General features: G+C 44.8%; 43 protein-coding genes and 1 pseudogene (1 of these 44 running past the window's edge). 19 read left to right on the forward strand and 25 right to left on the reverse strand.

Going from position 1 to position 57,671, the window contains the following annotated elements; genetic code table 11:
- Positions 1-542: 542 nt before the first annotated feature.
- Positions 543-3,251 (reverse strand): HTH-type transcriptional regulator MalT, encoded by a 2,709-nt coding sequence (gene malT / locus AB4482_RS05965; protein WP_017061867.1) that lies wholly within the window; start codon positions 3,249-3,251, stop codon positions 543-545.
- Positions 3,252-3,818: 567 nt separating this feature from the next.
- Here malT and AB4482_RS05970 point away from each other — a divergent pair.
- The 3 genes from AB4482_RS05970 (at position 3,819) to glgB (ending at position 10,993) form a co-directional block, all read left to right on the forward strand.
- On the forward strand, positions 3,819-6,272 hold the full coding sequence (locus AB4482_RS05970; RefSeq protein ID WP_069597239.1) for a glycogen/starch/alpha-glucan phosphorylase: 2,454 nt from the start codon (positions 3,819-3,821) through the stop codon (positions 6,270-6,272).
- Positions 6,273-6,457: 185 nt separating this feature from the next.
- Positions 6,458-8,638 (forward strand): 4-alpha-glucanotransferase, encoded by a 2,181-nt coding sequence (gene malQ, locus AB4482_RS05975; protein ID WP_372131754.1) that lies wholly within the window; start codon positions 6,458-6,460, stop codon positions 8,636-8,638.
- A 174-nt stretch (positions 8,639-8,812) separates the two neighbouring features.
- Positions 8,813-10,993: a 1,4-alpha-glucan branching protein GlgB gene (gene glgB / locus AB4482_RS05980; protein WP_017064240.1), complete on the forward strand. Its 2,181-nt coding sequence runs from the start codon at positions 8,813-8,815 to the stop codon at positions 10,991-10,993.
- Positions 10,994-11,091: 98 nt separating this feature from the next.
- Here glgB and AB4482_RS05985 read toward each other — a convergent pair whose 3' ends face one another.
- The 6 genes from AB4482_RS05985 to AB4482_RS06010 all read right to left on the reverse strand — a co-directional run bounded on the left by AB4482_RS05985 (position 11,092) and on the right by AB4482_RS06010 (position 16,693).
- Positions 11,092-11,556, reverse strand: coding sequence for a TetR/AcrR family transcriptional regulator (locus tag AB4482_RS05985; protein WP_017061871.1), 465 nt, complete (start codon positions 11,554-11,556; stop codon positions 11,092-11,094).
- Between the two features lie 223 nt (positions 11,557-11,779).
- The gene (locus tag AB4482_RS05990; RefSeq protein ID WP_017066577.1) at positions 11,780-12,619 is read right to left on the reverse strand and encodes an energy-coupling factor transporter transmembrane protein EcfT; all 840 of its coding nucleotides are present in this window, start codon (positions 12,617-12,619) and stop codon (positions 11,780-11,782) included.
- Positions 12,616-14,310 (reverse strand): ABC transporter ATP-binding protein, encoded by a 1,695-nt coding sequence (locus AB4482_RS05995; RefSeq protein ID WP_372180676.1) that lies wholly within the window; start codon positions 14,308-14,310, stop codon positions 12,616-12,618. The genes AB4482_RS05990 and AB4482_RS05995 overlap by 4 nt, the downstream gene beginning before the upstream one ends.
- Positions 14,311-14,316: 6 nt before the next feature.
- On the reverse strand, positions 14,317-14,865 hold the full coding sequence (locus AB4482_RS06000) for an ECF-type riboflavin transporter substrate-binding protein (RefSeq protein WP_017066579.1): 549 nt from the start codon (positions 14,863-14,865) through the stop codon (positions 14,317-14,319).
- Positions 14,866-15,167: 302 nt separating this feature from the next.
- Positions 15,168-16,298, reverse strand: coding sequence for an HlyD family secretion protein (locus AB4482_RS06005; protein ID WP_017061874.1), 1,131 nt, complete (start codon positions 16,296-16,298; stop codon positions 15,168-15,170).
- Entirely contained in the window at positions 16,298-16,693 is a 396-nt protein-coding gene (locus tag AB4482_RS06010; protein WP_017061875.1) for a DUF3302 domain-containing protein, read from the reverse strand. Before AB4482_RS06010 ends, AB4482_RS06005 begins: the two co-directional genes overlap by 1 nt.
- A gap of 250 nt (positions 16,694-16,943) precedes the next feature.
- Here AB4482_RS06010 and AB4482_RS06015 point away from each other — a divergent pair, with 250 nt between their 5' ends.
- The gene (locus AB4482_RS06015) at positions 16,944-17,846 is read left to right on the forward strand and encodes a DMT family transporter (RefSeq protein WP_372131756.1); all 903 of its coding nucleotides are present in this window, start codon (positions 16,944-16,946) and stop codon (positions 17,844-17,846) included.
- Between the two features lie 32 nt (positions 17,847-17,878).
- Here AB4482_RS06015 and AB4482_RS06020 read toward each other — a convergent pair whose 3' ends face one another.
- The 4 genes from AB4482_RS06020 to deoD all read right to left on the reverse strand — a co-directional run bounded on the left by AB4482_RS06020 (position 17,879) and on the right by deoD (position 23,377).
- Positions 17,879-19,459 (reverse strand): GGDEF domain-containing protein, encoded by a 1,581-nt coding sequence (locus AB4482_RS06020; protein WP_017061877.1) that lies wholly within the window; start codon positions 19,457-19,459, stop codon positions 17,879-17,881.
- Positions 19,459-20,928 carry a hypothetical protein gene (locus AB4482_RS06025; protein ID WP_017061878.1) on the reverse strand — a complete coding sequence of 490 codons (1,470 nt, stop codon included), beginning with the start codon at positions 20,926-20,928 and terminating at the stop codon, positions 19,459-19,461. The genes AB4482_RS06020 and AB4482_RS06025 overlap by 1 nt, the downstream gene beginning before the upstream one ends.
- Before the next feature lie 186 nt (positions 20,929-21,114).
- Positions 21,115-22,584 (reverse strand): lactate dehydrogenase, encoded by a 1,470-nt coding sequence (locus tag AB4482_RS06030; RefSeq protein WP_017061879.1) that lies wholly within the window; start codon positions 22,582-22,584, stop codon positions 21,115-21,117.
- Between the two features lie 82 nt (positions 22,585-22,666).
- Positions 22,667-23,377 (reverse strand): purine-nucleoside phosphorylase, encoded by a 711-nt coding sequence (gene deoD, locus AB4482_RS06035; RefSeq protein WP_017061880.1) that lies wholly within the window; start codon positions 23,375-23,377, stop codon positions 22,667-22,669.
- 346 nt (positions 23,378-23,723) lie between these two features.
- On the opposite strand from deoD, the gene AB4482_RS06040 reads away from it, so the two are divergent.
- Complete coding sequence (locus AB4482_RS06040; RefSeq protein WP_029235199.1) at positions 23,724-24,698, forward strand: L,D-transpeptidase family protein; 975 nt, start codon at positions 23,724-23,726, stop codon at positions 24,696-24,698.
- Positions 24,699-24,855: 157 nt separating this feature from the next.
- On the opposite strand, the gene AB4482_RS06045 is transcribed toward AB4482_RS06040, so the two are convergent.
- Positions 24,856-25,122, reverse strand: a complete 267-nt coding sequence (locus tag AB4482_RS06045) for an Lpp/OprI family alanine-zipper lipoprotein (RefSeq protein WP_017061882.1) — start codon at positions 25,120-25,122, stop codon at positions 24,856-24,858.
- A gap of 361 nt (positions 25,123-25,483) precedes the next feature.
- Between AB4482_RS06045 and AB4482_RS06050 the strand changes: the two genes are divergently transcribed.
- Complete coding sequence (locus tag AB4482_RS06050; protein WP_017061883.1) at positions 25,484-26,815, forward strand: DEAD/DEAH box helicase; 1,332 nt, start codon at positions 25,484-25,486, stop codon at positions 26,813-26,815.
- Positions 26,816-26,930: 115 nt separating this feature from the next.
- Here AB4482_RS06050 and AB4482_RS06055 read toward each other — a convergent pair whose 3' ends face one another.
- A complete protein-coding gene (locus tag AB4482_RS06055; protein WP_372074510.1) occupies positions 26,931-28,178 on the reverse strand; it encodes an SGNH/GDSL hydrolase family protein in 1,248 nt (415 codons plus the stop codon).
- 475 nt (positions 28,179-28,653) lie between these two features.
- Here AB4482_RS06055 and AB4482_RS06060 point away from each other — a divergent pair, with 475 nt between their 5' ends.
- A complete protein-coding gene (locus AB4482_RS06060; protein ID WP_372125133.1) occupies positions 28,654-29,595 on the forward strand; it encodes a lipase family alpha/beta hydrolase in 942 nt (313 codons plus the stop codon).
- A 38-nt stretch (positions 29,596-29,633) separates the two neighbouring features.
- Positions 29,634-30,521, forward strand: a complete 888-nt coding sequence (locus AB4482_RS06065) for a lipase secretion chaperone (protein ID WP_372074472.1) — start codon at positions 29,634-29,636, stop codon at positions 30,519-30,521.
- Between the two features lie 107 nt (positions 30,522-30,628).
- Here AB4482_RS06065 and AB4482_RS06070 read toward each other — a convergent pair whose 3' ends face one another.
- Positions 30,629-32,272: a methyl-accepting chemotaxis protein gene (locus AB4482_RS06070; protein WP_372131760.1), complete on the reverse strand. Its 1,644-nt coding sequence runs from the start codon at positions 32,270-32,272 to the stop codon at positions 30,629-30,631.
- 468 nt (positions 32,273-32,740) lie between these two features.
- On the opposite strand from AB4482_RS06070, the gene AB4482_RS06075 reads away from it, so the two are divergent.
- The 5 genes from AB4482_RS06075 to AB4482_RS06095 all read left to right on the forward strand — a co-directional run bounded on the left by AB4482_RS06075 (position 32,741) and on the right by AB4482_RS06095 (position 38,803).
- A complete protein-coding gene (locus AB4482_RS06075; protein WP_017064254.1) occupies positions 32,741-33,562 on the forward strand; it encodes a phosphate ABC transporter substrate-binding protein in 822 nt (273 codons plus the stop codon).
- Positions 33,563-33,673: 111 nt separating this feature from the next.
- Positions 33,674-34,603: a phosphate ABC transporter permease subunit PstC gene (pstC, locus tag AB4482_RS06080; RefSeq protein ID WP_017064255.1), complete on the forward strand. Its 930-nt coding sequence runs from the start codon at positions 33,674-33,676 to the stop codon at positions 34,601-34,603.
- Positions 34,604-34,618: 15 nt separating this feature from the next.
- A complete protein-coding gene (gene pstA / locus AB4482_RS06085; RefSeq protein WP_017064256.1) occupies positions 34,619-35,482 on the forward strand; it encodes a phosphate ABC transporter permease PstA in 864 nt (287 codons plus the stop codon).
- Positions 35,483-35,572: 90 nt separating this feature from the next.
- Positions 35,573-36,322 (forward strand): phosphate ABC transporter ATP-binding protein PstB, encoded by a 750-nt coding sequence (gene pstB, locus AB4482_RS06090; RefSeq protein ID WP_004737715.1) that lies wholly within the window; start codon positions 35,573-35,575, stop codon positions 36,320-36,322.
- Between the two features lie 336 nt (positions 36,323-36,658).
- On the forward strand, positions 36,659-38,803 hold the full coding sequence (locus tag AB4482_RS06095; protein WP_372180678.1) for a GGDEF domain-containing protein: 2,145 nt from the start codon (positions 36,659-36,661) through the stop codon (positions 38,801-38,803).
- A gap of 69 nt (positions 38,804-38,872) precedes the next feature.
- On the opposite strand, the gene AB4482_RS06100 is transcribed toward AB4482_RS06095, so the two are convergent.
- Genes AB4482_RS06100 through AB4482_RS06125 form a run of 6 tightly spaced genes read right to left on the reverse strand, consistent with a single transcriptional unit; the run spans position 38,873 to position 45,833 of the window.
- Entirely contained in the window at positions 38,873-40,552 is a 1,680-nt protein-coding gene (locus AB4482_RS06100) for a BatD family protein (protein ID WP_372180679.1), read from the reverse strand.
- Positions 40,553-40,554: 2 nt separating this feature from the next.
- Positions 40,555-42,465 carry a VWA domain-containing protein gene (locus AB4482_RS06105; RefSeq protein ID WP_372180681.1) on the reverse strand — a complete coding sequence of 637 codons (1,911 nt, stop codon included), beginning with the start codon at positions 42,463-42,465 and terminating at the stop codon, positions 40,555-40,557.
- Entirely contained in the window at positions 42,458-43,465 is a 1,008-nt protein-coding gene (locus AB4482_RS06110; RefSeq protein ID WP_017065686.1) for a VWA domain-containing protein, read from the reverse strand. The genes AB4482_RS06105 and AB4482_RS06110 overlap by 8 nt, the downstream gene beginning before the upstream one ends.
- Positions 43,458-43,943, reverse strand: coding sequence for a DUF4381 domain-containing protein (locus AB4482_RS06115; RefSeq protein WP_102428541.1), 486 nt, complete (start codon positions 43,941-43,943; stop codon positions 43,458-43,460). Before AB4482_RS06115 ends, AB4482_RS06110 begins: the two co-directional genes overlap by 8 nt.
- Positions 43,940-44,866, reverse strand: coding sequence for a DUF58 domain-containing protein (locus AB4482_RS06120; protein ID WP_372180683.1), 927 nt, complete (start codon positions 44,864-44,866; stop codon positions 43,940-43,942). Before AB4482_RS06120 ends, AB4482_RS06115 begins: the two co-directional genes overlap by 4 nt.
- A 10-nt stretch (positions 44,867-44,876) precedes the next feature.
- Positions 44,877-45,833: a MoxR family ATPase gene (locus tag AB4482_RS06125; RefSeq protein ID WP_017064262.1), complete on the reverse strand. Its 957-nt coding sequence runs from the start codon at positions 45,831-45,833 to the stop codon at positions 44,877-44,879.
- 456 nt (positions 45,834-46,289) lie between these two features.
- On the opposite strand from AB4482_RS06125, the gene AB4482_RS06130 reads away from it, so the two are divergent.
- Both AB4482_RS06130 and AB4482_RS06135 read left to right on the forward strand, forming a co-directional pair.
- Entirely contained in the window at positions 46,290-48,206 is a 1,917-nt protein-coding gene (locus AB4482_RS06130) for a methyl-accepting chemotaxis protein (protein ID WP_372180685.1), read from the forward strand.
- 208 nt (positions 48,207-48,414) lie between these two features.
- On the forward strand, positions 48,415-48,615 hold the full coding sequence (locus AB4482_RS06135) for a hypothetical protein (RefSeq protein ID WP_010431457.1): 201 nt from the start codon (positions 48,415-48,417) through the stop codon (positions 48,613-48,615).
- A 258-nt stretch (positions 48,616-48,873) separates the two neighbouring features.
- Here the strand turns inward: AB4482_RS06135 and malK are convergent, their stop codons facing one another.
- Positions 48,874-49,986, reverse strand: coding sequence for a maltose/maltodextrin ABC transporter ATP-binding protein MalK (malK, locus tag AB4482_RS06140; protein WP_017060047.1), 1,113 nt, complete (start codon positions 49,984-49,986; stop codon positions 48,874-48,876).
- A 664-nt stretch (positions 49,987-50,650) separates the two neighbouring features.
- Here malK and malE point away from each other — a divergent pair.
- The 3 genes from malE (at position 50,651) to malG (ending at position 54,390) form a co-directional block, all read left to right on the forward strand.
- A complete protein-coding gene (gene malE, locus AB4482_RS06145; protein WP_017060048.1) occupies positions 50,651-51,835 on the forward strand; it encodes a maltose/maltodextrin ABC transporter substrate-binding protein MalE in 1,185 nt (394 codons plus the stop codon).
- A gap of 81 nt (positions 51,836-51,916) precedes the next feature.
- Positions 51,917-53,488 carry a maltose ABC transporter permease MalF gene (malF, locus tag AB4482_RS06150; RefSeq protein ID WP_017060049.1) on the forward strand — a complete coding sequence of 524 codons (1,572 nt, stop codon included), beginning with the start codon at positions 51,917-51,919 and terminating at the stop codon, positions 53,486-53,488.
- Positions 53,489-53,499: 11 nt separating this feature from the next.
- Positions 53,500-54,390, forward strand: coding sequence for a maltose ABC transporter permease MalG (malG, locus tag AB4482_RS06155; RefSeq protein WP_017060050.1), 891 nt, complete (start codon positions 53,500-53,502; stop codon positions 54,388-54,390).
- A 561-nt stretch (positions 54,391-54,951) separates the two neighbouring features.
- Here malG and AB4482_RS06160 read toward each other — a convergent pair.
- The 4 genes and pseudogenes from AB4482_RS06160 to AB4482_RS06175 form a co-directional block, all read right to left on the reverse strand.
- Positions 54,952-55,224, reverse strand: coding sequence for a hypothetical protein (locus AB4482_RS06160; RefSeq protein WP_019822928.1), 273 nt, complete (start codon positions 55,222-55,224; stop codon positions 54,952-54,954).
- Positions 55,225-55,461: 237 nt separating this feature from the next.
- On the reverse strand, positions 55,462-55,965 hold the full coding sequence (locus tag AB4482_RS06165; RefSeq protein ID WP_017064263.1) for an acyl-CoA thioesterase: 504 nt from the start codon (positions 55,963-55,965) through the stop codon (positions 55,462-55,464).
- 406 nt (positions 55,966-56,371) lie between these two features.
- Positions 56,372-56,626: pseudogene (locus AB4482_RS06170) on the reverse strand (peptide ABC transporter substrate-binding protein); the annotation flags it as partial.
- 48 nt (positions 56,627-56,674) lie between these two features.
- Positions 56,675-57,568, reverse strand: coding sequence for a DMT family transporter (locus AB4482_RS06175; RefSeq protein WP_017065645.1), 894 nt, complete (start codon positions 57,566-57,568; stop codon positions 56,675-56,677).
- A 98-nt stretch (positions 57,569-57,666) separates the two neighbouring features.
- Here AB4482_RS06175 and AB4482_RS06180 point away from each other — a divergent pair, with 98 nt between their 5' ends.
- Positions 57,667-57,671: the 5' end (the start) of a helix-turn-helix domain-containing protein gene (locus tag AB4482_RS06180; RefSeq protein ID WP_029235520.1), read on the forward strand. 784 nt of this gene lie beyond the right edge of the window; the window shows 5 of its 789 coding nt (coding positions 1-5); the start codon lies at positions 57,667-57,669; its stop codon lies beyond the right edge, outside the window.

Consider the following 57,671-nt stretch of genomic DNA (forward strand, 5'->3'; position numbering starts at 1 on the left):
AATCCGCGATGAACCTTTTATTACTCTATTAATTGTAAGGCAATAAGTTGAAGTGAATATTTGCCTAACATTTAGATAACAACCACTTAGTGATTTGTCATTAAGAGCAGAGATGAAACTGATCCCTTATCGATATTGCATCTTGGTTGCAATATGCAAATGCACTTTGCAATTCGCATGACAAATTCATGGTTTTTATGCGGTGCAGGGCTTATAAAACGTCGAATAAAAGTTGGCACGCTAACTGCATTATATACATTGACCCTTCTTAAGCCGAGGGTCACCTAGCCAACTGACGTTGTTAGTGAACTTATGATTTGTTCACAAATATATAGAGCCAATCGCGATTATTGCGGTTGGCTATTTTTTTTGATTGTCGTTTGGTGATCGTCTTTTTACTTTTCCCATTCCTACATTTTTAGGTTCTAAACTTCAGATGAAAAAAAAGCCAGCCACCATCGGTGACTAGCTTATGTTTTCTCGAATCAATCTCGAATCAATCTCGAATCAATCTCGAATCAATCTCGAATCTCGAATCCGTTTTAGTACCCCATCAACTGCAGCAAGTTCTCCGCTGTGCTGATTGCTTCTTTACGGTTAGCAATGTTGAGCTTTTGGTAAAGGTTACGGATGTGAGTCTTGATTGTGGTACCCGCTACATCGAGTTCTTGAGCGATCTGCTCATTACTGAATCCTGAGTAGATCAGACCAAGTACTTGCCATTCACGCTGGGTGAGTGGGCTAGTACGCACAAGCTCAGGAATGTTCGGGTGATTAACCAAGTTCTCAACAAAGTCTTCATCGAAGTGAACCGAGCGGCTGCGTTGGGTCGCGGAAATATCTTTCATGATTTGTTGTGCGCGGTGACGTTCTAAATCACCTAAGCCTGGCTTGTTGCTCAACTTATCCAAGATATGCCCGATAGTCCCACCGTCTACCAAGAAGTTACCGACCATACCGGTTTGGTTAGTCATATGAAGCGCTTCTTCGAGTAGTATTCGTGCGCTGTCTTCATCGTTAATTTGTGTACGTAACACGGCTTCAACGATCAAGTTGCGGTTGGTGTCTGTAATCAGGTGCGAACGCTGGGCTTCACTCTTAAGGAAAGTCAGCGCTTCTTCTGCGTCTTCATACTGCTCAAGGATGATGTGAGCACGAACGATGTTTCGCCACTGAAGTTGGCAGAAGTGGTTACTTGCCGATTCAGGTCGAACAGCCACACTCAGCCAATCACGTATCGCTTCTTTATCGCCTTTTACTTGCCAGAACAGAATCAAAGAAAGAGAAGCATTTGCCGTCCAATCTACGTGGTAAGTCGATTGACGCAATAGGTGCTGAATCTGGTCGATAAATTTCGACGCTTTATCAATCTCACCACGGCTCAATGAAATACGAGCCAACATAGAATAGCTGTGCAGGTGTTTACTCGGAGAGTGGTGACCAAGGATATCTAAGCCTTTGTAGCAACACTCTTCCGCTTCATCTAGTCGGTTCCAACACCAGAAGATCTGAGCGCGAACACGCAGCAAGAATTCGTGCAGAGGTACGTATTGCAGCTGATGTTCTTCAATCAATTTGAATGCACTGTCTTGTAGCTCAAATGCAGCTTGAACATAACCTTGAGCAATCAAGATTTCGCTTTGTTGCAGAATCGCCCACAGGGCCTGATGGTAAACCTGATACTGACGTGCCAGTTTTTCTGTTTGTTGCATCATCGGTAGCGCACGGCTTAGGTTACCCATTACGTGATTCACTTCGCCTACAACCGAGGTTGCGACAATGCGGCTACGATAAACGGTGGTGTTCAACTGACTCAACGAAAGCTCAGCCAATTCCAATGCTTTCTCAGGCTCATTGCTGTTGATGGCAACTTGTGCGCGTAAGGCGTTGTATTGGCCTTGCTGCTGAGTATCGAGTTCAATGTTTCGAGCTTGATATTGAGTCTCAGCCTCTTCCAACAAAGTACCCACTTGGTCATAACGGTGCTGACTTTGTGCAAGCCAAGCACGCAACATCGAAAGCTTTGGCTCACTGTAAAGTTGGTCGGTAGTCAGTTGCTTGATCGCCATCTCTAGTGACGACAGCTCACCTTGGTTGAACATCGGCCAACCGTGTTCAGTCAGGATTTGAATGATCAGTTCTGGATCTTCAGCGCGCTGTGCGTGACGTAGTGCTTGGTGCGGTGTGTTTTGCTTGATCCACGCTTTTGCAGCACTTCGATGCAGTTCAGCTTCTTGCTGAGGAATTCGAGCTTGGCGCTCATGTGCGAGGAATTCACCAAACAAGTTATGGAAGCGATACCAGTTCTTTTCACCTTCAAGCGGGTAGATGAACAAACCAAAACGGTTGAGTGATTCGATCATACCTAACGCATCTTCACGCTGTGTAAGTGCACACACAAGCTCATCGTTGAAGTGATCAAGCACAGAACATTGCATTAAGAACTGTCGGGTTTCTTTGTCTAGCAGGTCGAATACTTCTTCAACCAAGTAGTCCCAAAGATGGGCGTGGTTAAAGTGAGAGAATGACTCTGCGGACTGTGCAAGAGTGCGTTTTTGGTGTTGTGCTTGTAGCGCGATAAGTTGTAGTGCAGAAGGCCAACCTTCTACATAACTACAAATGCTATCTGCCGTGGTGTCATCAATGCCGTCGGCTACGCGTTGGTTGAAAAAGCGTGTGGTTTCTTCGGTATCAAACGCCAACGAGTCATTACCTAATTCGATCATTAAGTCACGAACGCGCAGGTTTGCTGTACCAAGTGGTGGCGTACCACGACTGGTGACAACCAACGTTAGGTTATCGGGCATGTGTTTGAGGAAGAAGCGCATGGCTTCGTGGATGTCGTCATTGTTGACCAAGTGATAGTCATCCAACACCAGAAAGCACTCGTGATGGAATTCCGACATCTCGGCAAATACTTCACTTAATAAAGAATGCAGCGATGAAAACTGTCGCTTTTCTGCCAGTTTTTGGGCATTCGGACAGGCATTTTGAGTCGCTTTATTAAGTGATTGAAGTAGGTAGTTGATAAAGCGGAAGGCATCATTGTCACTATCATCAATGCTGTACCAACCCACATTAGGTTTATCTACCAACCATTGTGCAGCCATGGTGGTTTTGCCGTAGCCCGCTGGAGAGCGGAACAACACAAGCTTATAGCAATCTGCATTGTGAAGCAGATCGAGAACCCTAGGTCGTAGGATTGCATTATGTAAGCGGCCGGGACGAGTCAGTTTCGAAGGGATCCACATATCGAAGTTTTACACCTATTCCGTGGCTATGTTCTGGAATATCCCAATCTATCGTTGAGTGCACTCCAATGACATGAGCCTAATTACTTAAGTCTTTACTCATATTACGTGAAGCCAAACGTTACCGACTACGATCCTCCTTAGAAACCTTGCACTCCTGCATGTTTTTGGGTGTCTACGCCCTTTATTTGAGACTTTGCTCACGTTGCGGGTTGGTTTGTGAATGTGACTTCGTTCATCCCTACACGGGAATCAATGCAAAAGATGAGAGTTGGAAATTATTTTCGTGATCTGAAACTCAGATTTGGCAATGACTTTAAATGGGTTAAATAAAAGTCACATCAATTGAAGTTAAGTTATCGAACGGGAGCTTGTGATCTTAGTCACTCCAAGTTTTTGTTCGCAGTCAGAACATGAGAGTCAGATCACTAACCCTAAGTCGGTACGCCCCCTACGCCCTCCCATCTACTCCTAGTCAGTTGCATTAGCGGGAGGATGTTTAGTTTATGGTGACCATGCACGATATGTCACAGATGAATTAGAACTATTAAAAGCGAGATTTCTGAAATGAAACCAACTCAGCAAAAAACTTTCGATAAAGTGTCATTCCAAGAGAGTGTTAAGAAACATTTATCTGCAACCTACGCAACAACGATTGAAAACGCAGATAGCCGCGCATGGTACCTAGCAATGGGGCGTGCGCTAGCAGAACTCACAACATTTGATCTGTTAGAAACTGAAAATGACGAAAAAATTAAGAACGCGAAGAGCGTTAACTACCTATCACTTGAGTTTTTGATTGGCCGTCTAACAGGTAACAACCTGATCAGCATGGGTCTATACGAACAGATCACTCATGCAATGGAAGAGCTAGGTCAAAACCTAACTGACCTTCTAGAAGAAGAACGTGACCCATCACTAGGTAATGGTGGTCTTGGTCGTCTAGCTGCTTGTTTCATGGATTCTTGTGCCGCTCAAGAATACCCAACAGTAGGCTACGGTCTTCACTACGAATACGGTTTATTCAAGCAGTCTTTCCAAGACGGTCGCCAACAAGAAGCACCTGACGCATGGCGCGGTGTTGAAGGTTACCCATGGGAAGTGGCTCGTCCAGAACTAGCACAACACATTGGTTTTTACGGTCATGTAGAAGTTGAATTCATCGACGGTAAAGAAGTACGTACTTGGGTTCCAGGTATGGAAGTGAAAGCAATGCCTTGGGATCTACCTATCGTAGGTTACGAGTCAAACACGGTTTACCCGCTGCGTCTTTGGGAATGTCAGGCAATTGCACCATTCTCACTAGCAAGCTTTAACAACGGTGACTACTTCGAAGCGCAACACTCGCTAATCGATGCAGGTAACATCACTAAAGTACTTTATCCGAACGACAACCACGAGAAAGGCAAGACTCTGCGCCTAATGCAGCAGTACTTCCACTCAGCAGCGTCTGTTCGCGATATTCTACGTCGTCACGAAGCAGCAGGTTTCTCTCTAGAAGATCTGCCTAAGCAAGAAACGATTCAGCTTAACGATACACACCCAACGATCGCGATTCCTGAGCTAATGCGCATCCTGATTGACGAGAAAGGTCTATCTTGGGATCAAGCATGGGAAATCAGTGCTCACACGTTCGCTTACACGAACCACACACTACTTCCAGAAGCGCTAGAGACTTGGTCTGAATCACTGATCAACCGTCTTCTTCCACGTCACATGGAAATCATTTTTGAAATCAACCACCGCTTCATGCAAGAAGTTCGCAAGATGTGGCCTGGTGACGGTGAGAAGCAAGCGAAGCTTTCTATCATCCAAGAAGGTTTCCACCGCATGGTTCGTATGGCAAACCTATGTGTGATTGGCTCTTACAAAGTAAACGGTGTAGCTGCGCTTCACTCTCAACTGGTTAAGAAAGACTTGTTCCCAGAGTTCAACGAAATCTTCCCAGGCAAACTGACTAACGTAACGAACGGCATCACGCCACGTCGTTGGTTGAAGTTCTGTAACCCAGGCCTATCTACGCTAATTACTGGCAAGATCGGCACTGAGTGGCCAGCAAAACTTGAGCAGCTAGAAGGCATCGCTAAGTTTGCAACAGACGCGAAATTCCAAAAAGAATTCATGGCTGTTAAGAAAGAAAACAAACAGCGCCTTGCTGATTGGGTTCAAGAGAACATGGGTATCGAGCTAGATACTAACGCTATCTTTGACGTTCAAATCAAACGTCTTCACGAATACAAGCGTCAGCACCTAGATTTGCTACACATTCTATCTCTGTACCACCGTATTCTTAACGAACCTGGTTTCGAGTGTGAGCCACGCGTATGTTTCTTCGCAGCGAAAGCAGCACCGGGTTACCACCTAGCGAAAGAGATCATCTTCGCGGTTAACAAGATTGCAGAGAAGATCAACAACGACCCTCGCATCGGTAACAAACTGAAAGTGGTATTCATTCCTGACTACCGTGTAAGCATGGCTGAAATCATCATCCCTGCAGCAGACGTTTCTCAGCAAATCTCACTAGCGGGTAAAGAAGCATCTGGTACGGGCAACATGAAGATGGCTCTAAACGGCGCGCTAACTATCGGTACGATGGATGGTGCAAACGTTGAGATTCGTGAAGAAGTGGGTGATGAAAACATCTACATCTTCGGCCTAGACGTTGATGGTGTTCAAGCTCTGAAAGCTCAAGGCTACAACCCATACGACTACTACAATGCAGACCCACTACTGAAAGCATCTCTAGACCTACTGACTGGCGATGAGTTCACTCCAGGTCAACCAGGCCTTCTACGTGCAACGTTTGATAGCCTGCTAGACGGTGGTGACCCTTACCTATGTCTTGCTGACTTCGCATCTTACGTGAAAGCGCACGAAGACATGGGCACGCAATACAAAGACCAAGCAGGTTGGGCTAAGAAAGCAATTCTTAACACAGCATTGGTTGGTAAGTTCACATCAGACCGCTCTATCCGCGACTACGTGAACAACATCTGGAAACTTGAAGCGGTTAACCGTTAATACTTCCAAAGTAGCCAAGGCAGTTTCTGCCTTGGCTCAATTAGCTTGTGAGCAAACGAAAGGCTTAAAGGTTTCGTTTATAAACAAGCTGCTTACAAACCGATTGTCACAAGCTAATTGATTAGTAAAAATTAAATTAACAACCCTACAAAATAGAAAGCGTCAGAACGTTTTCGGAGAGAGCGATGAAAGAACAGACCGTATTAAAACAAGTCGCAGAAATGGCAAACATTGCCGACAGTTACGTTAGTGCGTGGGGCGATGAAGCACAAGTATCAGACGAGACGATCACGTCTCTATTGGCTTCGTTGGGCTACGATACAAGCAGCGATGATGCACTGCTTAAGTCAGCAGAAAAAAAACACAAAAAAGATGTACTAGACCCAGTTCTTGTCTTGCGTGACGGAGAGCCAGTAGAAGTGGCGCTTAATCTAGGTGTAACTGCTCGTGAAAGTGAGTTCAGCTGGCGCTTAGAAACCGAGCAAGGAGAGGTACTTGAAGGCTATCTTCAATCTCAAGTCATTCGTGATGAGCGTGCCGAGGGTGGCCCTTTAGTGTTTGCATTGCCAAGTGATTTGGCATGGGGTTATCACAAGCTCATTGTGAGCCGTAAGCGCCGTAAGAAGCCTTACGAGATGACACTGATTATTACGCCAAAAGCGTGTTTCAAGCAGTCACCAATCGAGCAAGGCAAAAAGCTTTGGGGACCCAGTGTTCAACTTTATACCCTAAGAACTCAGCATAACTGGGGTATTGGTGATTTCGGTGACCTAAAACAGCTTGTTGCGGATATCGCTTCTCGTGGTGGTGACTTCGTTGGTCTAAACCCCATTCACTCATTGTTCCCTGCGAACCCTGAAGGTGCGAGCCCATATAGCCCATCTTCTCGTCGCTGGTTGAACATCTTATACATTGATGTGAGTTCAGTTCCTGAATTCGCATTAAGTGCTGAAGCACAACAAACAGTCGGCAGCGCAGAGTTCCAACAGCGTCTACAAAAAGCGCGTGAAGCACACTGGGTAAACTACACCGAAGTGTCTGAGCTTAAGATGAGCATCTTGCCTCTGCTATTCGCAGAATTTAAGACTCGTCATCTAGACAAAAACAGCGACCGTGCACAAGCGTTCTTAGCCTTCGTAGAAGAGGGTGGCGATAGCCTGATGCATCAAGCGGCGTTTGATGCTCTACATGGTGAACTGCATGCAGAAGATTCTGGCATGTGGGGATGGCCGGTATTCCCTGAGAAGTACCGTACATTCGACAGCCCAGCGACACAGAAATACATCAAAGAGAACTTAGAAAACGTTCATCTGTACATGTACCTGCAATGGCTAGCAGATTGCCAGATCAACGATGCACAGTCTCTTGCAGAAGAGAAGGGCATGGCTGTTGGCCTGTACCGTGACTTAGCGGTAGGTGTTGCAGATTCAGGCAGCGAGACTTGGGCTGACGAAGGCAACCTAGTGATGGATGCGAGCATTGGTGCTCCACCTGATATTCTTGGTCCTTTGGGTCAGAACTGGGGTCTACCTCCGTTAAACCCAGAAGTGCTTCAAGAAACAAGCTACGACGCTTACATCAAGCTACTTCGTGCGAACATGAAGCACTGTGGTGCACTGCGTATCGACCACGTTTTAGGTCTACTGCGCTTGTGGTGGATTCCAAAGGGTGAGAACGCAACTAAGGGCGCGTACATCTACTACCCAGTACAAGATATGCTGTCTATTCTGGCGCTTGAATCTCACCGTTACCAATGTAGCGTTATCGGTGAAGATTTAGGAACGGTACCGGATGAGATTGTCGACATCCTTGCAGATGCTGGCGTGCACTCTTACAAAGTGTTCTTCTTCGAAACATCAGAAGATGACGGTGGTTTCATCTCACCAAAACACTACGCATCACAATCGATGGCGGCACTGTGTACTCACGATATGCCAACGCTTCGTGGCTTCTGGCACTGTGATGACCTGAAAATGGGCCAAGAGATTGGCTTATACCCAGATGCAGAACAATTAGAAACCTTGTTCGATGACCGCCTAGAGTGCAAGCAAGGTATCTTAGATTCAGTAGCATGGCATGGTTTCCTACCAGAAGGTGTGGGCCGCGATGCGAGCCAAGTACCGATGGACTCTTACCTTGCTGAGGCACTTCAACTGCACGTAGCGGCTGGTGGTTCAACACTACTGAGCGTTCAGCTAGAAGATTGGCTAGAGATGGACAAGCCAGTAAACATTCCTGGCACGGTTGATGAATACCCTAACTGGCGTCGTAAACTATCAATGAACTTGGACGAAATATTTGCTCACGAAGGCGTTAATCGTATCGCTTCTAAGCTGACTGACGTTCGAGAAAAAGCCGGTAAGTAATGACGTGAGTGACTTGAAATTAGGTGGTTTTTTGCTTACGCCGTACGAAACTACAACCTCGGTCACTCAATAATGAATGCTCATCTGGTAGAATAAACCGTCGTTATATTGCCCGCACTAATAGCGGGCATTTTTGCATTATGTTTTTTGGATGTTTGGTTAGGGAGAAACGTTTTGGAACTAAGTTCGATTTCAAAGCAAAAACAAATATATACCCAACTATCACAGGCTTGTTTCACAGACCCATTCGCGTTTTTAGGGCCATACCTACCTTCTGAGCAAGGTGCATTACGTGTGTGGATTCCTGGGGCAGATAAAGTCGAGTTGATTGTTGGAAAGGAACCTCGTATTGAGTTAGCGCGAGAGGGTGAAAGTGGTTTCATTCTTAAGCAAGAGAGAGACTTACGTTTTACTCACTATAAGCTTGCGGTTGATTGGGCTGGCGTAGAACAGATCATCGATGATCCTTACCAGTACCACGATCTGTACGCGAGTTATGAAGATCTTCATACACCGAAAGATATGTATCATCACATGGGGGCTCAGTTTATTACGCTAGAGCGTGATGGACAGACGATTTCAGGTACGCGTTTCTTGGTGTACGCACCGCATGCAACTGCGGTAAGCTTGGTGGGTAACTTCAACGCTTGGGATGGTCGCCGCCACCCAATGCAACGCCTAGATTACGGTATGTGGGGCTTATTCATTCCTGAACTGGAAGAAGGCGCTCAATACAAGTTTGAATTAAAAGGACCAAATGGCGAAGGCTTACCACACAAAGCTGACCCATGGGGTTTCTACTCTGAGCAATACCCATCGTTCTCATCTGTAACTTACGATCACGCTCGTTACCAGTGGCAAGATACTCAATGGCAAAATCGCCCGGTAACGCAAAAGCGCAAAGAAGCGCTTTCGTTCTATGAATTGCATGCAGGTTCTTGGAAGCGTAACGCTGAAGGTGAATTCTTAAATTATCGCGAGCTTGCGGCAGAGCTAATCCCATACCTAACGGATCTTGGCTACACGCACGTTGAACTAATGCCAGTTTCAGAACATCCATTCTACGGTTCTTGGGGCTATCAGCCTGTTGGTCTTTTTGCACCGACTAGCCGTTTTGGCTCTCCAGATGATTTCAAATACTTCGTCGATCAATGTCACCAAGCGGGTCTTGGCGTTGTTCTGGACTGGGTTCCTGCTCACTTCCCAAGTGATGATCACGGCCTAGCAAACTTCGATGGTACGCCATTATTCCATGATCCAGATCCACGTCGTGGTTGGCATCAAGATTGGAACTCGTACATTTACGATTTAGGCAAAGAGCATGTTCGTCGTTTCTTAGTTTCTAATGCACTGTACTGGTTCGAGCAATTCCACATTGATGGCATCCGTGTTGATGCGGTTGCTTCGATGTTGTACCTCGACTATTCGCGTAGCCATGACCAATGGATCCCGAATGCGGATGGCGGCAACGAAAACTACGACGCTATCGCAACCCTTAAGTGGATGAACGAAGAAGTGTATAAACACTTTCCGAATGCGATGACGATTGCTGAAGAATCAACGGCTTTCCCTGGTGTTTCAGCACCGACTTTTATGGGCGGCTTAGGCTTTGGCTTTAAGTGGAACATGGGTTGGATGCACGACAGCTTGTCTTACATTCAAGAAGACCCAATCAACCGTAAATATCACCACGATACGATTACCTTCCCACTGGTTTACGCACACAGTGAGAATTATGTATTGTCTCTGTCTCACGATGAGGTGGTTTACGGTAAAGGTTCTATCCACAACAAGATGCCTGGTGATGAATGGCAGCAAACGGCAAACCTACGTGCTTATATGGGTTACATGTATGCGCAACCAGGTAAGAAGCTGAACTTCATGGGTGCAGAATTTGGTCAGACGGCTGAATGGAACCATGACGACCAGCTGCAATGGTTTTTGCTGGATTACGAGCGTCATCAAGGTGTTCAGCGTTTAACGAAAGACCTGAACAATCTGTACCGCTCTGAAGCTGCAATGCACGATCTTGATTTTGATCCGAAAGGCTTTGAATGGCGTCTACAGGACTCTGCTGAAGCGAGCATTCTTGCGCACGAGCGCATCAGTGAATCTGGTGAGCGAGTATTGATAGTGTCTAACTTTACGCCAGTGCCTCACGAGCATTTCCGCTTAGGTGTTCCTGCAAAAGGTGAATACGCATTGTTGTTGAATACAGACTCTGTCGACTATGCAGGCAGCGGTTTTGAAGTGAAGCAGACTGCTGAGATTGAATCTGTAGAAAGCGAAGGGCTAGACACATCGATTGAGCTGCGTTTGCCGCCGTTATCGACCGTTTTTTACAAGCTAAATTAGGTCTATAAGTTGAGCAGGTCATCGCTGCTCACTTTTCTGAAAGTCTAAAAAAGGGAACCCTAGGGTTCCCTTTTTCTATTTCAGTAAGCTGGTTAGCGTTACTTGAAGTTGGTGAGATAGAACATTGAGCGTCCGACTACCATTTCAAGGATTCGAACTGAGTTGTTGCCGAAACTGTCCAACATCTTTTCACGAAATTCGCCGTTCGAGCTGAGGTTAAATTGCTCAGGATTCTTGATTTGCGAAGCATGGAAAAACATCAATTTAATCACGTATCGAAACTGCTCATTATCTAGAGCGGCTTGCCAAGATTGGATAAAAAGCGCTTCCGATGAAAAGTCTAGACTGTCTATAACGATCGATAGCATGTGTTCGTGAAGTACTGAGCGAATAGCGCGGGTCGACGGATAATAGCCCTGAAGCGTCGTTAAACTAATGCCAATCTCTTGAGCAATCCTTGCATAAGTTAGTGCTTCATGTCCTTCAGCCAGAAAAAGGTTTAGTACGATCTCATCGTAGTTTTTTTGATTTTCTAGTTTCTGTACTTGAGTAATTCGAGCCATTACAAATCTCTATTGAGTGTAACATTCTGTAAACGAGTATATTAAGAGCTTATGAATTAAATCTCAAACTCCAAGGGTAAATAATTGGTCAATTTATCGTTAAATATAGTCAGTATTGTGTCATTGGTTCAATTATCAATCAGATTTTGGCATAAACAAAAACACCGCCCTATTGAGCGGTGTGTTATTTAAAGTCTTTGTTTATCTATGCTAATTCAGATGACTAGAACGGATACCAAAATAACTGCGGCTCTAGAATGCGTTTCGCAATGGCTAACACCACGATAAAAGCGATGACACCTAAACAAACAAAGTCGATACGTTTCAAAGGTGCATAGCTATACCAAGTGCGAGCTTTGTGTCGGCCAAAACCTCGTAACGTCATTGCGTTAGAGATCTCGTCTGCTCGGTCCAAGCTAGAGAAAATGAGCGGGCCTAGAACCTTAGCTACATTTTTGATTCGAGTAATTAGGGGCGCTTTCTTTGAGAGCTCTACACCACGAGCTTGCTGTGCATGCATGATATTGATGAAGTCTTTTTTAACTTCTGGCAAGTAACGCAGTGTTAAGCTGACCGCATAGGCGATCTTGTAGGGAACACCGATACGGTTGAGGCTCGCTGCAAACTCAGTTGGATGCGTTGTGAAGACAAAAATCAACGCTATCGGGAACATGCTCATGTATTTGAGCGTCACAGTAACCAAGTAAAACAGAGTCTCTTGGCTCAACGAGTAGTTACCCGGCAATGTCAGCAATAAGGTTTCGCTGCCGATGAGCTCAGTACCTTGCTGTGGAGCCAATAGATACATGAACAGAGCATTTAGGCTTAATACACTCGCCGTTCCTAATAACAAAGGCTTATACACGCGTACAGGCACATTGGTCAGCTTTAGCAGGTATAAACCAGTCACAATTAGCAGTGCAATCAATCTTAGGTCGAACGTAGTTAATACCACGGTTACCCAAGCTAAGAAGAGTGCAAATTTGGTGATGCCGTTAAGTGCATGAAGCGGTGATTTTGTATCAATGTAATTGATGCCAAATTTTACTTTTGATGCGTTCATTGAGCGCTTTTCTCGTAGTCGATGAAGTACTGCATAAACGCATTGGTGTCGTCGATTTTCATCATAGTCGCGAGTTCATAAATGCTGGTGGTACAAAGATTTGCACGTTCTAGAAGTGATGGTTGGCTAAATACTTCCGTCATCGCGGCATTGGCAATCAACTTGCTGTCTGCGATTACGATTGAACGTGTGGTGTACTCGAGAACGAGGTGCATGTCGTGTGAGATGATCACAACGGTAATACCCAAATCACGGTTAAGCTTTTGGATGAATGCCAGCATGGATGTGTAGTTACGGTAGTCTTGACCTGCTGTCGGCTCATCCAAGATAAGAAGCTCAGGCTCTAGCACTAAGATAGAAGCGATGGTTACGCGTTTTTTCTGGCCGTAGCTCAGTGCTTCGATCGGCCAGTGGCGGAACTTGCTCAGCCCACATAGCTCAAGAACATGCTCTACTTTTTCTGTGATCAGCTCTTCTGCAATATTGCGGTTACGAAGACCAAAAGCAATCTCGTCAAAAATCATATGATGCGAGATCATATGATTTGGGTTCTGCATCACGACACCGACTTTCTGGCTTCTTTCAAAGATAGAAAGCTCAGATAGGTCTTCACTATTTAGATAGGAAGAGCCTGAATCGGCATCGATCACACCCATGATGAGTTTAGTGATGGTTGATTTACCCGAACCGTTTTTGCCTAGAATCGAAACGAACTCACCTTTGCCAATCTTGAAACTCACATCTTCGAGTGCGTTCTTCTCGCCGTCGTAAGAATAAGTTAGACCATGAACTTCGAGTAAAGGTGGGTACTGCTTCTCTGCTACCGGGGCAGGGCGCTCAGCAAACCATGCTTGAACAGCAGGACGGAACCTTTTGTAGTCTAAAGCTTTGAGGTTTGAAAGCTTATCTTCACTGGTCAAAGGTGCTTTCGCTGCCTTCAGAGCAGATAAATAAAGTGGTTCACGAATACCGTGTGTTTCAAGCAGTTCAGAAGCTAAGATTTCATCGGGTGTCATGTCCGCGACAATTTCACCGCGCTCCATCAAGATCACTCGATCGATATCGCGATGTAGTACATCTTCAAGGCGATGCTCGATGATGACTATAGTCTTGTTGGTTTCTTTATGAAGTTGGTCGATGATTTCGATAGTCGCTTTACCCGTTTTCGGGTCAAGGCTAGCCAAAGGTTCATCAAACAACAGGATGTCAACGTCATCAACTAAGATGCCCGCTAATGACACGCGTTGTTTCTGGCCGCCGGATAAATCATGTGGCGAGCGATCAAGCATATCTGCTAAGTCGACCATTTTTGCTGTCGACTTAACCAGAGGGTACATATCAATGTTCGACACTAACTGATTTTCCAGTGCGAATGCGATGTCTTCGCCAATACTCAAACCGACAAATTGGCTATCAGTATCTTGTAATACTGTGCCAACCTGCTCGGTATAGTCGTGCATAGAAAAATCAGAAATGTTCTTACCGTTGATCTCTAGAGAGCCAGTCACCTCACCTTTGATAGCATGAGGAATCAGACCGTTAAGGCATTGACCTAGGGTAGATTTACCACTACCGCTTGGTCCAATAATGACGATTTTCTCTCCTTTCTCTATCCTTAGATTGATATTTTTTAGCGTCGGTTTATCCAGCGACTCATATCTAAAAGAGAAGTTCGAAAATGCTATAGTCATTATCGCTTATGCCTCAGTCAGGTTACGGCTTTGTTTGTTGCGTTTAGCGACTGATTTTAGGATCAGTAAGCCAACAACAGCGATCAGAACGGTGTTACCCGCAGCAATGATAGAGAGTTGAGTGAAGACTTTAGTAAACGGTTCTGCATAAAGGATGGTATCTAGGAATGCAGAGCAGCCGTAACCAACCACATTACCGGCAAGGGCAAGTACCACAAACAGCGCGAAGTCCTTCATAGGCAACTCACCTTGCTGAAGGCGGTTCTTGGTCAACATCGGGAATAAGCCGATAACCATGCCTACGATACCTGAGCCTAAAACCCAAGTTAACCACACACCCCAGCCTGCGAACAGATCCGTTACCCAGTGACCGATAAAGCCAACTAAGAAGCCAACAATAGGGCCGAACAAAACAGAAAACAGTGCTAGAACTGCCATTGCTGGTTTCAATGTCGTGTTAGCAAACACTGGGACACCAAACATAGGTAAACCACCAATGCCGTACAGTGCCGCGCCAATGGCGATAACGACCACTGTTTTAGCTGAAAAGTTCATAGATAACCTCGAATTCTGAAAAATAAAGCAAAATAAAGAATAAATATTCGCCATTATTAATATGCGTCTCAATGAGAACGTTTTTTGGGCAAATATAAAAAATAAGGCGCGCATTATACAGTAGAACCCTTCCATAAGGGAAGGTAAGTGTCTAGATGTCTAAAATTCCATCTGAACACCTAAATATCGTGTAAAAAGCGTAATTTTACGGTTAATCCAGCAACAAAAAAGCCAGAGCGAGTCTGACTTTTTCATTCGTCTTAACAATGTGTTAAGCGGGTTCGTCACGTACCTTTGACCGTTTAGTGGTCTAGGTATAGATAGTTTTGCCAACTCTTCATGCGAATAAGGACCTTGCGCATGATTGAAACGTGGGTGAAGCTGTCAGAATAAACGGCAACTTCAACCGCGGTACCCATAGGTAAATGGTAGTCAGACAGGTCATCAGTGATGGTCATTTTAGCAAATACGCGTCCATTAGTACGAAGTGCATTGGTACCAATAAGTGTCCCGCGCGCTTGAATTTGACTCTCACCAATAGCTGGGATTATTTCATCAATGCGTCCTTTGAAAATCTTGCCTGGTAGTGCTCTGAATAAAAATTCAGCTTCGAAACCAGGATGCAGTCGTTGCAATGAGTTTTGTCTGAATGCTGCGATGTAGTATTTTTCTTCCGTATGGACAAATGTCATGACAGGAGCAAGAGGTAGCGGTACAGCCATTACGCCTGGACGCAGTGCTAGTTGTGTAACATATCCATCCGTTGGTGCTCTCACGACCGTTTGGTCAAGGTTGAATTGAGCCTTACGTAAGTCTGCAAGTAATCCTGCCACTGCGGTGTTCTCGCCACCAATTTCAGAATTTAGAGCGATCTGAGCTTGTTGTTGACTTGCTTCTGCTACTTTTACTGCTGCTTCCGATGCCTTATAAGCTTGTCTACGAGTATCCAATTGTTGTTCGGTAAACGCACCACTTTCAAAGCCACGCTTATAACGAGAAAATTCGCGTTGCGCTTTGTCTCTTTCTGCAATCGCTTTGATTTTAGCAGCTTCAGCTTCAGCAACTTGAGATTCAAGCCCAAGTGCTCCTTGGCTTGCTTCTTTTACTTTCGCTTCGAGCTTAGCGACTTCTGCTTCAAAAGGGATAGGGTCAATTTTAAAGAGGATGTCTCCTTTCTTTAAAGGAGAATTCGCCTCAACAGGAACCTCAATGACTTTACCTCTAACGCCTGAAACAATTGGAGTCGTTGAGTAAACTTGGTTGCCAAGTTGTGTGAAAGGATGGTTGTAGTTCATTAATAGGATCAATGTTCCTACGATGACCACACCACCGAGCACTGCGGTAGGCACTGTCCATTTGTTTAGTGGGATATTAAATACTTTGAAAATAGTGATACAAAGTGCCGCGTAGGTCATTATCAGTAGTAAATCCATTACTTAGCCTCCTGATCTTGAACGTTGTTTGACTCTTTTTTTGTGCTGCTTTGTTTAGTATTTGCTTGTTTGAGCTGTGCGATCTCTTCTTGAAGGGTGCTAACTTGATCGATTAAAACATCCACTCGGTGATGAATATCGTGCTGCTCTTCTTCGAGTTTTTCGAAGCCCCAGCCTCGGTCTTTCCGCCATAATGTTGCCCAAATCCATAGAAAGGGCCAAATTGTGTGCAAAGTGAATAGGCTAACCCAGCCTGAGACGTGAATTGCGTCTTGGTGAGGATGATTACGTTCTTTGGCTATTTCATAAGGGATATCGTGAATAACGATGATGCCGTAAAAGATGACTAGAGCAACGAAAATGAGTAAGCCGAGTGCAAAGTAGTCTAAAAACATAACAGATCCTTGTAATGTTAGATGTTAGTTATAAATATAGTACGTTATCATCCAAGTAATTGTTATAAAAATGATTTGCTGAGTTATAAATAATGAGTGTTCGCTTCTAATGTGAGCAAAACTATTGACGAATCTTATAAAATCTCATCGCGTTTGAAGAGGCTATTTCGGCTTTCTGGTTGGTATTTTAGCTGAAATGATGACAGCTACGATTCTAAATGACGTGCACAACCACAAAGGATAAACACGGATGTATATAGGTGAATTGGCGGCTATTGGTGCTGCGATTGTGTGGGCGTGTGCGACATGGATTTATGGACAGTTTGGTCATCGCTTCTCTGCGATGCAATTGAACATTGTTAAGGGTATAGTGGCGTCAGGGATGATGTTGCTGGTGATGCCTCTTATTCCGATGCCGGAGTTTGAACTGAGTACCAACCATTTTCTGATATTGGCAATTTCAGGTGTGATTGGCATTGCGATTGGAGATAGCGCCTATTTTGCGGCGTTGAAAAGAATCGGTGCCAATAAGACGCTGTTACTGGAATCTTTAGCCCCGCCTCTTTCTGGTGTGCTGGCATTAATGTTCCTGGGCGCTGTATTGACAGTGCAAAGTTGGCTCGGTGTCGTGATTACAACACTAGCGGTGACCTTCGTTGTCTTCCAGCCATCAAAATCGGCGAGCGGTGAATCGAATAACAAAGCGCAGTGGGGTGGCATTGGTTATGGGCTTGTGGCGAGTGTCTGTCAGGCATCTGGTGTGGTTATTTCTCATTACGCGTTAGTGGCGGGTGATATCCCACCATTGTTAGGTGCTTTGATTCGCCTGACGATTGGCGTGTTTGCTGTGATGCTGATTATCCCTTTCGTTGAAAAGAAGCCGTATTCATCGATAAAAAGAGATTTATGGGAAATGACCAAGCTCGATAAACTGTGGTTACTAGGAGCAATCTTTGTCGGGACGTTTCTCGCTCTATGGCTTCAACAAGTGGCGTTGAAGAATGCTAACCCTGCGATTGCACAAACGTTGATAGCGACCAGCCCGGTCTTTATTTTGGTGATTTATGCGCTGAAAGGGGAGAAGGTGTCAAAGCAAAGTATCATAGGCACACTTGCCGCCCTTGCTGGTATTTCTCTGTTCTTTTATCAATAAGCAGTTGGCCTAAGCTACAGAGCTATATGCCACTACTCTGTACACACTTGATTACGGCCGTTGGCTTTAGCTCGGTATAGCGCTTTATCCGCACGGTAGAAGGTGCGTTGAGTATTCTCTCCGTCACGATGCAAAGTGATACCAATACTCACGGTCAAACCACGCTCCCCAAGTATTTCATGCCATCCAAATTGGAAGATGCGCTCTCGATAATTTTCAGAGTGCATTTCTGCCTTCGGAAGATCAGTGTTCTCTAGAATGACGAGGAACTCTTCTCCACCAAATCTGACACATGACGCGCCTCTAAACTTAAAGTATGAACGTAGCTCTTGAGACACACTAACAATCGCTTTATCGCCCACTAAGTGACTCAGTTCATCATTGATAGACTTGAAGTGGTCAATATCAATAACCATCAGTGCGAAAGAGGTATCGTGCAACAGCATGTCTTTCAATTTCACATCTAACCAGCGACGGTTGTGTAACCCTGTTAATGGATCTGTGAATACGTCTTGTTGAAGCTGAGCAACCGCATTCTTGTGTTGTTCCGTTGTCTCTTTCAGCTCTTTGTTTTCTTGTTCAGAGAGAATGAGTTTGAGTTGTAATTCAAAACGGGACAGGCGGCGTAGTTGGCTTGCACCGAGTTCACTGATCGGGATCTGCTTCATCAGATCGGTTTCAATTCGGTAGCCTTTTTTCTCATAGCTTAGCGCTTCTTGAAAACGCCCTTGATTCATACACACATCACTCAGCGAATCGTAGAATCGTTTTGCAAGTACTGGCGACGAGTAGGCTTTCACGCGTTTGTCTGTGCTCGACAAAATCATGCTCGCGTAGTCTTGCTTGCCGGTTGCACTTAGGCAATGTGAGAGCTCTAGACGAGTCATGGTTGCAAGCCAGCTTGCTTGAGTGCTGTTGGCTGGGTATTGAACCTTAGACAGACAGCGTAGCGCTTCATGGTGTTTTTTCTTAGCGCGCAGCACCTTTGCTTGGTAAAGCAGTATTTGAGCTGTGAGCAACTTGTCACTGACCAAAATACTCAGTTCTTCGCACTCATTCAGTAAATCGCTGGCTGCTGTAATGCGATTGAGTAGAAGTAGGCTTGCTACCATATGCAGCTTGAATTTGAGGCGAAGTGAGCGACTGCTTATTGCATGGTCTATGCTGCTGATTTTTTGGTAGTAACGAAGTGCTCTGTTGTGATCGCCATAGGAATCACACAGGTTGCCCATGCCTAAAATAGCTAATACATACTCATCGATATGACCGTGTTCAACCGCGATAGTCGATGAACTGACGAATTCATTGAGTGCTGAGGTGTAATCACCAGTTTCAACTAAGCGGTCACTTAAACTGGTTTTGACTGTCAGAATATCTTCGATATCGGCAGGAAGGTGGAGCAGATCGAGTGCTCGTCTCAACTCTTCGATACTGGTTTGATTTTGTTGTAACTCGGCACGGTATTCAGAGCTAATGATATAGCAGTGCGCTTGCTCTGTTTGCGTTGTCGAAACGTGCTGACGAATGTGGTTCCAGAAGATGATCGCTTCTTCACCTGATACTGATGAAGGGTCTAAACCGGCGTCTGTGATCTTGCTTAATAGAGTTTCCATTATTCTATTACCTCAGCATCGTCTTCTTCTAATTGTTCAAGCGTGAACGGGAACGTCAAAATATCATTGAGGCTGACGGTCGGTTTCGAACCCTTTAGTCCTTTTCTATGCCATGGATAGATATCAAGCATGGTGCTGAGAGTTTGGAAGGTTTGCTCTGCGGCTTCGCCTTTTTCGGAAAGCATAAGGGCCACACGTTCAGAACTTAGCCTTGCGATGAAGTCATTCTGGTTACATAAAGCATGAGCAATCTCGGTACAGACATCTAAGTAATCAGTATCGACATGATGGAACATAATGATGCTGTGGTTTGAACGTTTAAGCTCTGTCTTGAACAGCACCAACTTTTCCCACCAAAAGGTTTCAGAGACAACGTAAGAGAGGTGCTTTTCAGGATCGTACTCGTGCTGACCGCGAATACGATTAATCAGTTTTCGTGCTCTCTGTTCAAGTTGGCGTTTTGAACTGCGTGCTTTGTCCAAACCGACACGTGTCGTTTGCTCTTTGAGCATGCCGATAGAATATTGACGGTACTTTTTAAAGGCGACGAGCGCGGCTTGGAAGTCTTGGTTTTCTTCCGCCACCAAGGATTGTTGGTAACAGATTTGGCTCAGCAACTCGCCATTATCGAACTCGTTTGCGGATTGTTCTGCGAGCCTCAGTAATTCCGCCGCTTGTTCTGGTCTTTTTCTCAGGAGCTCCAATCTAGCTCGGCTGATGTATGAGTGCGCCTTCATCCAAACTAGGTTGTGTTCAACTGCCAGATTGTGCGCTTTGGCCGTGGCGCGCTCCGCGTCATCTAAGCGTTCAAGACCAAGTAGGGCAAGGCCTCGAAAGTCCCATACCTCTGCATGCCAAGTGTTATCTTTATGGTCTTTTAATGCTTCTTCTGCACCGTCCAATACCGACAGCATTTCAACATAGTTGTTGAGCAGGTAGTAATCCCACGCAAGCAGTATTCTGGCTTTACCCTCTAACCAACCAATGCGGCTGTTGTTAGCAACTTTAACGGCAAGCTGGTGGGTAGAACGTGCAAGTTTATATTCGTGGGTCATCCGCCAAATATTGCCAAGGCCAATGAGGCATTCAATTTGAATTTCGACTTCATCAACCAACGCGGACTGCTCTAAAGCATTGATCCAGAACTGTTGGGCGGAATAGTACTTGGCTTGTCCCCAGAACTGGAGCGCGTGTAAATGGAGGATTTCAGGGAGAAAAAGGTCGGTATCTAATCGGCTTTGGCGCTTGTAGGCTTCCTTGATGTATTTTAAACCTTTTTGGTAATCCATCAGGTTCCAGCTACATCTTGCCATTAACATTAATGACTGGATGGCACCCTCTTCAAACAGAACTTGCTCTGATCGGACTAGGCACTGTTGGGCAATCTCTAGGATCACCGATGGCTCAGAGTCGACACGAGTTTTGAGTTTTTCTAATTCTGTTTCAAGAAGGTACTGATTTTTGTCCAAGACTTACATCCATGATTATCGAACATATTGATAACACAATCATTATAAGAGTGTAATTTGAGATAAGCACCAATTATCTTTCGTAGAGCGTCAAAGGAACATCGATCTTTTCTAATTATGGGTGTTACCTCATGTTGTCGCTTTAAAATCAATGAGTTCCCGAATAATTACCTAGAGGCTTTGTTGCTATGAAAGTAGTTGCTTTAGAGTTAATGGCAGCTCCCCTACGCCTAAGCGTTGTGCTGCCGTGAGCCCTTGCTTATCTTGGTAGCACAGATTGTGCCAAGCTCTAAATATGTCGAGCAATGGAAGAATGCCCCCAGGACGAAGCTTACGTCTGGGCTCATTAATAAAGCTATCAAATAACAACTGAAAGCGCTGTTGATAGAACTTAGTTTGTTGAATTGAGGCTGTGTTAAACCACTGTTTTGGTTCTGGATTGTTACCGGTTAGGTAGCAGATACCTTTCTGGTTATCACCCTGATTGGCAATAGCCCAGCGATCTCGCCACCAACTCATGTGAACGATGTCGATCTTTTCAAAACTTTGGTCGTCTTGCCAGCCTGAATCTTCTTCGACATACATGAGGTCAATATTTTGACTCTGAATGCGCGGCAAACATACACTTAAAGCGGCAGATCTTAGTAATGGATCTTGTGGCATATAGATGGCGACATGCTTGTCTTCGTTACACATATCCAACACATGTAAGAAGTGAGCATAAGAGGTATAAGGCGGTCGAATGAGAGCGCCTTTTGAAGGGTAACTAAATGTGGTGAGGTTACCCATAGGGTCCTCAACGTTACCTCTCGCAAGAATCACTTGGTACTGCTGTTCAATGCGCTCTTTTAGTTTGTCAGAGGGCTGAGGCAGTTCGAGATTTGCTTCTGAAGAGTGCTCTTTGGATACAAATCGTGCCACATCATCATAAGGGTTATGGTCGACGTTTCCTGATGGTTCTTCATTTTGAGAGTAGTTAACGTGTTGGCAAAGTATATAGCCAGAATGCGCCTCGCCCGTCGCTATCCACACCACACCGTTGTTACTTTGTGGTTGCAGACGCTGGTAGTGAGATGCGAACTCGTAATCTTTCGCATGGTTAACCCATCGTGCATCGATCATCGCTAATTTACGACGACAACGGCTCGCGATATGGTCAACATGATCATAGAAAGTCTTTGGGTTGATCTCTAATTTTCGGCAGATTTCACGTACGGAATAGCCCATGAACAGTAAGCCCATGAGGTTCTCTTGAAATTGGAGTTTTTTATTGGATCCAGACCATTTATCAACGAAGGTTGTTTGGCAGTCTTTGCATCGATAACGCTGCCTGTCGCCACTGTAGCCGAAGGCATGATAAAGATGTTTATGGGTATGAACCGATAAGCCGAAGTTATCGCAATCATCATTACGACAAGCAGGGAGCCCGTCGCTGTGAAGTTGTCTTAGGCGATGAAGTTCGCTTAACACTTCACGATTGTTAAGTAAGGGGGGGAAAGCTCCACATTCACGACAAACCATCGCTGGACGCTTAGGGTTCGCGTGTTGCAAAACATACCGTTTTGCATCGCTCAAGCCAAAGTTGTCACACGCCAATGTTTTACAAAAGTTGAGTTGCAAACCATCCGCATCTTTTGGCAGCTTGTCGTTAGACACGATCTCCCCCTCGGGATTATTTGAGCAGCCAAGCGAGCCTGGCTGCGGGGTAACGCTTTTCAATGTATCTTTTATCAAATCGTTAGATGTTGATTGCTGTCTCTAGAGCAACTTTCATCATGTCGTTGAAAGACTTTTGACGCTCTTCAGAACTTAGTTTTTCACCACGGATGATGTGGTCAGATACTGTTAGGATAGTTAGTGCTTTAGCACCAAGGTCTGCAGCAACGCCGTAGATACCAGCCGCTTCCATATCAACACCTAGGATGCCTAGCTTTTCCATTTTTTCGAAAAGGTCAGCTTCTGGAGTGTAGAAAAGGTCTGCAGAGAATACGTTACCAACTTTAACTGGAACTTCTTGTGCACGAGCTTGGTTTACTGCTTCTTCTAGAAGACCGAAATCAGCGATAGCAGCGAAGTCGTGGTTGTTGAAACGAATGCGGTTTACTTTTGAGTCAGTAGATGCACCCATGCCGATAACAACGTCCATTAGTTTAACGTCGTCACGTACCGCGCCACAGCTACCTACACGAATAACGTTTTTCACGCCGAACTCAGCGATTAGCTCGTGTACGTAGATGCAGCATGATGGGATACCCATACCGTGGCCCATTACAGAAACTTTCTTACCTTTGTAAGTGCCTGTGTAGCCAAACATGTTGCGAACGTCACAAACTTGCTTCACGTCATCAAGGAATGTTTCTGCAATGTATTTTGCGCGAAGCGGGTCGCCCGGCATAAGTACTGTTTCTGCGAAATCACCAGCTTGAGCATTAATATGAGGTGTAGCCATGGTCGTTCTCCAAAGTTTAAACGGTAATTATAGGAACAGGATTTAATCAATTACCGATTCTGTTGAATTGAATTCGTTTTGTTGAGGCAATATTAGCGAGTTAGAACGTGGCTCCATGAGACTTTAGTCACAAAATAGGTCTGCCATTATAGTTTTATTAATATTGATAACCAAATATGTTGAAAGCGTAAAGGCAATCGATTTTGTATGGGTAAATTGCAAGTGAATGAGAAGAAAAGGCTTACATATAAACTTGTTGCCTATTAGTTTCGAGACAACAATACGTTGTAGAGACGTTTGATCAGAGATAATCTAAACTTTGATAAAAGACAAACCAAGGATTTGTATGTCGTATTGCGTTAACTCGACGCCTTTGCAGTCAATGAAAACACGACTCCACAGGGCGGCGTCGCTTGTTGTAAGAACTACTTTGCTTGCCAGCGGGATAGCTTCATCGTGGGTGTCTGCTGCAACCTTTGAATTGCCACCAACGGAAAGCCGCATTGTGGGCAGAATCCAGCAGCATGAAGTGGCGGCGGGCGAAACCTTGGCCATCATTGCCAAGCAATACGATATTGGTTTTCTCTCTTTAATGGCAGCCAACAAAGGGGTGGATCCTTTTCTTCCCGCGGAAGGCTATGTGTTAAGCATTCCAAGCCGCTTGATTTTGCCTGACACCCCAAGAAAGGGGATTGTCATCAATCTTGCTGAGTTAAGGTTGTATTACTTTGAGCCTGAGAAAAATCAGGTGCATGTTTTCCCTGTCGGCATCGGTCGAGTGGGGCGTGATACTCCCGAGATGATCACCAAGATAAGCCAAAAAAGACCGAATCCAACATGGACGCCACCAAATTCAATCCGCAACGAGTATCTTGAAAAGGGCATTGAATTACCGAGAGTGGTTCCTGCCGGGCCGGAAAATCCATTGGGAGAGTACGCTTTGAGGCTTGCTTATGGCGCTGGCGACTATTTGATCCATGGTACAAACAAGGATTTCGGGATAGGTTTACGAGTTAGCTCTGGTTGTATCCGAATGGAACCTAAAGACATTGAGTGGCTGTTTGAGCAAGTGAACCGTGGTGAACAGGTCACCATTATCAATGAGCCGATTAAGGTGTCATTAGAGCCTGATAGAAGTGTGTTTGTAGAAGCGCACGAGCCATTAACTCGAAGTGATGGTTCAAAGAAATCATTACAGATCCCTGTGGAACTAAAATGGTGGCTTGAAGACGCAGAACTGCCAAATTCAAAGGCGAAAGCGGTTATCTTTGCTCAAAACGGCGTACCTGTAGAGATAGCACCACCTGTGATTGAGTTTTAATTCGATTGCCTCTTCTGCAACAAGGGGCGGTTTTATCTTGTTTACTCGCATTAGTGTCACCCAAAAAAAGCACCACATCCGATAAGAAGTGGTGCTGTCTATATACTGCTTTTTGCGACTTATTTAATCTACAGCTTAATCGCGATTAGATCTCAAACTACTTAGTGTAAGACTCAGCGATGTTGTCGATGCGTTCGTTAGCACGATCCGCTTCTTCTTTCGCTGCCATAGCGGCTGCTTCTGCTTCTTGAGCCTTCATTTCTGCGGCTGCTTTGTCACTCTTAAGTGCTTCAACTTCGCTTGTAAGTTGAGCCACTTGGTTAGTTAGTTGATCCATTTCTGACACTGCAGCTTCTTCTGGTTCTGAAGAACAACCGGCTAAAATGAAAACTGATGCTGCAGCTGCGATTAACGTCTTATTCATAAGAACTCCTTGCTTATTTATCATCAAAAGATGCGCTATACATTCTTTATCATATAGTCGCTTCATTAATGATTGTAGCGACTAATTTTTTAACTGCAAAAACAATAACTAAAGAAATTGCTAAATTTTTGAGTTAATTAGCTAAGTATCACGTTGTGTCTCATTTATGAGATGAAGGATTTAGAGACGACTTGAAGGTGTTTTTGGAGAGCTATCCCTTTGCTAGCAATGCATACGTTGTTCTAGCTAAAGATAGATAAAGGGATAAATTTACTGTGATCTCTATCCTTATAAAGTACTTTCGCGGTATCATGTCACGTTAAATTAATTTTATTCAATACCATCATGACTGGAGAGTCCTTTGCACTTTAAAGATTTAGGCTTAGATAACCGCTTACTGAAGAACTTAAAACATTACGACTTCAAGAAGGCGACAGAGATCCAATCAAAAGCGATCCCTGTTGCTATTGCTGGTAAGGATCTATTGGCTTCATCAAAAACGGGATCAGGAAAAACATTGGCGTTTGTGTTGCCAATGATACATAAAGCATTAAAAACAAAAGCGTTTTCTGCTAAAGATCCTCGTGGTGTAATTTTGGCTCCTACTCGTGAGCTAGCGAAGCAAGTTTACGGCGAACTGCGTAGCATGCTTGGTGGTCTGTCTTATGAAGCGGCGCTTATCTTAGGTGGTGAGAACTTTAACGACCAAGTTAAAGCACTGCGTAAGTACCCTCGTTTTATCGTTGCGACTCCAGGCCGTCTTGCTGACCACCTAGAACATCGTTCATTGTTCCTAGATGGTGTTGAAACGCTAATCCTTGATGAAGCGGACCGTATGCTTGATCTGGGTTTCGCTCCAGAACTTCGTCGCATTGCCAATGCAGCTAAACACCGTCGTCGTCAAACGTTGATGTTCTCTGCAACGTTAGATCACGCTGAAGTAAATGGCATTGCAAATGAAATGCTAGACGCACCTAAGCGTATCTCTGTTGGTGTTTCTAACGAGCAACACTTAGATATCACACAGAAATTCTACTTATGTGATCACCTAGATCACAAAGAAGCGATTTTAGACCGTGTACTGGAAGAAGCTGAATACCGTCAGGTAATGATCTTCACAGCAACACGCGCTGATACTGACCGTTTAACAGATAAGTTGAACGAGAAGAAGCTTAAAGCGGTAGCACTGAGTGGTAACCTAAACCAAACGCAACGTAATGCTATTATGAGCCAGTTCGAGCGTGCGGTTTACAAGATCTTGGTAACTACCGATGTTGCTTCACGTGGTATTGATATTCCAAACGTGAGCCACGTTATCAACTTTGATATGCCTAAGCATACGGAAGAGTACGTGCACCGTGTAGGTCGTACTGGCCGTGCGGGTAACAAAGGCGATGCGATTTCTTTGGTTGGTCCAAAAGACTGGGACAGCTTCAAGCGTGTTGAACTTTACCTTCAACAAGATTTGACCTTCTCTGTACTTGAAGGCCTAAAAGGTAAATTCAAAGGCATTAAGCCACGTAAACCTGCGTTTGCTAAAGGCGGTCCTGCTAAGAAGAAGACCAACACTCAAGCGAAGAAAACGCCGAAGAAACCAGTTAAGCGCGATAAGAGCTTCCACCAAAATGTGGCCGTGGGTGATACCGTGTTTATCCCTAAGAAGAAAGTCGCACCAAAAGTGGACGACGAGTAATCACCAGCCAGTTTTAAAGCGTTTGCTAGTAAAACTGACATAAATAAAAACCGCCAATATTAGGCGGTTTTTTTGTATCTCGACCTTGGCTCAGCCATTACTTTTCGATATTTAGTTAGAAATTGAACGTCGAGAACGAATACGCCAAGATGTGGTCGGCAATGTATTTATGAGTAGCTGTAGTTGGGTGTGTCACGCCCCAAAATACATAACTGTCTGAACCATAGGTGGCACAGTCATTGGTTAAGCTGTGGCTTCGCAAGTAGTCCGCGGCTGAGCTTCGATTGATATTAAGACAAGCATCACTCGCGTTTCGAAAGCCATGTTGTTCTGGGTTATCGGTAATGCTGGCGAACAACGCACTTGCATCGAACAACACCACGTTTTTCCCCATACCTTGGTAATACTCGGCTTGAGCTTTGATGAACTGGTTGAATTCTAAGATCTTGCCACGAACTTTTATTATCTCTTGTTCGGTAGAGTATTTGAATTGAGGGGCTTTGGTTGCATCGGGTAAGGTGAACAGCAGGATATTGTTCGCACCAGATTCTGTTAAGCGGATCAGCGCGCTGCTAAAGTCAGCCTTTACATCGGCGACTTCTCGGTTGTAATTCATGAAGTCATTGAGGCCAAACTCTAAAGTAAACAGTGAGTTTTCCGGACGATAGTTTTTGGCGACTTTCATGTAGGTCAGATAAGAGGTGACTTGATCATAAACACCAGTCAATGCCACGTATTGGTTGGTACCTGCGGCGCCACCCACAGCCCAGTTATACAGAGGGACATCTTTCGCTTTTGCTAAATACTCCGTCCAGACTAAACCATTCGAAAAGTGCCCTAAAAACCACGAATCTGCGTTCGGAAAAACCCATTGTGAGCCATTAAATAGATTACCAGTGTCGGACAGGCTATCACCAAAGGTGACAATACGATTGATGCTACTGGCTTGAAAAGCGTTGTCGTTGGTCCAGATTGAGTGGTTGTAAGAGAAGCGATTATCTGCGGCAAAGTAGGTGATGTCAGCGGCGTCATGTTGGATGTCGAGCGTCTGTTCGCAACGTTGTTTAATTTCCGATTGCGGGGCATCGCTGTAGAACATGTTTTTGAATGAAACGGAAGACCACCAATATCCGTTGATCGTGTAGTAATCACCATTCTCTTTCTTTGCCCACTTCCAGTCGGTGGCTGGGGAGTCATGAGAGGCATCGGTTCGATACCAACATCTAACATATGAATAGGTCTCTGAGCCTTGTGCACTGAGTACTTGTGCAGATGTAATCGATTCAGGTGTTGGTATTGAGTCTTCAGCGGCATAAGCGCCAAAAGGCAGGGCTAACGTGAGTATTAAAGCCGTATTTTTCATCACTGTATTCTCTTTTATATTTAGATGAGCCAAACAGAAACGCTGTTGCTTGATAAGTGGATAAGTGGATAAGTAAATAACTGGTACGACCTATATCTAAAGTCAATAATTAGCGTCAATACATTCAGGGTTGTGGTGTGTCGTTAATGGAATAAGCATCAAGTTATCAACGAGTTTTGGTTGAAAAACACCTGTTTCCAAACGGTTATTTGTCGAATAATTTTGGTTTATTGAGAATGTTGAATTGATATTTGAGTCGGGATATTGAAAGAACAATCTCATCAACATTAGTTAAATGTTAATTTAATCAATTGCTTATGTTTTTTTTCTCCTGATTCTGTTTGCCTGATGTTCATCGCACCTGTTTAATTCAAGTTCGCCATCACAAATATGAAGTCGTTACTTTCTGTTTTATAAAATCATCATCTACGGTTCTTTTACTCATCAGAGGTCTAATCTGTTTAAGGAAAGAGCATTGAAAAAGATATTAATTTGGACGATAGCCTGCCTATCCAGTTTTGGCGTATATGCCGGAACGAGCGCATCAGCATTAGAAGCCAGGGGATACACTGAAACGAAATACCCCATTATGTTGGTACATGGTCTGTTTGGTTTCGATACATTAGCGGGCGTTGACTATTTCTATGGCGTACCTGAATCCCTAACCAAAGATGGCGCGAACGTATATGTCGCTCAGGTCTCTGCAACCAACAGTTCAGAGGTCCGTGGTGAACAGTTACTCAGCCAAGTTGAAACGCTGTTAGCTGCAACAGGAGCAAGTAAGGTGAATCTGGTTGGTCATAGCCACGGTGGGCCTACGGCTCGTTATGTTGCGTCAGTTCGACCTGATCTTGTTGCTTCAGTGACCAGTATTGGCGGTGTACATAAAGGTTCTAAGGTCGCTGATCTCGTTCGAGGGAACGTATCTGAAGGCTCTGTCACAGAAGGTATCGCGGTTAAATTAGCAGGTGGATTAACGACACTGATTAACCTTTTATCTGGTGGATCGGATCTCGACCAAGACGGCCTCGCTTCTCTTGAAGCATTGACCACAGAAGGCTCGCTAGCCTTCAACCAGTTTTACCCTGAGGGCGTTCCGACGTCTGAGTGTGGCGATGGTGAGTGGCAAGCAAGTAACGGCGTTTATTACTATTCATGGACAGGGTCTTCCACTTTTACCAACCTTCTTGATCCTACCGACGGAGCGATGACAATCCTAGGCTTAGCCTTCAACGAACCTAATGATGGCTTAGTAGGAGCATGCAGCGCGCATTTGGGCAAAGTGATTGGTGATGATTACAAAATGAACCACCTAGATGAGATTAATGGGTTATTGGGAATTCACCACTTGTTTGAGACAGATCCTGTAACTCTATATCGTCAGCATGCCAATCGATTGAAGTTGGCTGGCTTGTAGTCTGCAAAGCCGTTTAACAAGAAAACAAGGGAAGTATGATGAAAAAGACCGCCATTTTGTCGATAATCACGATAGCCCTGATGAGCACAGCGGCGGTCTTTTTATATCTAAATAATCAAGATACACATACTGACGACGAACAACGCGTCTCCTCATTGAAAGTCACCTCTCAGCAAGATACCGACATCGATAACGCATCAGCAAAAGACATGATGGAATATTTCGTGTCAGGTAATACAGAATTAACCCTTGAAGATATTCGAGACAACGTGGCGAAACACCACGAACAAGCATCAACAACCGTGGTTGATGAAGCACTGTTTGCCAAATATCTTGAGTATAAGTCGGCACTGACATCGTTGGACGTGCAGTTCGGTACCACATCCATTTCCGCTGATGATCTACGTGCACTCAATCAAGCGCTCCTTGACCTCCAAGCTCAGTTTTTCAGTGAGAGCGAGATAAGTATTCTGTTTACGCACGACAACAGAATGAGAGAAATCGCCTTAGAAAAGTTACTTCTGAAACAGGAGGGATTAGAGGATGAAGAATACCAACAAAGACTCGAATCCTATCTATCTGAGCAACCTGATTATGTTCAGTCGAGTCACCAGAATCAGGTGTTACTCCAACAGCTCTCTAGCTCTGAAGGTCTCGATGAACAGGGTAAATACTTAAAGAGAAGCGAACTTGTCGGTGAAGAAGCAACCCAGAGACTTGAAGCACTTGATAAACAAAGAGCGGCCTTTGAAGACTCGTTAGAGGTCTACTTCGCAGAACGAAATGATGTCTTGAAAGATTCATTCCTATCAAAAACCGAACAACAAGAGAAGATTGCGCAACTTAGGACTGAACATTTCCTACCAGAACAGCTTAGAAGGGTAGAAGCGATTGAAAGAATTCGAGCGGCTGAATCTCGCCAGTAGTGTCTAAAAGCGAAAAACCAGCCATGATGGCTGGCTTTTTGTTTATCGGCGAGTTCTAAAGAGCATACAGCCTGAATCTGTTTGCCTTGAACTTCGTACCTTGAAGCCTATACCTTAAAGTAATCCAACTGCTGCTTCTGTTGTTCTGCTAGGTTAGAAAGCTCGTGGCTTGCTGCAGCGGCTTGAGTAATGCCGGTTACGTTTTGGCTTACTAAGCTGTAGATATTTGAGATATTACGGTTGATGTCTGAGGTTACTTGGCTTTGCTCTTCAGCGGCAGAGGCAACCTGAGTATTAATCTCAGTCATGTCCGTTACCGAGTTAGCAATGCCTGAAAGCGCCGCGCTTACTTCACCTGCAAGAGTTTGGTTGTGTTCCAGCATAGCCAGTGAGCTGCTCATGCTTTCATTCGCGTTACCGGATTGAACCTGCAAACCTTCTATGATGGTTTGGATCTCTTTGGTTGAATCTTGTGTACGTGCCGCTAGCATTCGAACTTCATCAGCAACCACTGCGAAACCACGACCGCTTTCACCCGCGCGAGCGGCTTCAATTGCTGCGTTAAGCGCCAACAGGTTAGTTTGTTCAGAGATACTTTGAATCACCTCAATCACTTTACCAATCTGTTCAGAGTGCTCTTTTAGCGTACCCACAACATTTGCAGCTTCGCTTAGCTGAATCGCCATCTGTTCGTTTGCTTTGTTGCTTTCATTAAACAAGCTCATGCTGTGTGTTGCCATTTCGTCAGCTTGCTTAGACGCTGAGTCAGCTTGTACTGCATTCTCATTAACGTGCGATGCAGTACTTTCAAGTTGGTTCACAGCAGAAGCGACTTGCTCCACCTCTTGCTTCTCTTGGTCTGAGTTAACGCTCGATTGTGTCATTACAGCCGCTAATTCTGTCGACGCAGAAGCCACTTCGATACTGATTCGAGACAGCGAGCTTACCGTGTCACGCAATTGTTCAACAGACTGGTTTACGTCTTGCGCTAGGCGTGAGATTTCGTTGTCGCCATACTCTTCTGCTTTAACCAACAAATTACCTTTTGCTACTTCTCGCATGGTTTCTTGAATGTTGCTGATCGGCTTAACAATGATGCCAGCCAGCGTCCAACTGATAATTAGTGCTACAGACAGGATCACCAACAGTGCAATGGTCGCAGTAGTCAGTGTGCTAGCGTGTTGCTGGCCGTTGATGTCGACTTCTTGAGTGGCAAGCAAGTTCAGCTTCTTAGACAGAGTGTTGATCGCTTGCACCATTTCGTTACCCGCGTGACGATATTGGTCGATTGCGATCTGATAGCGGTTATCAAAGTCAGAAGGTAGCGCTGCGCTGCCATGTTTTGCTCTTAATAGAGGAAGCATAGTGGTGCGAGAAAAGTCGACGTAGTGATTCATCGCTTTGCTCATTGCGGCCACTTCATCTTGCATGCCTGGCACTGTGTCTAATGAGTTCAGTAGGCGAGTATTTTGGTCGCGTTTTTGGTTTAGTGTTTCAACCAGTGTTTTTACGTCATCAGCATTGAATAGGCTGTAGATCGCTTTGATGCGCATGCCATAGCTGTTGTCGACGATTTCACTGAGTTCTTCTTTATGTAGGATGAGTTGATCGGTTGCTGTTGATACATCTTTAAAAGCGTTTTCCAGTTTGTCACCACCGATGATGACACCCGTCAAAAGTAATACGACAGAAAAGAGTACTGGAATGAGAATTTGTATTTTGATTGATAAGCCACTGAGAAGTTGGCGCATGTAATGTCCCTCTTTGAATAAATAAATGAGCAGAAGCAATTGTTATTATTGTAATTAGCAGGTGATTCTAACTTCTGAGAATGACAATTCAATCAGTAATGAATTCGATTTTGATATATGAGATAGATATTTGATAAATTTTGAATATTTATTGTACAAACAAGGCTTTAGCCATTTTTAATGTAGGGTTATTTGGCACAGAACCTTGTGTGGTATTAGGTAATAAAATAAAAGGGATGGCGAGATATTGAGCGGTTTAGCTTAAATAGGTTGGAATGAATTTTCGGTGCCTATGAGTGGGGCTAATTTATTACTTTAAGGCTATTTGGTAGGGGAGAAACAAGAAAATAAGTTGTAGTTGTCATATAGGCTTCAATTAAGTGAAACACAACTGTCACATTCGGATTCTAAAGTAGGCCTCGTTCAAGCAAAACATTACGGCAATAACGCCACTAAAGGAAATTTGTGATGAAAAAGACAGTTATCGGTGCAATCGCACTACTAGGCGCTCTAACAGTGAATACAGCTTCAGCTAAAGAAACTATCTCTGTAGTTGGCTCTAACAGTGCTTCTCCACTGGTTGAAGTTTTTGCAGAAACCTACATGAATAAAGGCGAACCAGTGTTCATCGAAATTCAAGCACCAGGTTCTTCTGCAGGCATCAAAGCAGCAAAAAATGGAAGTGCTGACCTTGGTATCTCTTCTCGTGACCTAAAAGAAGAAGAGAAAACAGCTGACCTGAAAGAGCTCGTTATCGCTCGTGACGGTATCGCAGTTGTTGTTAACCCGAACAACGAAGTATCTGCTCTTACAGCGGAGCAAATCACTTCAATCTACAAAGGCGACATCACTAACTGGAAAGATGTTGGCGGTGCTGACAAGCCAATCGTAGCAATCACTCGTGATACTGCATCAGGTACACGTGGTGCATTCGAAGACATCATGAAGCTTAAGAAGAAGATTGGCGATAAGAAAGTATCGGCTATCTCTCAACGTGCACAAGTTGCAAACGGTAACGGCGCACTTAAAGTTTCTGTAGCAAGCAACCCATACGCTATCGGCTTTATCTCTCTAGGTACAGTTGACGAATCTGTTCAAGCTCTAACTATCGACGGCGCTGCTGCGACTGTAGACAACGTTAAGAACGGTTCTTACAAAGTTGCTCGTCCATTCCTAGTTCTTTACAAAGCCGGCGCTCCAACAGCTGAAACTCAACAATTCCTAGATTGGATGGTTGCAGATGAAGCTCAAGCTATCGCTGGTAAGAAAGGCTACATCACAGTTAACTAATCTTAACTGACTCAATCTTAATTATTGCTCAGCCTGCTTTAGGCTGAGCCTTTTCTTTCAACTTTGTTTATTTCGAGCTCTTATTGAGCCACAAAGTTTGAGATTTTATATATGACCATCGCAAATAGTGAAAAGCTTATGAATACTGAAGCGACTCAAATCAACAAGCCAAGTCTACGTGCTAAGAAGCGCATCGACTGGAGAGAAAGAATCTTCCACGGCTTGTTCTTATCGAGTGCTGTAATCGGCATCGTATCACTAGCCGTTATCGCTTACTTTATCGTTGCAGAGAGTATCCCTGCATTCCAAGAGGCCGGTGTTTCTGGCATCGTTCTGGGTGTTGACTGGTTACCTCCAGCTCTATTCGGTGTTGCAACCATGATTGTTGCATCGATTGTTTCGACACTTGGAGCTGTAGTTGTTGGTGTGCCAGTTGGTGTATTAACCGCTATTTTTATTGCTGAGATTGCTCCAAAGCGTCTTGCAGATATTATTCGACCAGCAGTTGAGCTTCTAGCGGGTATCCCGTCGGTAGTTTACGGCTTCTTCGGTCTAGTAATTATCGTTCCAATGATTCAAAACGTTTTCCAAGTACCAGCGGGTAACACTATCCTGGCGGGTATCATTGTTCTGGGTATCATGATTCTTCCTACCGTTATCACGGTTTCTGAAACTTCGATTCGTGCGGTACCTCGTACATACAAAGAAGGTTCACTTGCACTGGGTGCTTCGAAAATCTACACGATTTTTAAGCTACTCGTTCCTGCTGCACGTTCAGGCATTATGACTGGTGTGATTTTGGGTATCGGCCGCGCACTTGGCGAAACGATGGCAATCATCATGGTTATGGGTAACGCGCCAGCAATGCCAGAAGGCATTTTGGACTCTGCTCGTACGCTAACAGCAAACATTGCAATTGAAATGTCTTACGCAAGTGGCGTTCACGCTAACGCACTGTACGCAACAGGTGTTGTACTTCTAGTGTTCATCATGATGTTAAATGGTGCTCTACTTTATCTTAACCGTGAAAAAGCGAAGTAGGCGAGGATAAGTAATATGGATCGCGTAAAACTAAAACAAGCACGTCAAACCAAAGATAACATCCTAAAAGGTTTTATCTGGGCAGCTGCAGCTGTAACCGTTGGTTTCTTATTCTGGATTATTTGGTACATCCTATCGAACGGTCTGCAATACGTAGATTGGAACTTCATCACTGACGATTACACTCGTACTGGTGAAGAACGTGGTATTTTCCCAATGATCATTGCCACGATCTACATGGTAATCGCATCGATTGCGGTAGCCGCGCCACTGGGCATCATGACGGCGATATACCTAACTGAATATGCGAAAGTAGGTAGCCGATTGGTGAAAGTGATTCGATTCTGTACTGAGTCGTTAGCTGGTATCCCATCGATCATCTTTGGTCTGTTCGGTATGACCTTCTTTGTTTCGATTCTTGGTCTTGGCTTCTCGATTCTGTCGGGTGCACTAACGCTAAGTATCCTGATTCTTCCTGTAATCATTCGTACTACAGAAGAAGCATTGATGGCAGTGCCACAAACTTACCGCGAAGGCTCATACGGCCTTGGCGCTTCAAAAATCTACACTATCTGGCGTTTGATCTTACCAAGCGCAATGCCAGGTATCTTAACTTCGGTCATTCTTAGTATTGGTCGTGTAATTGGCGAATCAGCACCTGTATTTTTAACAGCAGGTATGGTGGCACGTGTTCCTGAGTCGGTATTCGATTCTGGCCGTACACTAACGGTTCACCTATATAAGCTGACAACAGAGCTATTTACTATCGATGAGTGGAACCAAGCCTACGGCACGGCGACAGTCCTAATCGTACTGGTTCTCTTGATCAACATGGTTACAAAACTGATTGCGAGACGCTTCAACACGGCAACTTACTAAGCTCATTAGCTGGCTCATAAATAAAGCGAGCCCCCGTGATAAAGAAAGCATCAAGTTAGACACGAATTTAAGAATTTAGAGATTACGAACATGAATAAATTTGATATTGAGAACCTAGATCTGTTTTACGGCGACAACCAAGCGCTTAAATCTATCAACCTGCCAATTCCAACTCGCCAGGTTACTGCTCTGATTGGCCCGTCTGGCTGTGGTAAATCAACACTATTGCGTTGTTTGAACCGCATGAATGACCTAATTGAAGGCGTTACGATTAAGGGTAAGCTGGATATGGATGGCACTGACATCTACGGTAATATCGATGTCGCTGACCTACGTATCCGCGTAGGCATGGTATTCCAAAAGCCAAACCCGTTCCCAATGAGCATCTACGAGAACGTGGCATACGGCCTACGTGCTCAAGGTATCAAAGACAAAAAACACATCGATGAAGTGGTTGAGCGCTCGCTACGCAGTGCTGCACTGTGGGATGAAGTAAAAGACCGTCTTAAAGCGCATGCATTTGGTCTGTCTGGTGGTCAACAACAGCGTCTATGTATCGCACGTACCATTGCAATGGAACCAGATGTAATCCTGATGGATGAACCAACATCGGCTCTAGACCCAATCGCGACACACAAGATTGAAGAATTGATGGAAGATCTGAAGAAAGACTTCACTATCGTTATCGTAACGCACTCAATGCAGCAAGCGCGTCGTATCTCAGACCGCACGGCTTTCTTCCTAATGGGAGAGCTTGTAGAGCATAACGAAACCAGCGTTATCTTCAGTGAACCAAAAGATGATCGTACTAAAGGTTACGTAAACGGTGACTTCGGTTAATCGACGATTTACGTGTGGTATTTAAGCGATTAGATACCTTTACACACTAACTGAAACGCAGGTTAGATAGTCGAATAGAACAACAGAATTATCACTATAACTATAAGCGATGGAAGTTTTGCCCCACTATAGGTGGGGCTTTTTTATGTGTCTAAAAAATCCCCAATGTCGATGTGATTTTGGGCAGAGAATCCCATTTTTGTCGTCCTTCTCATGCTTGTGATAATGTTAAAGGTGAAACTGCGACCCGCTTAACATCTCATTTTCACTTACATTGATTGCATATCAAGCCTTCTGTATTTTTGCTTTATTCTTAATCGCCAATGGAAGGAAGCTGTGCCTGTTAAAGCCTTTGCAAAACAAATATCTGCGACACGCGACCATCGTCTGTTGGCTGAGTCTCTTTTTGACTATCTGGTTAAGGTACTTACTCCAAAAGGGATAGGAATATTTGCTGAACCGACGCCGGAGAGCGACGCATTACCGCTTTTTTCTTATGGCGACCTAACCTCATTGGCGAGCTACCCCTCTACATTTTGGCCGTGGGTCTCACAGTTTGATACCGCAGACGGGGTTTTGCCAATGGCTATCAACACCTGCAAGTGGGAACACATGAAAGTGCTTGGTGGGGAGTCGTTTATCATGATGCTCGACAACGCACCTGCCTCCAGAACTTATTTAATTGTTCAAAATTGCAATGCTGAGAAGGTTAATCAAACCTTTGACCAAGATCTTGATGTGTTACAGCTCGCGGCTGCCCGTTGGCAATGTATTCGTGCCGAAAAGAACGCGGCGCTAGAAATCAAACACAGAGACACACGTGAAGCTCAATACTTAGATGAGATAAAGTTACGTGAGCTGTTTGTAGAGAACATGAAGCTGGTTCATCAGGTCGCGCTTGAGCTTTCTAACCCTGAGTCACTCGATGCTTTGTATAAAGCATCGGTTGAGGCTGTGCGAGACAGGTTAGGGTTTGATCGTGCGATCTTCATGTTGCTTGATATGAAAAAGCGTTGTTTCAGCGGAACTTATGGCACTGACGAAGCGTGTAAAACCAACAGTGAACACCACACTCAATACGATTTGCACCAACTTGAAGCGGAATACATTGAAGCGCTGTCTGATAACCATACTAATCTAGTCATCATCGATAATGCGCCCCTGTATACAGAAGGTAAGGTGGTCGGGCAGGGGTGGAATGGCATGCTTATCTTGCGTGAAGGCGACAAACCTGTCGGCTGGATCGCCATGGATAACTACATTCATCGCTCACCGATTACTAACTATCAAAAGCAGATGCTTGAGTCTTTTGGCTCTTTGCTTTCTCAAATCTATATTCGCAAGCGCCAAGAGCAGAACATACGTATGTTGCACTCGAGTATGGTTGAGCTGTCTCGATGCGATAGCGTCAGTGAAGTCTGTAAGTCCGCGGTTAGTTTTGCGATTCAACATCTAGGTATCGATCGACTGGCTGTTTTCCTAACAGACAAAAAGTGCAGTTACATGCAAGGTACTTGGGGCACTGACATCAAAGGCGATATTGTCGATGAGTCCTATTATCGCTCTGAGCTGGTGGAACGTGACATTGTAGCCGCAGCTCGTGCTTGCCCTAATCAAGTTGCCTTTGAAGAATCAGTTCCTATCTATCACGATTTCAATATTGTGGGAGTCGGTTGGACGGCAATGACCATGCTCACCACCAATACGGGTGAGCCGATTGCGTTTATCGCTGCTGATAACCTATTAACTCGCAGTCCTTTAACCTCACAGCTTCGTGAGGTAATACGTATCTTTGCTTCGAGCCTTGCTGAGGTGCTGCAAAGAACCATGGCTCAAGAAGAACTGAAAAAGCTCAATGAAACATTGGAGCAAGAAGTCAGTAAGCGTACCCAAGAGCTAGAGTTGGCGAATGAGCAATTGGATATCATTTCTAAGCTAGATCCTCTTACGCGCCTTGGAAACCGCCGTATGTTGTCGCAGGTTCTAGAAGACTTGAACGGTGACGATCAAGGTGCCTTTGCCTTACAGAACGAAATTACATTTGGCTTGATTCTTGTCGACCTCGACCACTTTGGTTTGTACAACAGTGTCTATGGTCATACTGAAGGGGATGCGGCTCTGAGGACGGTAGGTGAGATACTGAATGCCCATGTTCACAATGATAAAGAAACCTTCTGCCGGATTGGCGGAGAGGAGTTTATGTTGTTGATGATTGGCACGAATCACTCAGAGACAAAGCAACGTGCAGAGTCGATTAGAAAATGCATTGAAGAGGCAAAAATCCTGCATTGTGAAAGTAGTACCAGCCCATATTTAACGGCATCCGTTGGCTATGCCTCGATAACGTCTGACCAGCATCAGTTCGATTTTGATTTGTTGTATGGCAAGGCAGATAAAGCCTTGTATCAAGCCAAAGACTCGGGGCGAAATCGAATTGTTTCTGCCTTAAAACGTAAAAAAGTCACAGCCTCTCTTTCTTAAAATAAAGGCCGTTGATCTCAAGATGATCAACGGCCTTTGTGTTTTACTGTTCTTGATGAACAGCGTCGACTAAAGATTTTCTAGCGAACTATTATGCTTTTTACTCGCAACTCTCTTGGGCTTCTTCACCGTTTTGATTGCCAGCTCAGGGCTCCATGTTTGGGTTGGTGAACCGGCTTCACCATAAAGGCTTTGGTTTAGCTTGGTGAGTTCGGCTTCAACGGTTTGTAACGTCTCATCACTTAGATCTGTATTTTCAGATTTCCATTGCTCAAATAAGGTTCTGGTCATCACGCCATCTTTCGTTCTTAGAGCTTCAATAAGCGCTTCCGCGGTATCTGATTGACGTTCAACAGTGTGTGTTGGTTTTGTCGTTACACCGCGGCGTGACCAGAAGTAGAATGCCAATGCTGAGCTGATTAGCCACAAAGCTGCAAATAGGGCGGTGAGATAAGGCCAGATCCCTGGGCTATCCACAGTAACAACCGTCGGGCTTACTTGTTGGGCGGGCGTAGCAGTAACTGGTGGAGTGCTTGACGCTGCGCGATCACTTGCTTTTACCGCTAACTCTAGCCCCTGCGCTTTGCTGGTTTGTTCTGATTGCAAATCGGTGTTAAACCAAGCTTGAGACACATCAGGAAGCAAGATATTTCCAGCCTCTTTCGGAATCAAGACTTGCTTGTAAACAACGACAGCATCACCTGACTGAGTTGTGCCAAATCGCGGCTTCTCTTCATAAACACGTACCGAATTAGGGTAGGTGATATTCAGTTTTGGCAGTTGGTGTTGCGTTAAGTTGCTAGCCGTCATGGTGATGGTACGAGTTAACGAGTCACCCGCTTCCATTTCAATGGTTGGGTTGTCGCCTTCTAAACCATTACTATTTCCCAGTTGATTGCCTTGGCTATCGGACCATTGTTGAATCAGTTTGAAGTTTGATGTTGGTAACCACTCACCCTTGTAGCCTTTTGGCACATCCTTTACGGTGACATCTAAGGTTTCAACGGGTGTGTCGAGTTGGAACAGACGCGTTGTACTGGAGTTGTTGGTTGAGTAAACAACGGCTCCATTCAGCTTCGGTCCATTCAGCTTAAACTGTCCGGCCTTTTGTGAAGAGATACGGAAAGACTGTTGAACTACCGTCACCTCTTGTCCATTGAGAACATCTTGAAATTGCTTCGATTCACCAATAGGTTCCACATCTAAGCCCGGCGAGCTCGGTGGCGCTATTTTAGGATCTTGCAGCCTTCTTGGGTCAGCTTTGATGATGAGTTTTACATCAAGCTCAGCCACTTCTTCTGGGTACAGCGAGTTCTTGCTGAGATTAAGCTGGAACTCTGCCATATCATGTTGAGTTGGAGCGGCTTTGTTAATTGCAACATTGATGGTGATAGGCTTGGTTTTTGCCCCTTCAATATCAAAACTCGGGATTTGCAACTTACCCAAACGCAGTGGAGCAAGGCTGATGTTCCATTCACTTGACACCGAACGGCTGCCATTGACGATTCGCATCGAAGACCCAAAGTTTGGTGTGCCAACATAGAAATCCTGCTGGAGCGCTGTTAGATCTAGAGCATCAGAGGAGACCTTTTCATCGGTTGCAACTCTAAGAAGGAACACTTCATCTTTGGTGACACTGTTATGTGAAACGCTCGCCACGGCGTTTGCAGCCAATACTGAGAAGGACGAGAAAGCTCCCAACAACAATGTTAGGAGTACGGATAAAAATGGCTTGTTTAAAAATCGCATGGTTACCACTTTTTGTTCTGGTTGTTAGGAGCACTTTTTTGTCGTGCTTGTAAAATCATTTGCGCTTTAAGCAGTTGGCTCGGGTCACGGGCGCTTTCTACTTGCTCAAGTTTTCGCATGTCAGGGTCGCTCGACAGAGGTTGATCTGAGGTTTGTGCTACAGCTTGCTGACTACTTTGCTCACCATCTTCTTTTGAAGCTTGTTGTGCGCTAGCACTTTGAGGTGTAGCGCCTTCTTGGTCACTCTGTTTCGGCTGATCACTGTTACTTTGTTGCGTGGCTTGCTTGTCGTCTTGTTTAGACTTTTCAGAGTCAGAGTGATTTTCAGGTTGGCCTTGAGATGAGTTTTGGTCTTGGCTACCGCGTTGATCTTGGTTACTGCTTTGATCTTGCGACTTGCCACTGGAGCTTTGTTGTTGATCCTGAGAGCTTTGCGAAGAATCATTTTGCTGACCTTGCTGACCTTGCTGACCTTGCTGACCTTGCTGACCTTGCTGACCTTGCTGATTTTGGTCATTCTGGTCTTTGGAGTCAGAATCGCCTTGCTGTTGCTGTTGCTGTTGCTGTTGCTGTTGCTGTTGCTTCTGAGCCTGTTCGACAATCTCTAGGTTCTTCTTCGCATAAGCATGTTCAGGGTTGCTTTCAAGAATACGTTGATACTCTTGGATCGCTTGGTCGTACTTACCTTGTTGGGCTTGAGCGTTAGCAAGGTTGTAGCGAGCATCTTCACTAGAAAGCTCTTGCAGCGTCTGCTCTGCGGCTTCGAAATCACCGGCTTTGTATTGAGCAATGCCTTTCCACTCTTGTTGGGTGAACTGTTCAGCAGCTTGTTGGAAGTCCTCGTCCTGATACAGCTGATAGCCTACTTGATCATTGGTTTTCCACGGGTTCGCAAACGCAGTATTTGGTTGGCTAAAAGAGATAACTCCAGCTAAGGCACACCAAATAACCCCTTTCTTGAATAATCCAAGTGCCGGAAGTAATAGCAAAGGCAGTAACCAGAAACCGTTGTTCACTCTGGTGTTGAGTGAGTTCTTGGTCTTGGTTACTTCCGATGTTGTTGCAACGCGGTCGAGGTAGCTCGCGATGTGTTCAACATCTGAGTTATCAAATTGAACTTCAGTGAACGTGCCACCATAGCTGCGTGTAAGCTCGCGCATGTTCTTCAAGTTGGTTCTTGCCACCACGGTTTGTCCTGAGTCGCTTTGCAGCATCGACCCCGTAGGTAACGAGATTGGCGCACCGTTTTCACTCCCTACAGCTAGAATCGACAATGTCCAATCGTTGCCAGAGAGTAGGGCGTCGATCTGCTTCTTCTCTTGGTCATCGATGTCATCAGCAATCAATACCAAATCACCTTGGTAGATCTTCGCGCGAGTCATCATATCAATCGCAAGCTTAACAGCTGATGCGGCATCACCACCTTGATAAGGCATGATATCTGGCGATAGGTTAGGCACTAGGTTTTTGATGGTGTTGATGTCTGACGTTAGCGGGCTAATGGTGTAAGCATCCCCAGCATACGCCACCATGCCTGTTAGCCCTTCCTTCCATAATGAAAGCAGATCAAGAGCCTTGTATCGCGCTTGAGTTAAGCGATTCGGCTTAATATCGGTGGCATACATTGACATCGACATGTCCATGATCACAACTCGTGCCTGCGTTTTTTCAAAGCTTGGTTGTTCGTTTTTCTCGAAGCTTGGCCCAGCTAACGCAATAACGCCGACCAGCCACCAAATACCGAAGTAAGTACTGCGATTTTTCGATGGCTTACTCGATTCTGGCGCCAAGTAACGGGCGATGTGTGACGCGAGTAATCCTTGTTTGGACTGTGTCTTGCTCAGCCACCAAATAGCGGGCAGCACGGCAAGCGCCAAGAACCAATATGGGTAGATAAAAGTAAAGTTAGACATTGTTTCTCCTAATGGCTAACAGCATAAATGCGAAGAACATTGCCGCCGACAGTGGCCATACAAACCACTCTTGTTGCGGTCGCCAGATCTTAGTGGCGTTCGTCACGGGCTCTAACTGGTTAATGGTGTCGTAAATCGTCGCTAACTCTTTGCTGTCACGCGCTCGGAAGTACTGACCGCCGGTGCGTTTGGCAATTTCTATTAGTGTACGTTCATCCAAGTCTTGAGCAGTATTGACTTTGCGCGTCATGAAGAACTCTTTGACCATCATCTCGCCTGCACCGACACCCACGGTGTAAATCGTTGCGTCGTATTTCTTTGCAATATCCGCCGCTTCTAATGGGTCTAATACCCCGGCGGTATTACTGCCGTCGCTGAGTAGAATCATTACACGTTGGGGCGCATCGCTATCGACAAAGGTTTTGGTGGCAAGACCAATACCATCACCAATCGCTGTTTGAGTACCAATCAGCTTTAACACCGCTTGATTGAGCTGTTGTGAAAGCGTATCTCTATCTAGCGTAAGCGGGGTCTGCAAGTAGGCGTGATCAGCAAATAACACCAGTCCAACTCGGTCGCCTTTTCGTCGCTCAATAAAGTCACTCAATACGCGTTTCACCGCCGACAAGCGGTCGATGTATTCGCCATTGAACTGCATGTCTTCTTGGCTCATCGAATAGGAGAGGTCGACAACTAACATTAAATCACGATGCTTCGGCTGAAACTCCACCGGTTCGCCATACCATACAGGGCGTGCGCTCGCCGTAACCAGCAGAAGCCAGATAATCACGGACAACGCCTTTGGTAAGCGACTGCTCGGTGTTTTGGTATTGCTGTCTTCTGGCAGAAATGGAAGCCTTAGGGCATTGCTCGATTCTGACTTTGGTGAGAACAAGTAAACGAGCAACGGCAGTGGCGCGATGAAGAACATCCACCACCAAACGAACTCGATGTTTAGCAAGTCCCTGCTTAGAAACATAGTGCTTAGAAAATCACTCATAACGACCTCGCTTTGGAGGAAGTGCTTTGCGAAGCCAAGTTTCGCAATCATTAACCAATTGCTGTTGAGCCTTTTTCTGTTCGTCGTTCATTAGGGCTACATCTTGATAGAGCGCTTGTTGCCACTGGGATTGTTTTGCTACAAATAACGGCTTCGCCAATTGCGCATCTAAGAACTTCAACCAATCATCACCAGACAAACCTGCAATTTTTTCACGAGGGAAATAGCTCAGTGCTGCTTGACGAAGGATGCGTTGTGCTTTGCTCGGAGACAAGCCATCTTGGGACTGACTATTACTAAAGTAAGACAGCGCTTCTTGTTTCGCCTGTTGATTGTTTTTTCTACGTTTTAGAATGAAAAACACCAAGGCAATCAGGAAAATGGCTGTGATAATGACTGCCCACCAACCCCACGCCAAAGGCCACCAAGTCGGGGCGTCTGGCGCAATCACCGGACTTAAATCTAAGGGCTGTTTCATGACTGAGCTCCTGATATCTGGCTCATGAGTGGCTGCGCACTCGACACCGAGCTATAAGGTATCGCGAGAGATAACCCCATCTGTTGCAGCTGCTGTTTCTTAAGCGAAAAAGCATGGTTAAGCTTTTGCTTTTCTTTATTAGAAGAGAAATTAAACCATTGAGTTTTGCTGCCATCGGTGACCTGTTTAGAGCCTTTATAGGTGGTTTCACCTTGCTCTAGCGGGTCGTAGAAATGCACAAGACGTACTCTGTTGTGTCGGCGAATTTGACTGATAAGTGAGTAGTCACTTTCTTGGTAACGCACAAAGTCACTGAGCATAATAATATCGCTTCCTTTAGGGCAAAGCTGGTGCAGAGATTTCAGTCCATGCTCTAAGGTCGTGTCATTATGATTGTCGTGATTAGTCAGTGCCGTATTATTGATTTCTATGACTTTTTGCAAAATACGCAGTGGAGCATGGTTGCTTGCACTTGGCTTAATCTCAATGACCTCTTTGCCAGTATCGATCACCGCGCCAATTCGATCTTTTTGAGCCACAGTAAGCCAGCACAGTTGGCTAGCAAAGTGTGCAAGTTGAACCGATTTCAGCAACAAGGTTGAGCCGAAAATCATGCTGCTTGATAAATCTAAATACAAGATGACAGGTTGTTCTCTCTCTTCAGAGAACAGCTTAGTATGCGCTTTGCCTGTTCTTGCGGTTACTCGCCAGTCAATGCTGCGTATGTCATCACCCGCTTGATATTGACGAACTTCAGAGAAATTCATCCCGCGACCTTTACGGATGCTCTCGTGTTGGCCGTTAAGCTGTGACCAAAGGCTCTTGGCGGGAGGCAACCAGCGAACAGACTGCGCTTTGTATTGCAGCAGCTCATCCAGATTTAACGTGACGCCGTCACTATGGTTGGGTAGTTGATTATTCATGCGCGTATCCCTATGCGCTGCCAACCAATGAAATAAGGTGTGCGATCACTTGGTTTGCGGTGACACCTTCAGCTTGTGCGTGGTAGCTGCGCAGTAGACGGTGGCGTAACACAGGGAATGCCATCGCTTGAACGTCTTGTGGCGTGACGTAATCTCGTCCTGCAAGCCAAGCGTGAGCGCGGGCACAACGGTCTAACGCAATGGTTGCACGCGGGCTGACACCCATGTCTAACCATTGATCAAGTTGGTCACTGTATTGCTTAGGTTGGCGAGTCGCCATAACCAGTCTGATGATGTACTGCTCAATGGTGTCTGCCATGTGAATGTTGAGCACTTCTTGGCGCGCTTCAAAGATCGTTTGCTGAGATATCTGTTGTGGCTGAGCTGATTCGTTACCTTGAGCCTCACCACGGTTGAGTCGTAAGATCTCAAGCTCGCTTTCCATATCTGGGTATTCAACCTCTAGGTGAAGCAAGAATCGGTCTAACTGAGCTTCCGGTAGCGGGTAAGTCCCTTCTTGTTCAATTGGGTTCTGTGTTGCCATTACCAAGAACAACTCAGGCAGCGCATAGGTTTTTCGACCGGCAGTTACTTGTTTCTCTGCCATTGCTTCCAGCATTGCCGCTTGAACTTTCGCCGGAGCTCGGTTGATCTCATCCGCTAGAATCAGCGAGTTGAAAATCGGGCCTGATTGGAAAGTGAACTCCCCAGTCTCAGGGCGAAAAATGTCGGTACCCGTCAAATCAGCAGGTAACAGATCGGGAGTGAATTGAATGCGGTGGAAGTGACCCTCAACACAATCAGCCAATGATTTTACTGCGCGAGTTTTTGCTAAGCCGGGAGGTCCTTCAACGAGGATATGACCATCCGCTAAAAGGGCGATCATCAGTTGCTTAACGAGCTCTTTTTGACCAATGATTTGAGACTCTAGATAGTTTTGAAGGACTTCGAAATTTGTTTTGTGCATTTTGGACTCTCTGGGTATCCATTTGATTTTTATTTTGAGTATTGGTCACTGATTTCGAGGAAAAAGTTCCAGTACATTTGCGTAATTTATTTTTTCAAAATTGGAAATATTTACAAGTGGTTAGCTAAAAAAATCGTTAGGTTGTGATTATTACTATATCAATTGGTTTTTATATACAAAAGCTCGGCGGTGGGGAGTGGTTTGAGTTCGGTTGGGTCTCAGGGGGTGAGAACTAAAATTGACTCTCGACAATGCGGTATTTGCTTAGTTAATTCATGCTCAAGGTGAATATTTCTAATTGTTACATCATATTTGCAGTTTTTTGAGAAGAAAGTCTCTAGTTTTATTGGTTGTGGCCGATACATCACTCAGATTGTGCATTGCTTGTTGGAGTGCACTAAAAAAGTCCTGTTCAGGGTATACCAATAACGAGCGATTCTTTTTAAAGGTCCAAATATGTTTAAAATTAACTCTCTGAGTATCAAGCAAAAAGTTGTACTTGGAATTACCTTTGCGGTTCTTGCATCGACAGTGATTGTCGGCGCAATGGCACAACAACAAGCAAGAGATGTATTAAGTCATCGATTGATCGATATTGAACTTCCAGGAATGCTAGAGCGAATCAATGGTGAAATTGACCGAGAAGTCTCTCAGCTATTACTAGCGGCGGAGCAAATTGCTTCAAATGAATTTATTTCTGATGCTATCGAATCGACCGATCGCGATCCCGCACTAGAAAATAAACTGGTGAAACAGCTGAACAATGTTCGTAACCAGTATCAGTTGAACGATGCCTCAGTGGCGAACCGTCAAACTGCTTACTACTGGAACCAAAATGGCTTCCTACGTCAGTTAAACCAACAGCAAGATGGTTGGTTCTTTGGCTTTACGCAATCTGGACAGCCGACCATGGTGAGCATGTTCCAAGAAGCCAATGGCGAAGTGAAGATGTTTGCTAACTACCAACAGCCTTCTGGTTTGGCTATGTCTGGTCTATCAAAGTCGATGGATGACATGGTTAACCTGCTGAACGGTTTCAAGATTGAAAATACTGGTTTTGTCTTCTTAACCGATAGCCAAGGTGATGTTCAAATTCATCGCGAGCGTTCTCGCAGTGACTCTTCACTTCAACAACTTTACGGTCCTCAAGCAAGCCAACTACTGAACAAGTCGGGCTTCAACCTGATTACTACAGAAAGCCAAGGCCAAGAGCTGTTCGTGGCGAGCTTGTATGTGTCTTCAATGGACTGGTTCGTTATTGGTGTGGTACCAACCGGTGAAGTGTTTGCTGAGCTTGATGCGACTGCGCAGAAGATGCTGATCATGACTGCGGTTGTGGCGTTAGTCTTTATCCTAATGGGCGTAGTTCTGGCGAACAGCATTACTCAACCGATCAAGCTTTTGGCTAAGCGTTTCGGCGACTTAGGTGAAGGCGACGGTGACCTTGCACAGCGTATCGAAGTGAAAGGCAACGATGAAATTGCACAGCTTTCAAAAGGCTTCAACGGATTCATTGAAAAGATTCACGAGTCGATGAAAGAGGTGTGTTCGACAAGCCAAGCGCTTCAAGTGGCGGCAGAGAGTGTTTCTAACAAAGCCCACATCACCCACGACAACAGCCAAGAACAGCGCGACCAAACGCTTCAAGTGGTGGCTGCCATTAACCAAATGGGTATGACCATCAGCGAGATTGCATCGAACGCGGCAACCGCAGCAGAAACGGCAACTCAAGCTTCAGGCAATACGGAAGTAGGCCGCTCTGTGGTGAACAAAGCAAAAGACGCGATCAGTCGTTTGGCGCAAGATATTGAAAGCACAGGTCAGGTAGTAGAGCAACTGGCTTCTACAACTCAAGACATCGGCTCTATTCTGGGTGTTATCCGTGATATTTCAGAGCAAACTAACTTACTCGCATTAAACGCTGCAATTGAAGCCGCCCGTGCTGGTGAGCAAGGTCGTGGTTTTGCGGTTGTAGCGGATGAAGTACGTAACCTAGCAAGCCGTACCGCAGATTCAACGGAAGAGATTCAAAAGATGATCAACCAACTGCAAAGCGATGCTAAAGATGCGGTAACGGCAATGAGTGCGGGTAAGGTGATTACCCTTGAAGGTGTATCGGCTTCGGATGAAGCGGTAGACGTGCTGAGTGGTATTTCAGACCGTATCGTTGATATCACAGACCGTAACACTCAAGTGGCAACGGCAACGGAAGAGCAATCAACCGTAGTTCACACCATCAACCAGAACATTGAAGAGATTAACGCAATCAACGAAGTGACAACGGGCACGGCTGAGCAACTTGCTGAAGCGAGCCAAGAGCTTCGTGATCTATCGTCTCGTCTAGATAAGATGGTTGGTTCATTTAAGCTTTAATCCCTTTAAGCTGTAGCATGGCTTACAAAGATACATAAACTAAGAGCTGGATTCATTTAATCGTGAATTCAGCTCTTTTTATTTACGTGCTTGTTTTCTTCTAACTGACGTTCGCTTGATCTGGTTTCGGGCTTTGCACTCAATCGCCCTAGCATCATAGGGCGTAAATGAGTAAAATCTCGTTAGGTTTAATATTTAGGTAAGTATCATGAGCGATTTTGAAAAAGAACTAGAGCAGATGACTCAAGAGATGGGCGATGAGCCTGAGGTGAAACTGCCATCACTTGAAGAGCAAAAAGCAATTGTTGCTGAGTTCAAGCGACTAGAGGCGGAAGGCAAACTGACTCCTGAAGTGTTAGAGAAGCATTTTGGCCAGTTCAACAAACAGAATGATACGCCAATTCACTAAGTTGATTTAGACAGGTTTCATGTCTGAAAGAAGTGATATTAGCGGTTGGGTTCATAGCCTAACTAACAGATAAAGGTCTAGCGCTTGCTAGACCTTTTTTATTGCTGCTAGCGAAAGACCGAGTGGCTGACTCATGAACTATTCAATGTAAGTGAAACTCGTATCCAACACATAAAAATATCCAGCACATAAAAAAATCCCCCTTACTGAGTAAGAGGGATTCGATATGGGCAAGTTATATCCTAAAAGGCTAAGCGATTAGTCTGTGCCGTATTCTTTGTACAAACGACGACATGCGCGGCCATCGCTGTGGAACAGGTGACAACGGTGCGCTGGAATACCAATCGCCAACTTGTCACCTGATTCGATTTTCAACGTGTCTGGCTGACGATAGATAACATCAGCATCGGCACTTTCAAGGTTTAGGTAAACCTGAGTTTCGTTACCTAGTTTCTCTACCATCATCACGTCAGCTTCAATCGTCGCGTCACCTGATTCAGCAGACATCAAGTGTTCAGGGCGAATACCCAGAGACATACGATCACCAGCATTAACCGTCGTCCCGTCAACAGGGATCCAGAAAGTCATGCCATTAGAAAGTTGTACCAATACGCGTTCTGCTTCAGCTTGTTCAATGTGTACCGACATGAAGTTCATCTTCGGTGAGCCAATAAAGCCAGCAACGAAACGGTTTTGAGGGTAGTGGTAAAGGTCAAGCGGCTTACCGACTTGAGATACATAACCACCATCCAGAACAACGATCTTATCCGCCATTGTCATCGCTTCCACTTGGTCGTGGGTAACGTAGATCATGGTACAACCCAGTTGACGCTGTAGCTTGGTGATTTGCGAACGCATTTGAACACGTAGCGCGGCATCTAGGTTTGATAAAGGCTCATCAAGTAGGAATACGTTTGGTTGAGAAACCAGAGTACGACCAATCGCAACACGTTGACGTTGACCACCAGAAAGCGCTTTAGGTTGGCGCTCAAGAAGGTGACCAAGCTGAAGGATTTCTGCAGCATGTTCAACGCGTTTGTCGATCTCAGCTTTATTTGCGTTTGCTAGCTTAAGACCGAAAGACATGTTGTCGTATAGGTTAAGGTGAGGGTAAAGCGCATAAGACTGGAATACCATACCTACGCCACGCTTTGACGGTTCAACGTCATTCATGCGTTGGTCGCCAATGTACAAATCACCAGACGTAATGTCTTCTAGACCTGCGATACAACGTAATAGCGTCGATTTACCACAACCTGATGGTCCAACGAATACTACGAATTCACCTTCGTTGATGTCTAAGGTTACGTCCTTAGAAATCTGTACATCACCATATGATTTATAAACGTTTTTTAACGTGACACTCGCCATCTAGCTTGTCCTCGATCGATCAAATTTTAAGTTTTACTGCTTATCATTATAAGAAATTTTTGGGTCAGCAGTAACTGTAGGAATTGGTAAGTATTGAGTGAGTAAGAAAAAAGTGGGTGAGACTTGGCTTCTTTAACCAAGCCCACCCGTCATAGCCAAACTGATGCCCATTTCCCCCACATCCAGCTAAACCTCCCCCGTGATTCAATCACAGATTTAGCTCGATGCTAATATAAGACACCAGCGGGCAGTGAAGCCAACTAAATGAATAATGCGTCAACGCATAACACTTGCCGGTAAAGGGTTCTTACTATCCACTCTTGGATGAATGCAGTTTCGGTGAATTGGCGTAAGGGTACATCCTCCTAATGGAAAATTAACTAGGGGGAGTAGGAGGGGAGGAGTAGATAAATGGGGTTATTAATAATTGGCGATCCAGTTCAAATAAATCCACCGCGTAACGGTGATGTTGATCACGATGAGTATACGTTTTGTGATTGCAGTCTCTAATCTGACCGGATGGCGATCACGAATTTAAGCCATAATAGCTAGGGCGTAGTGGCTAGGATGATGAGCTAGGGTCTGTTTTCTCAGATCATAACCTCCGAAAACTGGCTCGTCTTGGTAGATGTGCCCTACGTATAAATATAAAAAGGATATTCACATGAAAAACGCTCTAAGCGCTGTAGCTCTAGGTACAATAGTTGCTCTGGGTTCTTTTGGTGCAAATGCTGCTATCGAAGAAGGACAACTAACAATCTGGGTAGGTGGTGACAAAGCTTATGAAGGCATGGCTGAAGTAGGTAAACGCTTCGAAGAAGATACTGGTGTTAAAGTAACCGTCGCTTTCCCTGACAAGCTAGAAGAGAAATTCCCTCAAGTAGCAGCAGCTGGCGATGGCCCAGACATGATCTTCTACGCACATGACCGTTTTGGCGGCTATGCAGAAGCGGGACTTCTTGTTGATATCAAACCTTCTAAAGAAACTAAAGAAGGTATCGTAGACTTCGCATGGGACGCTGTTTCATACGAGGGTAAAACAATCGCATACCCTGTTGCTGTTGAGTCAGTTTCGCTAATTTACAACAAAGCGCTTGTTCCTAACCCACCTAAGTCTTGGGAAGAAATCCCAGCACTTGATGCTGAACTTAAAAAAGACGGCAAGAAAGCAATCATGTGGCCTCTACGTGGCGGCGCTTACTTCACATGGCCTTTACTTGCAGCTGACGGCGGTTACGCATTCAAACAGACTGCAGAAGGTTACGACATTAAAGATGCGGGCGTAGCGACTGACGGTGTTCAGAAGTCTCTAGGTTTCATCGAGAAGATGGTACAAGACAAAGTTATCTCTGCAGACATGGATTACTCAGTAGCTGAGTCTGAATTCGTTGCAGGTAACGTTGCAATGACAATCAACGGCCCTTGGGGTTGGGAAAACATCAAGAAAGCTGGCGTAGATTACGGCGTAACAACTTTACCTAAGTTCAACGGTAAAGCGTCTAAACCTTTCGTTGGTGTATGGGCAGGTGGTATCAGCACTGCGTCTCCAAACCGCGACCTAGCTGTTGAGTTCATGGAAAACTACCTACTAACAGATGAAGGTATGAAGAGCCTGAACGACGACAAGCCACTAGGCGCTGTTGCTCTTAACTCTTTCCAACGTCAACTAGACAGCGATACTCGTATTGCAGCAACAATGGACAACGCGATGAACGGTGAAATCATGCCTAACATCCCTCAGTTCACAACATTCTGGTACAGCATGGAAGAAGCGATCGGCAACGTAGTTGACGGCCGTCAATCAGTAGACCAAGCACTAAAAGCTGCTGAAGGTCGTATGGTTAAGTAACACCCAGGCACTACCTTTTAAGGAGAGGGTAACCTCTCCTTACTTTTCTATTTTTTATCTATATCGCTAGCAGGTTCCTCTATGCAGTCAGTTCAAGGTACAGATGCTATCCCAGCACCATCAAGCCTTCCAGGCAGTAAAAGCGTCTTCATTAAATGGGGGTTGCTTGGTAGCGTTGGCTTAATAAACGGCTACGCTACAATTCTAATGTATTCTCGCGGTGAGCTCGCTTTTGCGCTGCTTACAGTGATCTTAACGGCTTTGGCACTTTACATTTTTGGTAGTAAAAAAACTTACGCCCACCGTTATATTTACCCAGGTATTGCCGGAATGATCTTGTTCATTCTTTTCCCATTGGCATACACCGTAGGGCTTGCGTTTACTAACTACAGCGCGAAAAACCAACTTTCTCTAGAGCGTACTCAAACCGTTCTTTTAGACCGTTCTTTCCAAAGCGGTGAGAGCTACCCATTTACTTTGTACAAGACAGATGACGGTCACCAGATCGTTGTAAAAGATGGCGATCAACTGTTAGCGACTGACGTATTTTCTCTAGACAATATGACAGAAACAGAGATGGACCTATCTGTTATTGAGTCTGCGCAAGGTGAAAAAGAGAAGATCAAAGCGATCATTCAAAACCGAGCAGCAATCAGTGGTGTTGATTTCAATCTACCTGACGGTGGTGACATCCGCATGAGTGGCTTACGTAAGTTTGCTTCTGTTGCTCCGCTTTACACGCTACAAGACGATGAAGAAACGTTAATCAACAATGAAACGGGTGAAGTTCTCAAGCCAAATATGGATGTGGGTTTCTACCAGCCTGTTGATGCAAATGGTGAGTTTACGGGTAATACCATCTCTCCAGGTTTCGTGGTTAGCATTGGTACGCATAACTTTGAGCGTGTATGGAAAGATGACGGCATTAAAGAACCGTTTATCAGCATCTTTATTTGGACGGTTATCTTCTCGGTATGTACCGTAGCGTTCACGCTAGTTATCGGCCTTGTATTGGCTAACATCGTGCAATGGGAAGAGTTGAAAGGTCGTTCTATTTATCGTGTTCTACTGATTCTGCCTTACGCCGTACCCGCGTTTATCTCGATTCTTATCTTTAAGGGTCTATTCAACCAAAGCTTTGGTGAGATCAACATGGTGCTCGAGAATATCTTCGGCTTAAGCCCGAACTGGTTCTCAGACCCTATCTTAGCGAAAACCATGGTGTTGATGGTTAACACATGGCTAGGTTTCCCTTACATGATGATTCTATGTATGGGTCTGCTTAAAGCGATTCCTGATGATTTATACGAAGCGTCAGCAATCGATGGTGCGAACTTCCTTGATAACTTCAAGCGCATTACGTTCCCATTGATGATTAAACCGCTTACACCGCTATTGATTGCAGCGTTTGCCTTTAACTTCAACAACTTCGTAATGATTCAACTATTGACGAACGGTGGCCCGAACATGATTGGTACTTCTGAGCCAGCGGGTTACACAGACTTACTTGTAAGCTACACGTACCGAATTGCATTCGAAGGCGGCGGCGGTCAAGACTTCGGTCTAGCAAGTGCTATCGCAACGCTTATCTTCCTATTGGTTGGTGCACTAGCGTTACTAAACCTTCGTTTCACTAAACTGTCTCAAGATTAAGGAGCACGACAATGGCTATGGTACAAGGTAAAGGCCTTAAATACCGAGTGTGGGCAACGCATGCAGTGTTGTGGTGCTTCTTGGCAATGATTATCTTCCCACTACTGATGATCATCGCGATCTCGTTCCGTGAAGGTAACTTCGCAACCGGTAGTTTGATTCCAGATAACCCATCATTGGAACACTGGAAGTTAGCATTGGGTATGTCAGTAACGAACGCAGATGGCTCGGTAACGTCACCTCCGTTCCCTGTGCTAACTTGGTTATGGAACTCAGTGAAGGTTGCAGGTATCACATCGATTCTGATTGTGACACTGTCTACGACATCGGCTTACGCGTTTGCTCGTATGCGCTTTAAAGGTAAGAACACAATCCTGAAAGCGATGATGATTTTCCAAATGTTCCCAGCAGTATTGGCTCTAGTAGCAATCTACGCGCTGTTTGACAAACTTGGTCAATACATTCCGTTCTTAGGCTTGAACACACACGGTGGTCTAATCTTCTCTTACCTAGGTGGTATTGCACTGCACGTATGGACGATTAAGGGTTACTTTGAGACGATTGATAACTCTCTGGAAGAGGCAGCAGCCCTTGATGGTGCAACGCCTTGGCAAGCATTCAGACTGGTTCTACTACCGCTGTCTGTGCCAATCCTAGCGGTTGTGTTTATCTTATCTTTCATCGCGACAGTGGGTGAGGTGCCAGTAGCGTCTATCCTACTTACAGATGTGAACTCTTACACGCTAGCAGTAGGTATGCAGCAGTACCTATACCCTCAGAACTACCTATGGGGTGACTTTGCGGCAGCGGCTGTACTATCAGCACTTCCGATTACTATCGTGTTCTTACTTGCTCAACGTTGGTTAGTTGGTGGTTTGACGGCAGGTGGTGTAAAAGGATAAGCTGTACTCTATAAGAAAGAAAAAGAGCGACCGTTAGGTCGCTCTATATTGGCATTTTTATTACATCATTTGGTTTGGCCGCCGATCAGTAATAAAAATAACCCTCAGGTTACGCATAGCTGGCTACTAATCAGGTTCCTTACGCTATTAATGATTAGTGGTTTTTGTAACTCTAACCCAGGTATTTACTTGGGTTTTTTTATGCCTGCTACTTTTTGTTTTTTGTGTCAGCGTTACTCGTTAACTATCGCGCTCATATCTACTTTAAAACCCAAAGTTTCGAGTTACTTCTCTCCTAAATACCGACCACTTCATTTTGGTTACTTGTAGAAATGAACTAGTCTCACAAATCAGACACTCAGTATAAGTGGCTGTTGTACTATTGATATGTTGTGAATATTCCAATGCGTGATACTTCAATGATTTGTATGCAACAAAACCTGAAATTGCACTGAAAATGTATGGGTAAGCGAGAGGTAGTTACAGAATATTCAAGTGACATTCATGAGGGTTATGGAAGTAGGTTTATTTATGCTTCTGGTTTTTGGTGGGACTTAGAAGTTAGAACTCTTTACTAGAAGGAGCACAACCTAAGTGTTGCAATAGCACATAGATGCTTTCTTGATCGAGTGCCACGCGACGAAATAGATCGGCAAATGTCGGATCTCCACCGAAACACGTTTGGATATAGTGGTTGATTTCATTGCTGTCGTAGCCTTCGACGTACAAAGTTCTAACCCATTGGTACTCAACAGCCTTTAAATTGTTCAGTGTAGACTCGCTAAGAGTGGGGCGTATGACGCTCAAGAGTGGCTCCAAGAAATTCAAATGCATCTATTATGATTGGCGGTATTTAATCAGAGCAAAATGACGACTTTATTACAGTCAAAATAAATCAGTGAACAAGTGCCGATTCATTTCAACCTTTGGCTGGGTATCACGCTCTTATCGTCTGTATTGGGTGTGCAGCGGATTTGGCTGTGTAGAGCACGAAGGTATCAAATAGATCAATGCCAAGCAGGCGCTTGGCATTGTAATAAGGTTTTGTAGGGGGAGGGCAGCTGGTGGACCTTACTTAAGGTACTTCACGTGAGCTTCCATCTCTTCACCAATCTGTTTTCGCATGTTCATTAGGCGAATAGCCGAATCTCGTAATTCGATGTCTTCTGGCGTCTCTGGTATCCACTCTGGCACTTTAGTCGGATTACCATTCTCATCGACAGCGACCATAATAACGATACAGTGAGTTGTTAGGCGGTTATTGAGCTCTTTAGGGTCGCTTGCTTGCACGTCGATAGCGATATGCATTGAAGATGAACCTGTGTAAATGACCTTTGCACTTACTTCCACAAGGTTGCCTACATGAATTGGGGCAACGAATCGAATTCCGCCTGCATAGGCTGTTATACAGTATTTACCGCTCCAACCTGCGGAACAAGCGTAGGCTGCTAAATCGATCCACTTCATTGCTGCACCACCATGAACTTTACCACCAAAGTTCACATCCCCGGGTTCAGCTAAAAAACGCAGAGTAACGTCTCGTTTACCATTTTGTCGGCTATTGCTACTGCTCATCTATCTTCCTTCATTATTATTTTGCTGCGTAACATGCTTATTACTTGCTAGTAACAATATACTTAAGATGACATAAGTTAAAGCGGATAATCTCATGGTTAAGACTATTTTTTTCAAACAGATGATCAGTTGATGAATATTGGTGCTTAAAGGCGTATCAGGCGAATGGCAAACATGGATGAAGTGATATCAAGCAAGAGAATAGAAATACTGATTAAGTCACTAGATAGGTCGATTGCAAAAAAAACACCTAGCGTAATGCTAGGTGTTTCTAAGCCGTGTGGTACTCATGTCGGTACTTTTTTGTGTTAGCCAACCAACCGCTGTTGATTTGGTTTAGTTAAAGTGGCTGTATCTCAGATACCACTAAAGTGGTAGTGATTATTGTTTTCTTATCAGCTCACTTTTACTGTTTTAAAAAGTATAGATCCTTCGCGTAGATATTTCCTTTCGGATTATTGTTTGGGAAGCCTTTTAGTGTATTTCGCACTAATCGTGTGTGATTGTAATGATATAAAGGTATAACTGCTGAGGAATAGTTTAGTAACGACTCATCGTGCTGATATAAAGTAAAGCGTTTAGACTAATCTTCCGTTTTACTCGCTTGCTGTAAGGGCTCATCATAGTATGGATTACAGTGGCCACTCTCATTTGCTGTGTGAAACGTGAGTTTGAATTTTTACCCTAATGTGAGCGTTGGGTAATGCGTTTAGCTTTGTTGAGGGAGAGGAGCCTCAAGCCTTGGTTTTCTTCTGATTTGAGCAAGGATGACACCTGAAATCACCATCACACCACCAATGATGTGGAACTGGTTAATCTCTTCGCCAAGCCATGTCGCGGCTAATACGATCGCTACAACCGGAAGCAAGTTCATGAACATCGCGCTTGAGTCAGCACCAATGGTGTCAATCGCTTTCACCCACATCCAAGGCGCTAAAATCGAAGCGGCAACCGCTGCGTAAGCTATCAATGGGAGCGCTTGTTGCGGTGGTAAAAGTTGTTCGCTGGTAAGCCAAAGTGGCGTAAGCATCGCGACAGCAAACAGACCCTGAATGTATATCACCACCCAGCTACTGATTGGCATTTTCCAGCGTTTCAGTAGTACACAGTAAGAAGCATAAACAAAGGCTGCAATTAGCATATAGCCATCGCCTTGAGTCAATTCTTGATGCATGAAGAATAACGGATCGCCTTTGCCTAACATCAGGGCTAAGCCTGATAGTGACAACACACCGCCAACAATACTCAAACTAGAAATCGACTTGTGCAGCAAAGGGACGCTTAAAAATACACTGACCAATGGAACCAAAGAAGTGATTAATGCCATGTTAGAGGCGGTTGTGGTTAAGCCTGCGTAGTAACCTAGAGATTGGTTCAACACCATGCCCAAAAAGCCGAGGAACGCTAATTTAGATAAGTTTGGCTTAATGACAGCCCACTGCTTCATCACTGGGCGAATACAGAAAGGCGTGAGAATTAACATCGCAAAAAACCAGCGGTAAAAACTCATTGCGCTAGGTTCTATGGTGCTTGCAGCAAGCTTGTTGACGATTGCATTGGCGCCCCAGATACAGACTGTAAAAAATGGTAATAGGTAATGCATGTGAATTCCGTGGCGAATGAGTTGGTGCGGCTAGTTTGACAGGTCGTTATACTTACAAGTATCTTTAGAAAGACATTAAGCGCGATAGGAAGACAAGTTTGAA

It is taken from the genome of Vibrio sp. 10N.222.55.C7, assembly GCF_041473335.1.
GTDB lineage: Bacteria > Pseudomonadota > Gammaproteobacteria > Enterobacterales > Vibrionaceae > Vibrio > Vibrio crassostreae_C.

Coding starts and splice junctions, on each gene's coding strand:
- malT (WP_017061867.1), bottom strand. CDS start 3,251: ATGTGGATCCCTTCGAAACTGACTCGTCCCGGCCGCTTACATAATGCA.
- AB4482_RS05970 (WP_069597239.1), top strand. CDS start 3,819: ATGAAACCAACTCAGCAAAAAACTTTCGATAAAGTGTCATTCCAAGAG.
- malQ (WP_372131754.1), top strand. CDS start 6,458: ATGAAAGAACAGACCGTATTAAAACAAGTCGCAGAAATGGCAAACATT.
- AB4482_RS05985 (WP_017061871.1), bottom strand. CDS start 11,556: ATGGCTCGAATTACTCAAGTACAGAAACTAGAAAATCAAAAAAACTAC.
- AB4482_RS05990 (WP_017066577.1), bottom strand. CDS start 12,619: ATGAACGCATCAAAAGTAAAATTTGGCATCAATTACATTGATACAAAA.
- AB4482_RS05995 (WP_372180676.1), bottom strand. CDS start 14,310: ATGACTATAGCATTTTCGAACTTCTCTTTTAGATATGAGTCGCTGGAT.
- AB4482_RS06000 (WP_017066579.1), bottom strand. CDS start 14,865: ATGAACTTTTCAGCTAAAACAGTGGTCGTTATCGCCATTGGCGCGGCA.
- AB4482_RS06005 (WP_017061874.1), bottom strand. CDS start 16,298: ATGGATTTACTACTGATAATGACCTACGCGGCACTTTGTATCACTATT.
- AB4482_RS06010 (WP_017061875.1), bottom strand. CDS start 16,693: ATGTTTTTAGACTACTTTGCACTCGGCTTACTCATTTTCGTTGCTCTA.
- AB4482_RS06015 (WP_372131756.1), top strand. CDS start 16,944: ATGTATATAGGTGAATTGGCGGCTATTGGTGCTGCGATTGTGTGGGCG.
- AB4482_RS06020 (WP_017061877.1), bottom strand. CDS start 19,459: ATGGAAACTCTATTAAGCAAGATCACAGACGCCGGTTTAGACCCTTCA.
- deoD (WP_017061880.1), bottom strand. CDS start 23,377: ATGGCTACACCTCATATTAATGCTCAAGCTGGTGATTTCGCAGAAACA.
- AB4482_RS06040 (WP_029235199.1), top strand. CDS start 23,724: ATGTCGTATTGCGTTAACTCGACGCCTTTGCAGTCAATGAAAACACGA.
- AB4482_RS06045 (WP_017061882.1), bottom strand. CDS start 25,122: ATGAATAAGACGTTAATCGCAGCTGCAGCATCAGTTTTCATTTTAGCC.
- AB4482_RS06055 (WP_372074510.1), bottom strand. CDS start 28,178: ATGAAAAATACGGCTTTAATACTCACGTTAGCCCTGCCTTTTGGCGCT.
- AB4482_RS06065 (WP_372074472.1), top strand. CDS start 29,634: ATGAAAAAGACCGCCATTTTGTCGATAATCACGATAGCCCTGATGAGC.
- AB4482_RS06070 (WP_372131760.1), bottom strand. CDS start 32,272: ATGCGCCAACTTCTCAGTGGCTTATCAATCAAAATACAAATTCTCATT.
- AB4482_RS06075 (WP_017064254.1), top strand. CDS start 32,741: ATGAAAAAGACAGTTATCGGTGCAATCGCACTACTAGGCGCTCTAACA.
- pstC (WP_017064255.1), top strand. CDS start 33,674: ATGACCATCGCAAATAGTGAAAAGCTTATGAATACTGAAGCGACTCAA.
- pstA (WP_017064256.1), top strand. CDS start 34,619: ATGGATCGCGTAAAACTAAAACAAGCACGTCAAACCAAAGATAACATC.
- pstB (WP_004737715.1), top strand. CDS start 35,573: ATGAATAAATTTGATATTGAGAACCTAGATCTGTTTTACGGCGACAAC.
- AB4482_RS06100 (WP_372180679.1), bottom strand. CDS start 40,552: ATGCGATTTTTAAACAAGCCATTTTTATCCGTACTCCTAACATTGTTG.
- AB4482_RS06105 (WP_372180681.1), bottom strand. CDS start 42,465: ATGTCTAACTTTACTTTTATCTACCCATATTGGTTCTTGGCGCTTGCC.
- AB4482_RS06110 (WP_017065686.1), bottom strand. CDS start 43,465: ATGAGTGATTTTCTAAGCACTATGTTTCTAAGCAGGGACTTGCTAAAC.
- AB4482_RS06115 (WP_102428541.1), bottom strand. CDS start 43,943: ATGAAACAGCCCTTAGATTTAAGTCCGGTGATTGCGCCAGACGCCCCG.
- AB4482_RS06120 (WP_372180683.1), bottom strand. CDS start 44,866: ATGAATAATCAACTACCCAACCATAGTGACGGCGTCACGTTAAATCTG.
- AB4482_RS06125 (WP_017064262.1), bottom strand. CDS start 45,833: ATGCACAAAACAAATTTCGAAGTCCTTCAAAACTATCTAGAGTCTCAA.
- AB4482_RS06130 (WP_372180685.1), top strand. CDS start 46,290: ATGTTTAAAATTAACTCTCTGAGTATCAAGCAAAAAGTTGTACTTGGA.
- AB4482_RS06135 (WP_010431457.1), top strand. CDS start 48,415: ATGAGCGATTTTGAAAAAGAACTAGAGCAGATGACTCAAGAGATGGGC.
- malK (WP_017060047.1), bottom strand. CDS start 49,986: ATGGCGAGTGTCACGTTAAAAAACGTTTATAAATCATATGGTGATGTA.
- malE (WP_017060048.1), top strand. CDS start 50,651: ATGAAAAACGCTCTAAGCGCTGTAGCTCTAGGTACAATAGTTGCTCTG.
- malF (WP_017060049.1), top strand. CDS start 51,917: ATGCAGTCAGTTCAAGGTACAGATGCTATCCCAGCACCATCAAGCCTT.
- malG (WP_017060050.1), top strand. CDS start 53,500: ATGGCTATGGTACAAGGTAAAGGCCTTAAATACCGAGTGTGGGCAACG.
- AB4482_RS06160 (WP_019822928.1), bottom strand. CDS start 55,224: ATGCATTTGAATTTCTTGGAGCCACTCTTGAGCGTCATACGCCCCACT.
- AB4482_RS06165 (WP_017064263.1), bottom strand. CDS start 55,965: ATGAGCAGTAGCAATAGCCGACAAAATGGTAAACGAGACGTTACTCTG.
- AB4482_RS06175 (WP_017065645.1), bottom strand. CDS start 57,568: ATGCATTACCTATTACCATTTTTTACAGTCTGTATCTGGGGCGCCAAT.